This is a genomic window from Mesorhizobium sp. (assembly GCF_004962245.1).
Classification (GTDB): Bacteria; Pseudomonadota; Alphaproteobacteria; order Rhizobiales; family Rhizobiaceae; genus Mesorhizobium.
This window is the reverse complement of record NZ_SUHQ01000026.1, coordinates 1-57,671: the sequence shown is the minus strand read 5'-3', so window position 1 is coordinate 57,671 and position 57,671 is coordinate 1. Positions and strand designations below refer to the sequence as shown.

The 57,671-nt window shown below is 63.2% G+C and carries 48 protein-coding genes (1 of these 48 running past the window's edge); 23 read left to right on the top strand and 25 right to left on the bottom strand.

The features are described from left to right. The 7 genes from E5X88_RS24635 to E5X88_RS24605 all read right to left on the bottom strand — a co-directional run. Positions 1–264, bottom strand: the 5' end (the start) of a protein-coding gene (locus tag E5X88_RS24635; protein ID WP_292165900.1) for a serine hydrolase. 933 nt of this gene lie to the left of the window's left edge; the window shows 264 of its 1,197 coding nt (coding positions 1–264); the start codon lies at positions 262–264; its stop codon lies beyond the left edge, outside the window. Positions 265–319: 55 nt separating this feature from the next. Further along, the gene (locus tag E5X88_RS24630) at positions 320–1,747 is read right to left on the bottom strand and encodes an amidase (protein ID WP_292165898.1); all 1,428 of its coding nucleotides are present in this window, start codon (positions 1,745–1,747) and stop codon (positions 320–322) included. Positions 1,748–1,866: 119 nt separating this feature from the next. Further along, on the bottom strand, positions 1,867–2,901 hold the full coding sequence (locus E5X88_RS24625) for an extracellular solute-binding protein (protein ID WP_292165896.1): 1,035 nt from the start codon (positions 2,899–2,901) through the stop codon (positions 1,867–1,869). Between the two features lie 13 nt (positions 2,902–2,914). Then, positions 2,915–3,721, bottom strand: coding sequence for an ABC transporter permease (locus tag E5X88_RS24620; RefSeq protein ID WP_292165894.1), 807 nt, complete (start codon positions 3,719–3,721; stop codon positions 2,915–2,917). Beyond that, the gene (locus tag E5X88_RS24615; RefSeq protein WP_292165893.1) at positions 3,714–4,634 is read right to left on the bottom strand and encodes an ABC transporter permease; all 921 of its coding nucleotides are present in this window, start codon (positions 4,632–4,634) and stop codon (positions 3,714–3,716) included. Before E5X88_RS24615 ends, E5X88_RS24620 begins: the two co-directional genes overlap by 8 nt. Then, entirely contained in the window at positions 4,634–5,728 is a 1,095-nt protein-coding gene (locus E5X88_RS24610) for an ABC transporter ATP-binding protein (protein ID WP_292165891.1), read from the bottom strand. Before E5X88_RS24610 ends, E5X88_RS24615 begins: the two co-directional genes overlap by 1 nt. Before the next feature lie 127 nt (positions 5,729–5,855). Further along, positions 5,856–7,523 carry an amidohydrolase gene (locus tag E5X88_RS24605; protein ID WP_292165889.1) on the bottom strand — a complete coding sequence of 556 codons (1,668 nt, stop codon included), beginning with the start codon at positions 7,521–7,523 and terminating at the stop codon, positions 5,856–5,858. Between the two features lie 169 nt (positions 7,524–7,692). Here E5X88_RS24605 and E5X88_RS24600 point away from each other — a divergent pair, with 169 nt between their 5' ends. Together E5X88_RS24600 and E5X88_RS24595 are read left to right on the top strand one after the other, a co-directional pair. After that, entirely contained in the window at positions 7,693–8,724 is a 1,032-nt protein-coding gene (locus tag E5X88_RS24600) for a histone deacetylase family protein (protein WP_292165888.1), read from the top strand. A 299-nt stretch (positions 8,725–9,023) separates the two neighbouring features. Next, the gene (locus tag E5X88_RS24595; RefSeq protein ID WP_292165886.1) at positions 9,024–10,667 is read left to right on the top strand and encodes an MFS transporter; all 1,644 of its coding nucleotides are present in this window, start codon (positions 9,024–9,026) and stop codon (positions 10,665–10,667) included. 16 nt (positions 10,668–10,683) lie between these two features. Here E5X88_RS24595 and E5X88_RS24590 read toward each other — a convergent pair whose 3' ends face one another. Continuing rightward, positions 10,684–12,465, bottom strand: a complete 1,782-nt coding sequence (locus E5X88_RS24590; RefSeq protein ID WP_292165884.1) for a chloride channel protein — start codon at positions 12,463–12,465, stop codon at positions 10,684–10,686. A 264-nt stretch (positions 12,466–12,729) separates the two neighbouring features. Here E5X88_RS24590 and E5X88_RS24585 point away from each other — a divergent pair, with 264 nt between their 5' ends. Continuing rightward, complete coding sequence (locus E5X88_RS24585; RefSeq protein ID WP_292165882.1) at positions 12,730–13,014, top strand: SCP2 sterol-binding domain-containing protein; 285 nt, start codon at positions 12,730–12,732, stop codon at positions 13,012–13,014. 70 nt (positions 13,015–13,084) lie between these two features. On the opposite strand, the gene E5X88_RS24580 is transcribed toward E5X88_RS24585, so the two are convergent. Further along, complete coding sequence (locus E5X88_RS24580) at positions 13,085–13,735, bottom strand: GNAT family N-acetyltransferase (RefSeq protein ID WP_292165881.1); 651 nt, start codon at positions 13,733–13,735, stop codon at positions 13,085–13,087. A gap of 99 nt (positions 13,736–13,834) precedes the next feature. After that, on the bottom strand, positions 13,835–14,968 hold the full coding sequence (odc2, locus tag E5X88_RS24575; RefSeq protein ID WP_292165880.1) for an ornithine/lysine decarboxylase: 1,134 nt from the start codon (positions 14,966–14,968) through the stop codon (positions 13,835–13,837). 542 nt (positions 14,969–15,510) lie between these two features. On the opposite strand from odc2, the gene E5X88_RS24570 reads away from it, so the two are divergent. The 4 genes from E5X88_RS24570 to E5X88_RS24555 all read left to right on the top strand — a co-directional run bounded on the left by E5X88_RS24570 (position 15,511) and on the right by E5X88_RS24555 (position 19,515). Beyond that, positions 15,511–16,713 (top strand): amidase, encoded by a 1,203-nt coding sequence (locus E5X88_RS24570; protein ID WP_292165878.1) that lies wholly within the window; start codon positions 15,511–15,513, stop codon positions 16,711–16,713. 1 nt (position 16,714) lies between these two features. After that, complete coding sequence (locus E5X88_RS24565) at positions 16,715–17,614, top strand: LysR family transcriptional regulator (RefSeq protein ID WP_292165877.1); 900 nt, start codon at positions 16,715–16,717, stop codon at positions 17,612–17,614. Between the two features lie 85 nt (positions 17,615–17,699). Further along, positions 17,700–18,368, top strand: a complete 669-nt coding sequence (locus E5X88_RS24560; protein ID WP_292165876.1) for a DUF1007 family protein — start codon at positions 17,700–17,702, stop codon at positions 18,366–18,368. A gap of 58 nt (positions 18,369–18,426) precedes the next feature. Then, entirely contained in the window at positions 18,427–19,515 is a 1,089-nt protein-coding gene (locus tag E5X88_RS24555; RefSeq protein WP_292165983.1) for a nickel/cobalt transporter, read from the top strand. 33 nt (positions 19,516–19,548) lie between these two features. Here the strand turns inward: E5X88_RS24555 and denD are convergent, their stop codons facing one another. The 4 genes from denD to E5X88_RS24535 form a co-directional block, all read right to left on the bottom strand. Beyond that, on the bottom strand, positions 19,549–20,526 hold the full coding sequence (gene denD, locus E5X88_RS24550; protein WP_292165875.1) for a D-erythronate dehydrogenase: 978 nt from the start codon (positions 20,524–20,526) through the stop codon (positions 19,549–19,551). Position 20,527: 1 nt separating this feature from the next. Next, the gene (locus E5X88_RS24545) at positions 20,528–20,734 is read right to left on the bottom strand and encodes a hypothetical protein (protein ID WP_292165874.1); all 207 of its coding nucleotides are present in this window, start codon (positions 20,732–20,734) and stop codon (positions 20,528–20,530) included. A gap of 63 nt (positions 20,735–20,797) precedes the next feature. After that, on the bottom strand, positions 20,798–21,784 hold the full coding sequence (locus tag E5X88_RS24540) for a cation diffusion facilitator family transporter (protein WP_292165873.1): 987 nt from the start codon (positions 21,782–21,784) through the stop codon (positions 20,798–20,800). 172 nt (positions 21,785–21,956) lie between these two features. Then, on the bottom strand, positions 21,957–22,643 hold the full coding sequence (locus E5X88_RS24535; protein WP_292165871.1) for a GNAT family protein: 687 nt from the start codon (positions 22,641–22,643) through the stop codon (positions 21,957–21,959). Between the two features lie 83 nt (positions 22,644–22,726). On the opposite strand from E5X88_RS24535, the gene E5X88_RS24530 reads away from it, so the two are divergent. Both E5X88_RS24530 and E5X88_RS24525 read left to right on the top strand, forming a co-directional pair. Further along, positions 22,727–23,911 carry a pyridoxal phosphate-dependent aminotransferase gene (locus E5X88_RS24530; RefSeq protein ID WP_292165869.1) on the top strand — a complete coding sequence of 395 codons (1,185 nt, stop codon included), beginning with the start codon at positions 22,727–22,729 and terminating at the stop codon, positions 23,909–23,911. A 54-nt stretch (positions 23,912–23,965) separates the two neighbouring features. Continuing rightward, positions 23,966–24,346 (top strand): YciI family protein, encoded by a 381-nt coding sequence (locus E5X88_RS24525; protein ID WP_292165867.1) that lies wholly within the window; start codon positions 23,966–23,968, stop codon positions 24,344–24,346. A 13-nt stretch (positions 24,347–24,359) separates the two neighbouring features. Here E5X88_RS24525 and E5X88_RS24520 read toward each other — a convergent pair whose 3' ends face one another. The 3 genes from E5X88_RS24520 to E5X88_RS24510 form a co-directional block, all read right to left on the bottom strand. Further along, entirely contained in the window at positions 24,360–25,115 is a 756-nt protein-coding gene (locus E5X88_RS24520; protein ID WP_292165866.1) for an SDR family oxidoreductase, read from the bottom strand. 289 nt (positions 25,116–25,404) lie between these two features. After that, positions 25,405–26,169 (bottom strand): tellurite resistance TerB family protein, encoded by a 765-nt coding sequence (locus E5X88_RS24515; RefSeq protein WP_292165864.1) that lies wholly within the window; start codon positions 26,167–26,169, stop codon positions 25,405–25,407. A 123-nt stretch (positions 26,170–26,292) separates the two neighbouring features. After that, positions 26,293–27,216 carry a rhodanese-related sulfurtransferase gene (locus tag E5X88_RS24510; RefSeq protein WP_292165862.1) on the bottom strand — a complete coding sequence of 308 codons (924 nt, stop codon included), beginning with the start codon at positions 27,214–27,216 and terminating at the stop codon, positions 26,293–26,295. Between the two features lie 198 nt (positions 27,217–27,414). Between E5X88_RS24510 and E5X88_RS24505 the strand changes: the two genes are divergently transcribed. Then, the gene (locus E5X88_RS24505) at positions 27,415–28,053 is read left to right on the top strand and encodes a 2-dehydro-3-deoxy-phosphogluconate aldolase (protein ID WP_292165861.1); all 639 of its coding nucleotides are present in this window, start codon (positions 27,415–27,417) and stop codon (positions 28,051–28,053) included. A gap of 116 nt (positions 28,054–28,169) precedes the next feature. Here E5X88_RS24505 and E5X88_RS24500 read toward each other — a convergent pair whose 3' ends face one another. Together E5X88_RS24500 and E5X88_RS24495 are read right to left on the bottom strand one after the other, a co-directional pair. Then, complete coding sequence (locus E5X88_RS24500) at positions 28,170–30,014, bottom strand: DUF882 domain-containing protein (protein ID WP_292165860.1); 1,845 nt, start codon at positions 30,012–30,014, stop codon at positions 28,170–28,172. Between the two features lie 381 nt (positions 30,015–30,395). Continuing rightward, the gene (locus E5X88_RS24495) at positions 30,396–31,931 is read right to left on the bottom strand and encodes a sigma-54 dependent transcriptional regulator (RefSeq protein WP_292165858.1); all 1,536 of its coding nucleotides are present in this window, start codon (positions 31,929–31,931) and stop codon (positions 30,396–30,398) included. Positions 31,932–32,112: 181 nt separating this feature from the next. Between E5X88_RS24495 and E5X88_RS24490 the strand changes: the two genes are divergently transcribed. The 4 genes from E5X88_RS24490 to E5X88_RS24475 all read left to right on the top strand — a co-directional run bounded on the left by E5X88_RS24490 (position 32,113) and on the right by E5X88_RS24475 (position 37,045). Then, complete coding sequence (locus E5X88_RS24490; RefSeq protein WP_292165857.1) at positions 32,113–33,954, top strand: M3 family oligoendopeptidase; 1,842 nt, start codon at positions 32,113–32,115, stop codon at positions 33,952–33,954. Positions 33,955–34,329: 375 nt separating this feature from the next. Beyond that, complete coding sequence (locus tag E5X88_RS24485) at positions 34,330–35,115, top strand: proton-conducting membrane transporter (protein ID WP_292165855.1); 786 nt, start codon at positions 34,330–34,332, stop codon at positions 35,113–35,115. Positions 35,116–35,288: 173 nt separating this feature from the next. Further along, positions 35,289–36,434 carry an aminodeoxychorismate synthase component I gene (locus tag E5X88_RS24480; RefSeq protein WP_292165853.1) on the top strand — a complete coding sequence of 382 codons (1,146 nt, stop codon included), beginning with the start codon at positions 35,289–35,291 and terminating at the stop codon, positions 36,432–36,434. Then, a complete protein-coding gene (locus E5X88_RS24475; protein ID WP_292165851.1) occupies positions 36,383–37,045 on the top strand; it encodes an aminotransferase class IV family protein in 663 nt (220 codons plus the stop codon). Before E5X88_RS24480 ends, E5X88_RS24475 begins: the two co-directional genes overlap by 52 nt. Positions 37,046–37,173: 128 nt before the next feature. On the opposite strand, the gene aztD is transcribed toward E5X88_RS24475, so the two are convergent. Further along, on the bottom strand, positions 37,174–38,382 hold the full coding sequence (aztD, locus tag E5X88_RS24470) for a zinc metallochaperone AztD (protein WP_292165849.1): 1,209 nt from the start codon (positions 38,380–38,382) through the stop codon (positions 37,174–37,176). An 84-nt stretch (positions 38,383–38,466) separates the two neighbouring features. Beyond that, on the bottom strand, positions 38,467–39,450 hold the full coding sequence (gene aztC / locus E5X88_RS24465; RefSeq protein WP_292165846.1) for a zinc ABC transporter substrate-binding protein AztC: 984 nt from the start codon (positions 39,448–39,450) through the stop codon (positions 38,467–38,469). Positions 39,451–40,028: 578 nt separating this feature from the next. Here aztC and E5X88_RS24460 point away from each other — a divergent pair. The 6 genes from E5X88_RS24460 to E5X88_RS24435 all read left to right on the top strand — a co-directional run bounded on the left by E5X88_RS24460 (position 40,029) and on the right by E5X88_RS24435 (position 47,267). Further along, positions 40,029–41,474, top strand: coding sequence for a homospermidine synthase (locus E5X88_RS24460; RefSeq protein WP_292165845.1), 1,446 nt, complete (start codon positions 40,029–40,031; stop codon positions 41,472–41,474). Between the two features lie 198 nt (positions 41,475–41,672). Beyond that, positions 41,673–42,047 carry a hypothetical protein gene (locus E5X88_RS24455; RefSeq protein WP_292165844.1) on the top strand — a complete coding sequence of 125 codons (375 nt, stop codon included), beginning with the start codon at positions 41,673–41,675 and terminating at the stop codon, positions 42,045–42,047. Positions 42,048–42,341: 294 nt separating this feature from the next. Beyond that, positions 42,342–44,441 carry a 5'-nucleotidase C-terminal domain-containing protein gene (locus E5X88_RS24450; protein WP_292165843.1) on the top strand — a complete coding sequence of 700 codons (2,100 nt, stop codon included), beginning with the start codon at positions 42,342–42,344 and terminating at the stop codon, positions 44,439–44,441. Between the two features lie 87 nt (positions 44,442–44,528). After that, complete coding sequence (gene hemH, locus E5X88_RS24445) at positions 44,529–45,581, top strand: ferrochelatase (protein WP_292165841.1); 1,053 nt, start codon at positions 44,529–44,531, stop codon at positions 45,579–45,581. A 266-nt stretch (positions 45,582–45,847) separates the two neighbouring features. After that, positions 45,848–46,792, top strand: a complete 945-nt coding sequence (locus E5X88_RS24440) for an SPFH domain-containing protein (protein ID WP_292165839.1) — start codon at positions 45,848–45,850, stop codon at positions 46,790–46,792. A gap of 10 nt (positions 46,793–46,802) precedes the next feature. Continuing rightward, a complete protein-coding gene (locus tag E5X88_RS24435; RefSeq protein WP_292165837.1) occupies positions 46,803–47,267 on the top strand; it encodes an NfeD family protein in 465 nt (154 codons plus the stop codon). Between the two features lie 53 nt (positions 47,268–47,320). Here the strand turns inward: E5X88_RS24435 and E5X88_RS24430 are convergent, their stop codons facing one another. Then, positions 47,321–48,322 (bottom strand): KpsF/GutQ family sugar-phosphate isomerase, encoded by a 1,002-nt coding sequence (locus tag E5X88_RS24430; RefSeq protein WP_292165835.1) that lies wholly within the window; start codon positions 48,320–48,322, stop codon positions 47,321–47,323. A 151-nt stretch (positions 48,323–48,473) separates the two neighbouring features. On the opposite strand from E5X88_RS24430, the gene E5X88_RS24425 reads away from it, so the two are divergent. Then, positions 48,474–50,222, top strand: a complete 1,749-nt coding sequence (locus E5X88_RS24425) for an outer membrane beta-barrel protein (protein ID WP_292165833.1) — start codon at positions 48,474–48,476, stop codon at positions 50,220–50,222. Between the two features lie 108 nt (positions 50,223–50,330). On the opposite strand, the gene galU is transcribed toward E5X88_RS24425, so the two are convergent. After that, on the bottom strand, positions 50,331–51,245 hold the full coding sequence (galU, locus tag E5X88_RS24420; RefSeq protein ID WP_292165981.1) for a UTP--glucose-1-phosphate uridylyltransferase GalU: 915 nt from the start codon (positions 51,243–51,245) through the stop codon (positions 50,331–50,333). Positions 51,246–51,446: 201 nt separating this feature from the next. Between galU and E5X88_RS24415 the strand changes: the two genes are divergently transcribed. Continuing rightward, entirely contained in the window at positions 51,447–52,673 is a 1,227-nt protein-coding gene (locus tag E5X88_RS24415) for a lytic murein transglycosylase (RefSeq protein WP_292165831.1), read from the top strand. A gap of 50 nt (positions 52,674–52,723) precedes the next feature. Next, positions 52,724–53,947: a DUF459 domain-containing protein gene (locus E5X88_RS24410; protein WP_292165829.1), complete on the top strand. Its 1,224-nt coding sequence runs from the start codon at positions 52,724–52,726 to the stop codon at positions 53,945–53,947. Positions 53,948–54,017: 70 nt separating this feature from the next. On the opposite strand, the gene E5X88_RS24405 is transcribed toward E5X88_RS24410, so the two are convergent. Further along, positions 54,018–55,472 (bottom strand): glutamate synthase subunit beta, encoded by a 1,455-nt coding sequence (locus E5X88_RS24405; RefSeq protein ID WP_292165827.1) that lies wholly within the window; start codon positions 55,470–55,472, stop codon positions 54,018–54,020. 143 nt (positions 55,473–55,615) lie between these two features. Then, positions 55,616–57,671 (bottom strand): glutamate synthase-related protein (locus E5X88_RS24400; protein ID WP_292165824.1); only part of this gene is annotated, 2,056 nt, incomplete at its 5' end.

Here is a 57,671-nt window from a genome sequence, read left to right as displayed (position 1 = left end):
TTCGTCGAGCAGTCCGGCCAGCGTCGTCGGCTGACCCGTGCTGTCGCTCACCGGCAGGGTATCGAGATCGACTTCGGCGCGCTCGAACCGGCGGCGATGGCCATTGCCGCGCCAGACTTCGACGGTCGGCAGAAATTCGCGGATGTGCTGGAACGCCCATCGGTTCCAGGGTCCCCTGTCCCAATCGAGCTTCGGCGGCACCATCAGCGGGGGCGAGCCCTGCATGATCGGCGGCGCCGGTTCGCTGTTGCGGTAGGAAGTCATTGCATACTCCGGGATCGTCCCGACGGTTTTGCTTTCAGTGCGGCCGTGCCGTCCGTCATAGTTTCGGCCGGCGCGCCTTTTCTCCGTACCAGCCACCGACTGCTTTTTCATAGGCCATGCCGGCGCGGAACACATCTTCGTCGCTGTAGGTGCGGCCGACGATCTGGATGCCGGTCGGCACGCCGCTCTTCGCGTGGCCGGATGGAACCGACAGCACCGGACAGCGGCTCATCGTGTTGAACGGTGTCGTCATCACCCAGCCGAGCGAGGGATCGACAATCTTGCCGTTGATCCTGACCTCGTCCTTCGACTGGTCATGGTCGGCAGGCACCGACGGCAACGCCGTGGTCGGGCAGATCAGCACATTGTATTTCTCGAGCAGCGGCCCAAGCGTCATGTACATGCGTCCGGCCACTTCCAGGCTGCCGACGAAATCGGTCGCCTTGGAACCTGCTCCCTCCTCGGCGAATTTACGGGCGTAGGTCGTCATCTCGTCGGCATGGTTGGGCAGCAGCTTCGACAGGAACGCACCGAACAAATGGTTCAGATAGGCGAGCCCGGCCTCCAGCACCTCGGGTCCCCAGCCGAGATCGACTTCTTCAACCTTGGCGCCCAGTGAACGAAACACATCGAGCGCTTTCTTTGTGTTCTTCACCACTTCCGGATCGACCTCGAAGCCGCCGAGATCCATCGAATAGGCGATCTTCCAGCCCTTGATCGGCTTGAACCTGGTCGGCAGCGTCAGCTTCGGCCGAAGCGAAGCTATGTCCAGCGGGCTGGGACCTGTCATGACATTCTGCAGCAGGATCGCGTCCTCCACCGTGCGTGCCAGCGGCCCGGTGTGGCAGTAGAAGTCGAGGTTGAAAGGAGGGTCGTCCGGGTTGCGGCCATAGGGCGGCTTGTAGCCGACGACACCGCAGGCCGATGCCGGAATGCGGATCGAACCGCCGATATCGGAACCGGTGGCGATCGACGAGGTGCCGGATGCGAGCGAGGCGCCCGAGCCGCCCGAAGAGCCGCCGGGCGTGAACTTTGTGTTCCATGGATTGCGGGTGACGCCCCACAGCCTCGACCAGGTGTAGGCCGCGCAGGAAAATTCCGGCGTCGCGGTGCGTGCGTGGACGATGCCGCCCGCCTCGATGATGCGTTCATTCATGGTCGAGGTGGCATCGGCAACGAAATCCCTGGTGATCAACGAGCCGCCGGTGGTCGGCTTGCCCTTGATGTAGCTTTCATCCTTGATGCCGACGGGCAGTCCCTCGAGCGCTCCTGTCTTCCTGCCCTTGGCGTATTTCGCCTCGGCCTTCTTCGCCAGCGCCATCGCCTCGTCGAAATGGGTGTTGGTGAAGGCGTTGACCTTGTCCTTCGTCGCCTCGGCGCGCGCGATGACCGCTTCCATCAGTTCGACCGGTGAGAGCTTCTTCGCCCGGAAGCGCTTCAGCGCCTCGCTTGCCGGCATATAGCAAAGATCGAGATCGGACATGGCAGGCGGACTCCAGGCGCGCCAGGCGCCGGCCCGACGTCGGTTCTTGTCGAAGGCATTCCGTTGATGGATTCACGCAAGACCCGGCAGCCTTGGCTGCCGGGTCCAAGGTAGGGCGATTACTTCTGCAGTTCGGTCCAGATCCTGGTGTAGAGCGCCTGCACGTCGGGCGCGCAGCTCAACATGAACTTGCCCTTGTCGGCGAACTCGGCGGGGATATTGACCTCCGGCGCCGTCTTCATGTCCTCGGGCATGAAAGCTTCCGATCCCTTGATGCCGTTGGCGTAGCGCGCAAAAGACGAGATCAGCGCCGCGTTTTCGGGATCCATGATGAAGTTCTGGAACAGCTTGGCGTTTTCGACGTTCTTGGCGTCCTTCAGCACCGCGAGATTGTCCATCCAGATCGGATAGCCTTCCTTCGGATAGCCATAGACCATGTCCTTGTTCTGCAGGCGGGCGCGGAAGGACGCGCCGTTCCAGTCGACGCTGGCTGCGAAGTCGCCCTTGGCGAACTTCTCGACCGTGCCGTAGTCCATGGAGATCCATTTGGGCTTGGCCGCCACCAGCGCATCGCGCACCTTCTTCAGCACTTCCTTGTCGCCGGTGCAGGGCTCGCCGCCGACATATGTGATGGCAAGATGCATGATGTCGGCCATTTCGGGCACGACATTGACCTTGCCGACTAGTTCCGGCGGCGGATCCATGAAGATGGCGGAAGTGTTGGGATCGCCCTTGTAGACGGAGGTGTTGACTGTCACGCCGGTCGTGCCCCACTGCCACGGCACGGTGTATTTGCGGCCTGGATCGAAGGGAACGTCGACCCATTTCGGGTCCATGTTCTTGAAGTTCTCCATCTTGCTGGGCTCTGTCTCCAAGAGCAGACCTTCCTGGATCCAGATCGGCACGAAGCTCGCCGAAGGCACCACGATGTCGAAGCCGCTGCCGCCCTGCCTGATCTTGGCGAGCGCCGTGTCGTTGGAATCGTAGTCGGTGACTGTCACCTTGACCTTGTATTTTTCCTCGAATTTCTTGATGAGGTCGGGGCTGGTGTAGTTGCCCCAATTGTAGATGTTGAGTTCGCCGTCGGCGCGGGCGAGACCCGCCGAGGCGAACAGCGCGGCGCTGAGCGCCGTCGCAGTCAGTTTCCAATTCATCGTTTCTCTCCTGTCACTCCTGATCTTTTTTCCTGCTGATGAAAAAGAAGACGGTGACGATCAATATCGAGATCAGCAGGAACACCGTCGAAATCGCGTTGATTTCCGGCGTGATAACGCGCCGGAACTGGCCGAGCATGTAAGTCGGCAACGTATCCTGGCCGCCGGACTTGACGAACTCCGTGATGACGACGTCGTCCAGCGAGATGACGAAGGCCAGCATCAGCCCGGCAAGGATGCCTGGCCAGAGCAGCGGAAAGGTGACGCGCCGAAAAGCCTTCCAGGGTGTCGCATAGAGGTCGGCCGCAGCGATCTCCAACGACAGATCCATGTTCTCGAGCCGCGCCCGGATCGGCAGATAGGCAAAGGGAATGCAAAAGGCCGTATGCGCGACCATCAGGTAGCCCAGCCCCGAATAGCCGGTCCAGATCTTGATGCGCGAAAAGAAGATCAGCAGTGCCACCGCGGTGACGATTTCCGGCACCATCAGCGGCTGGTTAATGAAGGCGTATTTGAAGCCGAGGCCGGGATATGGCTTCGTCCGGGTCGTGGCAAGCGCGGCCATGGTGGCGACGATCGTCGAAACGATCGCCGCGACGGAACTGATCTGCAGCGATCGGATAGAGGCGTCGACGACCTGGTTGTTGTTCCAGGCCTGGTAGAACCAGCGCAGCGACACACCTTCCCAGATCGCGATCGAACTGCCGGCGTTAAAGGCATAGACGACAAGCGTGATGATCGGCAGGTACAGCGCGAAAAAGCAGATCATCGCGATGGTCGCGAAGCCGGTCTGCCGGCGGATGTCGAAGCGGCTAGCCATGCGTGCCGCCCTGACGCCCGGCGGAGCGGACATAGAAGAGCAGCGCGACCATCACGATCGCCATCAGCGAGATCGACAGCGCGGAGCCGAGCGGCCAGTTACGGCCTTGCCCGAACTGCAGTTCGATGAGATTGCCGAGCATCATATTCTTCGTCCCGCCGAGCACGCGCGGGGTGACATAGGCGCCGAGCGCCGGGATGAAAACGAGGATCGAGCCGGCGACGATGCCAGGCTTGACCAGCGGAATGATGACTCGCCTCAGCACCTGGAACCGGTTGGCGTAGAGATCGTACCCCGCCTCGACCAGCCGGAAGTCGATCTTCTCCATGCTGGCATAGAGCGGCAGCACCATTAGCGGCAGATAGACATAGGTCATGCCGACCATCAGCGCGAAATCGGTGAACATCATCTGGATCGGTTGGCTGATGATGCCGAGCTTGATGAGCACCGTGTTGACGATGCCCTCGTTGCGGATCACCTCCTGGATGGCGAAGGTGCGGATCAGCAGATTGGTCCAGAAAGGGATGGTGATCAGGAACAGCCAGATGTCGCGCTGCCGCGCGGGCCGGGTGGCGATGAAATAGGCGGTCGGGAAGCCAAAGAGCAGCGTGAAGATCGTCGTCAGAAACGACAGTTTGGCCGAGCGCCAGAAGATCGACAGATGCGCGTCCGCAAAGGCCAGCGTGTCGTCGAAGATGTCGCGCTGCATCACCACCGACAGCCAGCCGTCCGTGGAGAATTTCCACACCACGTCGCCATAGGGCCCCGGCGTCAGGAACGAGTAGATCACCACGATCAGCAGCGGGCCGGTGGCCGCCAGCAAGATGATGATCAGTGCCGGCGCCGACAGAAGCCAGCGACCACGGATCTCTCGGCGTTCGGCTTGCTCGGCGACTTCTTCCGCGCTAGCCATCAGTCCCTCAGTATCTGTGCGGCGTCGTTGCCGATCGAAATGCCGACTCTGTCTCCCAGCTCGAAACCGCAGCCGGCGCTGCGCGTGTTCTGCTGGCGCACGGTGAAGGCCTCGCTGCTGTCCAGACGAACATGGATGTGGGTGTCGGTGCCGAAATAGACGATGTTCTCGACCGTGCCTGACAGGTCGCCCTTGCCGCTGGTAAGTTTGGCATGCTCCGGCCTGACCACCACGGTGGCGTTATCCTTCGGCTGGAAGCCTTCAGCCACGGTCGCGTCGATCGTCACGCCGGATTTGAGCGTTGCGCGTGCCTTGCCGTTGCCCATGCCTGATATGGCTGCGGTCAGGAAATTGGTTTCGCCGATGAAGTCGGCAACGAAGCGCTCCGCTGGCTTGTCATAGATATCCCAGGGCGTGCCGATCTGCAGGATCTTGCCCGACGACATCACCGCGATGCGGTCCGACATGGTCAGCGCTTCTTCCTGGTCGTGGGTGACGAAGATGAAGGTGATGCCGGTCTCATGCTGCAGCCGCTTCAGCTCGATCTGCATCTCCTTGCGCAGCTTGAAGTCGAGCGCCGACAGCGGCTCGTCGAGCAACAGCACTTTCGGCTGCGGCGCCAGTGCCCGCGCCAGTGCCACGCGCTGTTGCTGGCCGCCGGAAATCTGGCTGGTGCGGCGGTTGCTGAGCGCCTCCATCTTGACCAGCTTCAGCATCTCGGCAACCCGCGCCTTCACTTCGGTCTTCGGCTTGCCGAGCATTTCGAGGCCGAAACCGATGTTCTCGGCCACCGTCATATGCGGGAACAGCGCATAGTTCTGGAACACGGTGTTGACCGGTCGTTTGAACGGCGGCAGCGGTGCGATGTCCTGGCCATGCAGCAGGATCTCGCCGGCGCTCGGAAAGTCGAAGCCGGCGATCAGCCGCAGAAGCGTCGTCTTTCCGCAGCCGGACGGACCAAGCAGCGTGAAGAACTCATTTTCACGGATCGACACCGAGACCGTGTCGAGAGCGGCGACCTGTGACTCCCCGATACCGAAGACCTTGCGGACGCCACGAACTTCAATTGCATTTCTACCCGGTTGTTCCGGCACGATTACCCCATTTCTTGTGTCCGCTCTTTATGGCGGATCCAGTTCCCACTCGATTGTCAGCACACGGCGTGTGGCTTGGCAAGCATACATCTGAATCCCGATTCAGAACGCAATTCCCGTGCCACCGTCATGCCTGATAAGTGACCTTGCCGCCGCAGATCGTCGTCACCGGCCGCACCGTATGCAGCGCTTCCGGCGCGGTCGCCTCGATATCGGCTGAGAGCACCACGAGATCGGCCATAAAGCCGGTCTTCAGGCGGCCTTTACGATGCTCCATGAACTCGGCGTAGGCGCCTTCCACCGTGTAGCCGCCGAGCGATTCATGCAGCGAGAAGCTCTGGTCGGGATCGCTGTCTGCCCACGGTTTGCGCAGCATTGCCGCCTGAATGCCCAGGATCGGATCGATCTGCGACACTGGCCAGTCGGAGGCGAAGACGACCCGCGCGCCGGCATTCTTCAGCGTCCGCCACGCATAGCTCAGCGGCCAGCGGGCGCGCCCGATGCGCGACACCGTCGGCTCCAGCGGCAAGCCCATGCTGCCCGGCGGATGCGGCGGCTGCATCGAGGCAATAACGCCAAGCTTTGCGAAGCGCGGCACGTCGGCGGCGGTGACCACTTCGATATGCTCGACCCGATGCCGGCTGTCGCGCCTGCCGTTTTGTTTCTGTGCCGCCTCGTAGCCGTCGAGGACAGCGAGTACGGCACCGTCGCCGATCGAGTGCACCGCCATCTGCAGCCCGCGCCTGTCGACGGCCACGGCTAGGTCGATGAACTGCTGCGGCGTGAACAGCGGCTCGCCCGCCCAATCCGGACGATCCGCATAAGGCTCGACCATCACCGCCGTCCATGAATCGAGCACGCCGTCGTAGAACACCTTGACCATGCCCGACGACAGCCATTCGCCATTGTAGCGCTCAGCCATCGTCGACGCCTTGTCGAGCATGTCGAGCGTCATGAAATTCTTGTAGTGGAACGGCACCTGCACCCGGCAGAGCAATCCGCCTTCGGCCTCGATCTCGGACAGGAGTTCGAGCTGGTGCAGATTGCCGTCCATGTTCTGGATCGATGTGATGCCGTGCCTGGCACACCATTCCAGCCCGCGGCGCATGATCGCCCGGTCGGAGGCCTGCTGCGCCGGCGTCGGCTTAGGGTCCGGCTCGCCGCCGGTGGCCAGGCCGAGCCGCACGCGACCCTCGCCGGCCAGTGCGATCAGCGGCCCAAAAGCCTCGCCCTCGCGCAATTCGCCGCTGGCCAGCCCGTCATCGCCCATGACGATCTCATTGCCCGGGCCAAGCTGCTTGCCCCCAAGCAGGCCGGCCATTTCCAGCGCCTTGGTGTTCGCCCACATGGTGTGGTGGTCGGGCGCCGCCATGACGAAGGGCCGGTCCGGCAGGATGCGGTCCAGATGATGGCGGCTGACCCGCTCGGCCGCCGACAGGATGGTGTAGTCGGCGCCTTGCGCCTGCAGAATGGGCAGGGCCGGGCGCTTTGCGGCATAATGGCGCACAGCGTCGCAAAGCGCCTCAAAACCGTGGACGCCCATCAGTTGGAGATGATCGAGCTCGGCCGCGCCGGCGAAAAGATGCATATGCGCTTCGATGAAGCCGGGCACCACGGAGCCGCGCCCGGCGTCGATGACGCGCGTGCCGGGGCCTTTGTGCTCCAGCACAGTTGCGCGATCTGCGATCGCAATGATCTCACCACCCTTGACGGCTATGGCTTCGGCGCGGGGGGTATCGGGATCCATCGTCAATATGCTGGCGTTCTCGACGATCAGATCGGCCGATAGCGGCATAATTTTCTCCCGTTTGAGCTTAGGCTAGCAGAGTATTGGCGTCTGGCAAGCCGTCTGCTGCCACTTGGAATAACACTCTGGAATGCCTCTTGGCGGCGCTGAAACTCTCTGCCACAAAGCAGTCTGTCAACGACAGATGCGCAACTCGAAGAGCGAGCCGGCCCCAAAAATGAAGACTGTTTTCTCCCCTCTCCACGCCGGTCATGCCGGCAACATCGAGCTCATTTCAGGCGCCATCGTACCGGCCTTCGAGAAGCCCTCGCGCGCCGAGTTCATCAAGGCGAGGGTGGAGAGCGAAAAGCTCGGCCCGATCCTGCCACCCGAGACCCACGATCTGGCTGCCGCCAGGAAAGTGCATACCAACGACTACATCGATTTCCTGCCGACCGTGTGGCCGCTCTGGGAGGCGTCCGGCCGGACAGGTTCGGCTCTCCCCTTCACGTGGCCGACGCGCGGCCTGCGCGGCGATGTGCGTCCCAGAACCATCGATGCGCTGCTTGGCTTTTACTCCTTCGACGGCGGCGCCACCTTCGTCAAAGGCACCTGGGAGGCGATCAAGTCGTCCTATGACGTGGCGCTGACCGCGGCCACCCTGGTCAAGGACGGCGAGGCGTCCGCCTTCGCGCTCTGCCGCCCGCCCGGCCATCACGCCGGCGCCGCCTTCATGGGCGGCTACTGCTACATCAACAACGCCGCCGTTGCCGCGCAATGGTTCCGCGACCAGGGCGCCAAACGCGTCTCGATCCTCGATGTCGACTACCATCACGGCAACGGCACGCAGGAGATATTCTACAACCGCGACGACGTGCAGGTGCTGAACCTGCACGGTGACCCGATGACCGAATATCCGTTCTTCCTTGGCCATGCCGACGAACGCGGCGCCGGGCCCGGCGAAGGCTTCAACCTCAATTATCCGATGCCGTTCGGCACCACATGGGACGCCTGGAATGCCTCGCTGGAAGACGCCTGCGCGAAACTTGCGGCTTACGCTCCCGATGTCGTCGTCGTCTCGCTCGGCGTCGACACGTTCGAGAAGGATCCGATCAGCCAGTTCAAGCTGAAAAGCGCCGATTATCCCAAGATCGGCCGCCGCATCGCCAGGCTCGGCCTGCCGACGCTGTTTGTCATGGAAGGCGGCTATGCCGTCGAGGAAATCGGCGTCAACGCCGTCGGCGTGCTGACCGGATTCGAGGATCGGTAAGAGGCATCCGACCGAACCGGTCAGGATCGCCGGCAGACGCCTTTGGAGGCAACCTCACCGGAGCGCTCCATACCGCAGGCAAGACGCTGGCTGACGTGGAGTCGGCTGCAACTATACAGCCTTGCGATGCGCGGGAAATTATTGTCCGGGCATATTTTTGCCTCCGCTATCCTGTTGTTGGACCATGATCTTTTTCGAAAAGGCGTTCGCCCTTTGCGATGTGATGTTCTATTTTGAAAGGACGGTATGAGGGGCCGATTCACCGGAAGACGTCAGCATTTGAAGTCGGGGAAATATCCATGATCGACGACGAGCCGGACAGCGAACGCGTCTCGGCGCTGGCGCCGTTCCGGCACGGCATTTTCCGCGCCGTGTGGTCCGCCAGTCTGGTCTCGAATTTCGGCGGCCTGATCCAGGGCGTCGGCGCCGCCTGGATGATGACCACCATCGCCACCTCGTCCTATCAGGTCGCGCTGGTCCAGGCCTCGACCACCTTGCCGATCATGCTGTTTGCGCTCGTTGCCGGTGCCATCGCCGACAGCTTCAACCGGCGCAAGGTCATGCTGATTGCCCAGACCTTCATGCTGGTCGTCTCGGTCCTGCTGACCGTCTTCACCTACCTTGGCCTGATAACGCCGTGGACGCTGCTCGCCTTCACCTTCCTGATCGACAGCGGCACGGCGCTCAACAACCCGTCATGGCAGGCTTCTGTCGGCGACATGGTGCCGCGCGCCAAGCTGCCGGCTGCCGTCGCGCTCAACTCCTTGGGCTTCAACCTGACGCGCAGCGTCGGGCCGGCGATCGGCGGCATCATCGTTGCCGCCGCGGGTGCTGCGGCGGCCTTTGCCGCCAACGCGCTGAGCTACGTCGGGCTCATCATCGTGCTGGCCCGCTGGAAGCCGGACCTGCCGGCCTCGACGCTGCCGCGCGAGACGCTGGGCGCGGCGATGGGCGCCGGCCTGCGTTACGTCGCCATGTCGCCCAACATCGGCAAGGTGCTGGTCAGGGGCGCGGCCTTCGGCTTCAGCGCCGGCGCGGTTCTGGCGCTGCTGCCGCTGGTGGCACGCGACGTCGTCAAGGGCGATGCCTTGACCTACGGCATTATGCTCGGCGCTTTCGGCATCGGCGCCGTCGGCGGCGCGCTGATCAGTGTCCGGCTGAGGCAGATGCTGTCCAGCGAGACGATGGTGCGCATGGCATTCGCCGGCTTCGCGCTCTGCGCCTTCAATGCCGCCGTCAGCGACCACGCCTGGCAGACGTCGCTCGGGCTGCTCATCGGCGGCGCCTGCTGGGTGATCGCGCTGTCGCATTTCAACGTCACGGTGCAGATGTCGACGCCGCGCTGGGTCGTCGGCCGGGTGCTCTCGGTCTATCAGACGGCGACCTTCGGCGGCATCGCGCTCGGCAGCTGGATCTGGGGTGTCGTCGCCGATGCGCATGGCGCCGAATTCGCGCTGATCGCGGCCAGTGTCGCGATGCTGGCGGGCGGCGCGATCGGCCTCTTGCTGCCCTTGCCGCAGCAGGCGGTGCTCAACCTCGATCCGCTGAACCGCTTCAAGGAGCCGCATCTCGGCCTCGACCTCAAGCTGCGCAGCGGCCCCATCGCCATCATGATCGAGTACATCATCCGTGAGGAGGACGTGCCGGAATTCCTCGCCACCATGGCCGAACGCGGCCGCATCCGTCGCCGCGATGGCGCCCGCAACTGGACGCTGGCACGCGATCTCGAAAATCCCGCAATATGGATCGAGCACTATCACACGCCGACATGGCTCGAATACATCCGCCACAACAAGCGGGCCACCCATGCCGACGCCGTCATCGGCGAGCGTATACGGGCGCTGCACAGCGGCGACGAGCCGCCCCGCGTCCGCCGCATGATCGAACGTCCGACAACCGCCGGCACGGCGATCGTCATGCCGAAAGGACCGATTGAGCATTAGGCGGTAGTTTGCCGCCCTACCCCTCGCCCGACAGATCCCGCCGCGCCTTGTCGAGCTCCTCGGCATAGCGCCGCATCAGATGGCCTTCGGTCAAAAGCCCGACGACGACGCGGTTCGTGAAATCCTCCACGACCGCAAGTTCCTCGGCGCCGGCGCGCTGAAAGGTTTCGGCCGCGGATTGCACGTTCATGCTCGGCACCAGCACGGCGTCCTTGAACCTGGCCAGCGACAGCACCGGCGTCTCACCGTCGGACAGGTCGCTGTGCAGCTCGGCAACAATCAGCACGCCCATATAGTGCTGCCCGGCATCCACCGCGACGACGCGCTGGGCCGAACCGAGCGGCACTTCCTGGCGAAAAGCCGCCAGCGTTTTCGAGGCATCGATGGTGCGGACGTCCTTTCGCATCATGCTTCCGACCGTCAGGCTGCGCATCCAGCCGACATCATGCGCGCTGCGGATCGTCTCGCCGCGCAGATGAAAACGCCATGTCGAGAAGGAATAGCCGAATGTTTCGCGCACCAGGATCGCCGCCATGATCGAGGCCGCCAGCACCACTCCGGTGAGTGTCAGGTCACGGGTCGATTCCAGCGCCAGGAACGTCACCGTCAGCGGGCCGCCGACGACGCCGACAGCCAGCGACGTCATGCCGACGACAGCCGCGACCGCGGGATCGATGCCGGTCGCCGGCGAGACGAACGCCATGACCTCGGCGAACATCTTGCCGAGCAGGGCACCGAGAAACAGCGAGGCGAAGAACAATCCACCGCGAAAGCCCGAGCCCAGCGAGATGGCCGATGCCGCCAGCTTGAGCACGAAAACGCTGGTCACCACGGCGAGCCCGTAATTCATCGCGAATTCGCGATGCAGCGCGCCGTGGCCGCTGGACAGGACCTGCGGCGTGATCAACCCCAGAAGCCCGACGATGCAGCCGCCGATGAAGGGGCGCAGCGAGGCATCGATGGCAAGCTGTGCGAAACCGCGCTCGACCAGCGTCACCAGATGCATGACGGCGATGGAAGCGCCGCCGCCCAACAATCCGAGCAGCAGGAACGGAAAATACTGGCTGAGGGTGAGCGCCGGCAGGCCGGAGAGCTCCAGCGGAAACGGAACGCCGCCAAAGACCTCGGCGGTCAACGAGGCGCAGATCGCGGCGGCCATGACCGGCGCCACATTGGCGACCGAGTAGATGCCGATGACCAGCTCGAAACCATAGAAGGCGCCGGTCAGCGGCGCGTCGAAGGCGGCAGCGATCGCACCGGCTGCGCCGCAGCCGACCAGGATGCGAACATCGTTGCGACGCAGCCTGAAGAAGCGCGCCAGCCGCGACGCCAGGCCGGAACCGACTTGCGTATAGCCGGCCTCCAACCCGACCGAAGCGCCGAAGCCGCTCGAGATCATCGTCTGCCCGGCAATGATGAAGGTGTCGGTCAGCGACATGCGCCCGCCATAGAGCGCATTGGCTTCAATCGGATCGATCGGGGTGCGGAACTTTCGCACTCTCAGCCAGATTACCGTCAGCCCGAGCAGGATGCCGCCGATCGCCGGCATCAGCGCCTGCACCGGTTTCTCCAGCGAAAACATCGCTGAAAGTCGCCCACCGGGTTGAACGCCGAACAGCAGTTCGTGCAAGTATAACACCAGCTCGCTCATTCCCGTGACCAGCACGCCCGCCATCACCCCAACCACGGCGGCCAGAACCACGACGACGATGCCGCGCGCCTCGAGCAGCGGCAGCGACCGGATCAGCACCGCGCGCAGCCGGCGGGCATAGACTTGTGGTTCGTTTCTGGAAAGCACCAGAGCGGCTCGCGGATATTCAAGGCTGCCTGATACGCCCGGCGACATCGCATGGCAACCGCGATGCCGGTCGCCACAGGTAGTGTGGAGAGCACAGCTTCACTGCGGCGATACGACCATCTTCGTCACGCGGAACTGCGTTGACGTAAACGTCAACCCGAAGCTATATGCGCCAGCGACCGTGTCGCGAAATGCGCAAGACGGCGGCTTCGGCCAGATCGAAGTCCCAACATCGACAAACGCAACGAGACGAGGAGAACGGCCATGGGCGTTCAAGAGATTGCCGACAAGATCAGCTCGCGCGTGGCAAGTGCCGGGTTCGATCGTTCCGTGAAATTCGATACCGGCAGCGACGGCGTCATCGTCATCGACGGCGCGACCGTCTCGACCACCGACGCACCGGCCGACTGCACCATAAAGCTCTCGCTCGACGATCTGGACTCGCTGATATCAGGCGACCTCAACCCGACCATGGCATTCATGTCCGGCAAGATAAAGGTCGAAGGCGACATGACGGTCGCTATGGCACTCAGCCAGTTGATCGGCTGACTGTCCACCGATAGAACAAAGCGCCACCTGTCGGGCGGCGCTTTGCTTTTCTTTCAAGCCTCGATGAGATTTAGGCAGCAAGCGGCAGCCGCTGCACCTTCAGCTTGCGCCCTGCCGCCTTCAGCGTGCCCCGCGCGTCGGCGAGCGCGTCTTCCACCAGTTCCAGCGCCAGCAAGCGGTGCCGCTCATAAGGTCCCGGCATGGCCAGCGAGCCGGTCTTCTCCGCCGAGAACCCGAAGCGCTCGTAATAGGGCGCGTCGCCGACCAGCAGGATCGCGGCATGGCCGAGACGCGCGGCTTCGGTGACCGCATGGCGCATCAGCGCCGAGCCGATGCCGGCATTCTTGATTGTGGGATCGACGGCGAGCGGGCCAAGCAGAAGGGCTGCCCGACCGCCCTCACCCAGCACGACATCCCATAGGCGCACGGTGCCAGTGACCGCGCCCGAAGCATCGCGCGCGACAAAGGCCAGGCCTTCCGAAGGCCGGCGGCCGCGCCGCAGCCTTTCCGACGATTTTTTCTTGCGGCTCAAGCCCATGGCGCGATCGAGCAAGGCTTCGCGCGCCGGAACATCGGCAGCGGTTTCGGCGACGATGGCAAAAGCGCTGGCAATCTCCCCCCTTGAGGGGGAGATGTCGCCGAAGGCGACAGAGGGGGTCGCCGCGCATGAAGCGCCTGCCCCATGCGCAGCGCCTTCAACAATGAAATCTACAACGTCCATTTCCGTAATCCCTGGCGAGCGGAGATCTGTTCCACAGGCGAGCCGGAGCGGGCGATCCATTCGCCCGCCTCGGGTGATCTGAGCGACTCTTGCGAGCCGTCAGATCACGTAGGATCGGAGAGGCTCGAAGCCGTTGAAGGCGACCGAGGCGTAGGTCGTCGTGTAGGCGCCGGTGCCCTCGATCAGCACCTCGTCACCGATGGTCAGCGACAAGGGCAGCGGATACGGCGTCTTCTCGTACATCACGTCGGCCGAATCGCAGGTCGGGCCGGCGAGCACGCAAGGCGCGGTCTCGGTGCCGTCATGCGCGGTCACGAGCGGGTAGCGGATCGCCTCGTCCATCGTCTCGGCGAGACCGCCGAACTTGCCGATGTCGAGAAACACCCAACGCACATTGTCGTTGTCGGCCTTCTTCGAAATCAGCACGACTTCCGACTTGATGACCCCGGCATTGCCGACCATGCCGCGGCCCGGCTCGATGATGGTTTCCGGGATGGCATTGCCGAAATGCTTGCGCAGGGCCGTGAAGATAGCCTGACCATAGGCCTGTGCCACCGGCACATCCCTGAGGTAACGGGTCGGGAAGCCGCCGCCCATATTGACCATCTTCAGGACGATGCCTTCCTCGGCGAGCGTGGCGAACACCTTTTTGGCATCGCCAAGCGCGCGGTCCCAGGCGGTCAGGTCGGTCTGCTGCGAGCCGACATGGAACGACACGCCATAGGCATCGAGGCCGAGTGTCCTGGCATGGCGCAGCACGTCGACCGCCATCGCCGGCACGCAGCCGAACTTGCGCGACAGCGGCCATTCGGCGCCTTCGCCGTCGGTCAGCACGCGGCAGAACACGCGGGCGCCGGGTGCGACGCGGGCGATCTTCTCGACCTCCTCGACGCAGTCGACCGCGAACAGCCGGATGCCGAGCTGATAGGCGCGCTGGATGTCGCGCTCCTTCTTGATGGTGTTGCCGAAGGAGATGCGGTCCGCCGGCGCACCGGCGTCCATCGCCATCTCGACTTCGGCAACGGAAGCGGTGTCGAAGGACGAGCCCATCGCAGCAAGGAGGCGCAGGATTTCCGGCGCCGGGTTTGCTTTCACCGCATAGTAGATCTTCGAATCGGGAAGCGCCTTCTCGAAGGCGCGGAAATTGTCGCGCACAACATCGAGGTCGACGACGAGGCAAGGGCCGTTCGGACGTCGGGTGGCGAGGAAGTCAAGGATGCGCTGGGTAGCCATCGGGGTCTCTCCATCAGCGCCTTTCGGCGCGCACAAAGGCTGCGGGACGCGGGCTGTCGGCCTCGCGAACACGCGGTGGACAAAGGCGGGACGCCAAATCCATGGAACCAGCCGGTGGAGACCCCGGAACCATGAAGCGCCGTCTCGCGGCGGTGAACCTTGGCCTTGCCCGGCCTCGGTTCGCTTTGTCTGCCTTGGCTTGGATGGGAAACCCGTCCGCACTGCCGGCAATGAAGGTGTGCCTCTTCAGTAACCCCGGTCTTTGGACGACCGGCAGAACACCAGAAAGGCCCGCACCGTCGTTGCTTCAAGGTGTCCTCGGTCTGGCGGTTGGCCGCTAAACCGACTGGAGGGGTTGGCTCCAGTTACCTTACCGATTGCCCTCACCATTCGAGGATCGGCGGACACCCACAGGCACGTGCGACTTTGGGCAAGCGCGATATAAGAGCGAAGAGTTTCACAATCAATAAAAATCGTACGCCAGGTTGTAAAATTGCTGGCAGCGAACAATGTTGGACAGGCTGTATCCGGATATCGAACGCATGACAGGCACTCGCGGCCCCTTGAACGCTTTTCTCGACCTCGACCAGATCCCCGTTGCCAACGCGCAATCCGGCCCACTTGCCGGCTTGCGGCTGGCCGTCAAGGACATTTACGACGTCGCCGGCTACCGCACCGGTTGCGGCAATCCGCAGAAGTACCAGGAGGCTTCGCCCGCCGCGGCGACCGCGCCGGCGATCCAGGCGCTGCTTGATTCGGGCGCGCGCTTCGTCGGCAAGACGCAGACCGACGAGCTGGCCTTCTCCCTGATGGGGCTGAACGCGCATTTTCCGTCGCCGGTCAATCCGGCAGCACCGGACCGCATCACCGGCGGCTCATCCTCCGGCTCCGCCGCCGCGGTCGCCGGCGGGCTGGCCGACATCGCCACCGGATCCGACACTGGCGGCTCCATCCGCGCCCCGGCAAGTTTCTGTGGCCTGATCGGCCTCAGGGTCACGCACGGCCGCATTTCGCTCGACGGCACCATGCCGCTCGCCCCCTCCCTCGATACGTTCGGGTGGTTTGCCAGGGACATGACCACCTACGACAAGGTCGGCGCGGTGCTACTCGGCGACGACCTGCACCGCCACGAATTGCGGCGCGCCCTCACCCTGGGTGCGCTGGACGGGCTCGTGCTCGGCCCGCAGGAAGCCGATGACTATCGCGGCATGGTCCGGCATGTCTCTTCGGTGATGGGCACACCGAGGACCGCTGAACCGCTATCGCATTCCACCGACGATCTCTACTGGTGCTTCCGCAAGCTGCAGGGGTACGAGGCCTGGCAAAGCCATGGTGCCTGGATCTCGCAGAGCGACCGGATGCTGGGCCCCGGCGTCAAGGAACGCTTCGAGCATGGCGCGGCCATCGACGCCGCGACGGCGCGATATGAAACGGAACGGCGCGACGCCTTCCGCATCGAGCTCGCCGAGCGTCTTGGCGAGGACGGCGTCCTCGTGTTTCCGACCGTTCCGGGCGCCGCCCCGCTCAAGGCCGATTCGTTCGACGATTTGCAGACGTACCGCGAACGCGCGCTGAGGCTGTTGTGTCTTTCCGGCCTGTCCGGCTTTCCGCAGATCACGCTGCCGCTGGGCCAGGTCGACGGTGCCCCCTTCGGCCTTTCGCTGCTTGGACCGAAGAACAGCGACCAGCAACTGATGGCGCTTGCCGCGCGCATCCTTACAGCCCATCAAAGAAGGAGCGCATGACATGGATACGCTGACCCGCATGCGCGCCTTCATCGACGTGGTCGAGGCCGAAGGTTTTTCGGCAGCAGCGCGCAAGATCGGCCGCTCGAAGGCGCTGCTGTCGAAATATGTGCGCGAGCTGGAGGACGAGCTCGGCGCGCTGCTCCTCAACCGCACCACGCGGCAGTTCTCGATGACAGAGGCCGGCCACACCTATTACCGGCGCGCCTCGGAAATCGTGCGCGAGGTCGACAGCCTGGCCGATGCGGTGCGTGAATCCTCCGGCGACGTGCGCGGCAGGATCAAGCTTTCGGCGCCGCGCACTTTCGCCGACGCACCGATCGGCCAATCGTTGATCGATTTTGCCAAGCAGCATCCCGACATCGTGCTCGACATTCGTCTCGACGATCGCTTCGTCGACCTGGTCGAGGAAGGTTTCGATCTTGCCGTGCGCATTTCGCGGCTGGAAAACTCCTCGCTGATCGCAAGACGTCTGGCGCCGTTTTCGGTGCGGCTCTGCGCATCTCCCGAACTGATCGCGAAACATGGCATGCCGGTGCGGCCGCAGGACCTTAGCCGCGTGCCCTGCATCATCGACACCAACGGCCGCTGGCTGACCAACTGGCCGTTCAAAGGCGACAGCGGCGATACGGTGAGCGTTTCGGTCTCGGGTCCGGTCGAGGTCAACAGTCCGATGGCCGCAAGGGCCGCCGCCGTGGCGGGATTAGGATTTTCCATCCTGCCGGATTTCATCGCGGCGCCCGACATCGAAACTGGCCGGCTGATGACCGCGCTGGATGACCGCATCCTGCCGGGTGGCGGCATCTTCGCCGTCTATCCGCACCGGCGCTATTTGCCCGCGAAGGTTCGCGTCTTTGTCGACTTCCTGGTGCAGTGGTTCAAGACGACTGACAGCGCGTGAGCTTTCAGTCGGCTATCGGTCCCATTTTCGCCCCCTTTCTGGTAACTCTCGATATTTACCCAAGCTGATGGAATCGCGACCGAGAATGCACCTGAAACGGCAAGCAATCATGATGGCTTCGGCCATGGCGGCGACATTTGCCACGGTCGGGCCAGCCGAGGTGCATCCCCACGTCTTCGCCGAGGCCCGCCTCGAAGTGGTTCTCAGCCCGGATCACCAAAGTGTGAAAGCTTTGCGCCATCTCTGGCGCTTCGACGATTTGTTTTCGAGCACGGTGATGATGGAATTCGACAAGAATTCCGACCTGAAGCTCGATGACAAGGAGCTGAAGGATGTCGCCGACACCGTCCATGCCTCGCTGGCGGAGTTCAACTACTTCCAGCTCGTCACCGTCGACGGCAAGGACGAGGCGATGAACCCGCCCCCGCAACTGATGGCAAATTTCGACAACGACCAGCTCATCATTCTGTTCGAATCCGAACCGAAAGCGCCGACCAAACTGGCCGGCAAGATCGATATCGGCGTCTACGATCCGACCTTCTACACAGCGATCGATTTCACCGAGGATGCGAATCTGCAGGTCGATGGCTTGCCGTCGACATGCACGAGAAAGGTCATCCGTCCGAACCCCGACGAGGCTCTCGCCGAGAATCAGAAGACCCTGACGGACGCCTTCTTCAACGATCCGACAGGCACCGACATGAGCAAGATCTTTGCGACCAAGCTCGAACTGAGCTGTCAGTCAGAAGGATAATCCGGTGACGAAACCGTCCCTGCGTCTGGCGTTCGGCTTTTTGGCCATCGCCCTTGTGATGACGCACTTTCTTGGTGCCGCCCACGCCCAGAGCTCGCTCGGCATCGGCACCAATGACGGGATAGCTCCCTCCACCGGCCCGTTCGCCCATATCCTGATGTGGATCAATCTGCGCCAGCAGGAATTCTACCGAGCGCTGGCAACGGCGATGAAGGCGATGCGCGAGGATGGCAGCAAGCTGTGGCTGCTCATCGGCCTGTCCTTCGCCTACGGCATTTTCCATGCCGCCGGCCCCGGCCACGGCAAGGCGGTGATCTCGTCCTACATGGTGGCGAACGAAGTCGCGCTCAGGCGCGGCATCATGCTGTCCTTCGTCTCGGCCTTGCTGCAGGCGCTGACGGCGATCCTCGTGATGGTGCTCGCCTATTTCGTCCTGCGCGGCACCGCTATCTCGATGACCGACGCTGCATGGTTCCTCGAAGTCATGAGCTTTGTCTTGATCACGCTGTTCGGCGCCTGGCTTTTGTGGCGCAAGGCCGGCCCCGCCGTCCTTCGCCTGTTTGGCGCAAGCCCTGCCTACAGTCTGTCGGCCGCCCATGCCGGCCATTCGCACACAGGCCCCTCGCATCTCGCGCATGCGCATTCGGCGCATTCCCACGCGCTTCACGCACATGGCCACGACCACGACAGTCACGATGATGGCGCACACGACGATCATCACGGTCATGGCGGGCACGACCATCATCACCATGCGGCGGGCGAAGTCTGCGAGACGTGCGGACATTCACACGCGCCCGACCCAGCACTGCTTTCCGGCGACCGCTTCGACTGGCGCACGGCCTGGTCGGCGGTGGCTGCGGTCGGCATCCGCCCCTGCTCGGGTGCGCTGATCGTGCTGAGTTTTGCCTTGCTCAACGGGCTATGGTTCGGCGGCATTCTGTCGGTGCTGGCCATGGCGCTCGGCACCGCGATCACCGTCTCGGCCTTGGCGACGCTGGCAGTGACGGCCAAGAACTGGGCGGTCTATTTCGCCGGCGACGGCCGCTTGGGCAACCGCATCCACTCGATCGTCGAGATCGGCGGCGCCGCTTTCGTCTTCCTGTTCGGACTGCTGCTGCTTTCGGCGAGCCTGACGACTGGCGGATGACGCCTTTGCGCGTCCGATTGGACGGACAGTGCCCTAGCTTGCGACTTTGCCGTCCAGCTCATCCTCGATATGGGCGCGGATGATTTCGTCGAAGCTGGTTTCGGCAGCAAAGCCGAGCTCTCTCGACCGCCGCGCCTCGAACCGCGTCGGCCAGCCCTTGACGATCGCCCAGATCGTGTCGTCGGGCACCTCGCGGATCAGGTTCACCGCCTTGGCGCCGGCAACGCGTTCCAGGGCCTCGATCTGCTCGCCGACCGTGACGGCGACACCGGGCATCGTCAGATTGCGGCGCGGCCCGACGGCGCTGCCGTCGATCCCTGCTGCGTGGATCAAGAAATTCACCGCCGAGCGCGGGCTGGCGTGGGTGTGCACGACAGAGCGCGGTACCGGCAATATCGCCTCCTCACCCTTCAACGGCTCGCGGATGATGCCGGAAAAGAAGCCCGAGGCCGCCTTGTTCGGTTTTCCCGGCCTGACGCAGATGGTCGGCAACCTGATGCCGATGCCGTCGAAGAAGCCGCGCCGCGTATAGTCGGCAAGCAAGGCTTCGCCCATCAGCTTCTGCGTGCCGTAGGAGGTCAAGGGCGTCGGATGGAATTCGTCCGGAATGACATCCGGGAACGGTGCGCCGAACACGGCGATCGACGAGGTGAACACGACGCGCGGCGCATAGGACGCCAACCGGATGGCGTCGAACAGCGCCCTTGTGCCGTCGAGATTGACGCGGTAGCCGAGATCGAAATTGGCTTCCGCCTCGCCCGACACGACGCCGGCGAGATGGAAGATCACGTCCGGGTGCGACGCGACCAGCCTTTCCGTCGCGCCCGCCGCGGCAAGATCGCCGGTATGGATGGCGACGTCGACGCCTTCGATGACCGGCGCCTGTGGCGGCACGATGTCGTGAAGATCGAGCGCGGCGATCTTGCGGTCGCGGAGCGTTCCGTCCTTCGCCAGCCGGGCGATGAGCTTGCGGCCGACCATGCCTGCCGCGCCGGTAATCAAAACACGCATATCAATGATCCTTTTTGCGTTGGCTGCGGCCACGCAGCCAGAACACGATGAAGATGGCCACCATGAAGACAGCGGCAACGACGCCGGCGAGGATGGTCGAGACCTTGCCGATCGCCAGCATCACGGTTGGCAAATAGTAGGCAGCGATGCCGAACAGGAGCAGCACCCAAAGGGCGCCGATCGCCGCATTGCGCGTGTCGCGATCCATCACGCGACCCCGACACGGCGGGAATTCATCAAGTTCATTGCCAATGCCATGGAACTCCCGGTGTCAATGATAGTGATCATGATGCGGAGCCGCATCGTGCGCATGGTCGTGCTCGCCATCGTGCGCATGATGGCAGTCGGCGCATTGGCCGAATTCCGGCTCTACGGTAGCGTGGGCAATGCCATGCTCTGATGCAAGCCGTTTCTTGATGGCGCTGACCGCTGTATGGGCGTCGACGCCATCATTGAGGCAGGCATGCAATGTCGCCATGTTGCTTGACCCGTCGAGCGACCAGACATGCATGTGATGCACCTCGCGCACGCCTTTGACCGTGCCCTCGATATCCTTGGCGATCAGGTCGCGATCGAGGCTCGCCGGCACGCCTTCGAGCAGAACATGGGCTGCTTCGCGCATCAGCGACCATGCCGTGGACAGGATCAGCAGCGCGACAAGGACGGACAGGATCGGATCGATAGGCGTCCAGCCGGTCGCCAGGATGATCAGCGCCGCAACGATCGCCGCCACCGAGCCGAGCAGATCGCCGAGCACGTGCAGGATGGCGCCGCGCATGTTCAGGCTTTCACGGTCGCCGCCATGCAGCACGAAGAAGGCAGCGATGTTGACCAGCAGGCCGGCGATCGCAACGACCAGCATCGGCCCGCCGAGCACGGGCGCAGGCGTCAGCAGGCGTTGCCAGGCCTCATAGACGATCCACAGTGCAATGGCGAAGATGGCGATGCCGTTGGTATAGGCGACCAGCGTCTTGATCCGGCCGAAGCCGTAGGTGAGGCGTACGGTCGCCGGCCGACCGGCAAGATGAAAGGCATACCAGGCAAGGCCGAGCGCGATCGAATCGGCGAGCATGTGGCCGGCGTCCGCCAACAGTGCCAGCGATCCGGTGAGGAGACCGCCAAGCGCCTCCGCGACCATGAAGCCGGCGGTCAGGCAGGCCGCGGTCAGCACGCGTTTCTTGTCGGTCGAGCCGTGCACATGACCCGCGCCGTGGCTGTGGTCATGCCCCTGCGAACCATGGTCGTGGCTCTGCGCCATCTGCGAACTCCTGTTAGAGTCTGGTCCATCCCGGCAGAATCGAGATGAAGGCTCTGTCTTCTGTTTGGCCATGATCTTGCCCGATAACCGGTGTCCACTTTCCGGGATCATGGTCCTTCTTGTTTGACCATGATCTTGCCCGAAAACCGGCGTCCACTTTCCGGGATCATGGTCAGGCGCCGAACTCGGCGCGGAAATCCTCGAGCCGTCGCTTCTGGCGGCCTTCGCCATCGAAATTGGCCGGATCGAGCCATGCCTCATAGGCTCTGCGCAGCGCCGGCCACTCCTTGTCGATGATCGAGTACCACGCGGTATCGCGGTTTTCGCCCTTGACCACAAGATGCTGGCGGAAAATGCCCTCGAACTTGAAGCCGAAACGCTCCGCCGCGCGCTTCGACGGCTCGTTGCGGTTGTTGCATTTCCATTCGTAGCGGCGATAGCCGAGCTCGTCGAAGATGTATTTCATGAACAGGAATTGCGCTTCCGTCGCCGCCGGCCTGCGCGAGATCAGCGGACCCCAATAGATGTTGCCGATCTCGATCACGCCATGGGCCGGATCGATGCGCATCAGCGTCTGGCGCCCGGCGACCTTGCCGCTGGCCTTGTCGATGACGGTGAAGAACAGCGGGTCCTCGCTGGCTTCAACCTTGTCCAGCCACGGCTGGAAGACAGCACGAGTCTCCGGCGGATAGTCAGGCAGCCAGGCGAAGCGGCCGTCGGCGTCGGGCACCGACGATGCTTCGAATAAGCCGTCGCCGTGCTTTTCGGCGCTCAGCGGTTCCAGCCTGACGGTGCGCCCCTCCAGGACTTTGCGCTCGGGCCGCGGGCGCGGTTGCCAATTCTTGAGATTTTCCGACACCCAAAGCTCCAATCCGTTTGACTTTTGCGAAAGGACGCTCACAAAAACGCTCGCTCGGTGAAAGAACCACACGGACGGGAAAAATGCTCCACACGATTTCGGCCTTCGATCGTCTCGGCGAGGAAAATGCCTTCGCGGTGCTGGCTCGCGCCACCGCGCTCGCCCATCAGGGCCGCGATATCGTCAATCTCGGCATCGGCCAGCCCGACTTCAAGACGCCGCAACATATCGTCGAGGCGGCGATCAAGGCGCTGCGCGATGGCCACCATGGCTATACGCCGGCCAACGGCCTGCTGGCGACACGCGAAGCGGTGGTGCGCCGCACGCTGACCACCACTGGCGTGGAAGTGTCGCCCGAGGCGGTGATGATCCTGCCCGGCGGCAAGCCGACCATGTTCGCCGCGATCCTGATGTTCGGCGAACCGGGCGCCGAAATCCTCTATCCCGATCCCGGCTTTCCCATCTATCGCTCGATGATCGAGTTCACCGGCGCTGCTCCGGTGCCGGTGCCGATGCGCGAAGAGAACGGCTTTGCTTTTTCGGCTGAGGAGACGCTGGCGCTGATCACGCCGAAGACCCGGCTGCTCATCCTCAACTCCCCGGCCAACCCGACCGGCGGGGTCACCCCCCGCGCCGAGATCGAGAAGCTTATTAAAGGGCTGGAAGCGCACCCGGACGTCGCCATCCTCTCGGACGAGATCTACGACGTGATGACCTATGACGGCGAGACGCATTGCTCGCTGCTCAACTTTCCCGAAATCCGCGACCGGTTGATCATTCTCAACGGTTGGTCGAAGACCTGGGCGATGACCGGCTGGCGCATGGGCTGGTCGATCTGGCCGAACGGCGACAAGGGCGCCCATCTCTACGACAAGGTGCGCAAGCTGGCGGTCAATTGCTGGTCCTGCGTCAACGCACCGAGCCAGTATGCCGGCATCGCGGCCATCGACGGCCCGCAGGACGACGTCGACAAGATGATGCGCGCCTTCGACCGCCGCAGGAAGGTCGTGGTCGAGGGGCTGAACGCCTTGCCCGGCGTTTCCTGCATCACGCCGAAGGGCGCGTTCTATGCCTTTCCCAACGTCTCAAAAACCGGCTGGAAGGCCAAGAAACTGGCGTCCGCCCTGCTCGAGGACGCCGGCGTGGCGCTGATCGGCGGGCCCGACTTCGGCATTCTCGGCGAAGGCTACATCAGGCTGTCCTACGCCAATTCCGAAGAGAACATCCTGCGTGCGCTGGAGCGGATCGAGGCGTTTCTGGGTAAGTGAGACAGCTCGCTGTCGTCGGCGATAAACTTCACGATCGAAGAAAGGTGACGTCAGATGTTTTATGCCATCCTTGCCTATCACGTGGAAGAAGTGGTCGCGGCGTTGACGCCGCAAGAGGATGCGGCGCTCATGACCGACCTGCTCCAGATCAACGAACGGCTATACCGGGAAGGCACCCTTGGCCCGGCGGCGCGGCTCGGGGCGACACAAGACGCGTGTACCTTGCGCGGGCCGGGCGCTGGAATGGTCATTGACGGCCCCTTCGCCGAGACCAAGGAGCAATTGTTGGGACTCTACGTCGTCGACTGCGCCACGCGTGATGCCGCGATCGCGATTGCACGCGACCTTCGCCGAGTCAATCCAACCGCCGTTTACGAAATCCGTCCCATTTCGCTGTATCTTCCCGGCGTGCCGCTCCCGGTCAAACCATCCTAGTTAGGCCGGCCGCTCACCCTCGCCCGACGAACGGCATCTTTGTCGCCATCACGGTCATGAACAGCACATTGGCGTCGAGCGGCAGGCTGGCCATATGGACGACGGCATCGGCGACGCGCTGAACATCCATCACCGCTTCGGCGGCGATGGAGCCATTGGCCTGCGGCACTCCAACCGTCATCGCCTGTGCCATGTCGGTCAAGGCATTCCCGATGTCGATCTGGCCGCAGGCGATGTCATAGGGTCGGCCGTCCAATGCCAGCGTCTTGGTCAACCCGGTAATGGCGTGCTTGGTCGCAGTATAGGGCACCGAGCCTGGCCGCGGCGCGTAAGCCGACACCGAACCATTGTTGATGATGCGGCCACCCATCGGCTGCTGCCTGCGCATGGCGCCGAAGGCGGCGCGGGCACACAGGAACGAGCCGGTGAGATTGACCCCGACAATGTCGTTCCACACCTCGACCGGGATCTCATCGATCAATGTCGACTTGTAGCCCATGCCGGCATTGTTGAAGAGCAGATCGACACGGCCGAAAGCCGCCGCCACCGTCTCGAACAGATCGTCGACCTGGTCGGCCTTGCTGATGTCGCAGGCGACCGCCAGCGCCTTGGCATGTGTCGGTCCGGCCTCGGCGATCGCCTGGTTCAGCACCGGCTTGCGGCGCCCGCAGAACACCGTGTTCCAGCCGGTCTTGAGCAGCGCCGTGGCGACGCTTTTGCCGATGCCCGTGCCGGCGCCGGTGACGATGGCGGTTCTGTAATCTGTCATGGCTGTCCTCTTACAGCGGAGCGTGCCCTTTTTGAACGCGCGAAGAACGCTGCTGCACCTCGATTTTTGAGCAATTTGATTTTGCGCATGATCCCTTTCAAAAATCGATTCCGATTTCGGGTCATGCACCAGCCAGGTCCGACAAAAAGGGCGGCCATTGGCGACCGCCCTGATCCGAACCAGGCTTGGGAGGAAGAAAGCCGATCCGACTGGCTAGAATCATGCGCTTCCTGGGTAAATGAGATGTTAACGCGAAAGGACGCCGGATTCCCGCTCTCCGAACTGAAGCCTACCAGCGCGAATTGGCGGCGGCGTTGCCGGTTTTCTTGTCTGATGCCGGCACCCCTGACGCCGGCACCTTTGCCGCCGACACCGTCGCCTCGACATGGTCGACCAGCGCGTCCGGCAGGCCGAGCCGGCCGGCGAGCAGATCGAGATAGCCGCGTTCGGCACGCGTATCCGGATCGATGGTGAGGCGCGAGGCGGTATAGAGTTCGAGCTTCTGCGCGTCGGTTTGGGCGCCGGCGACCAGCGTATCCAGGTCGAGCGGCGTCTCCAGCTCCGACATCAGGAATTTCTCCGCGTCGGTGCCGATGCCCGCTAGGCTGAGCTTGCCGGCGATCTTTTGCCGTTCGTCGTCGTCGATATGGCCATCGGCTTTCGCCGCCGAAATCATCGCCCGCACCAGCGTCAGCGTGAATTCATCCTCGCCTTGCGGCGCCTGCGAGGGGTGGAAGCTGGTGTCGGCGGGCGGCGGCAGCAATTCCGGCTCGCCGGCGGCGGGCGTCTCCGCAGGCGCCTTGCCATTCTTGTAATTCTGGTAAGCCTTGTAGGCGAGGCCGCCGATCACGGCCAGGCCACCGAGCTTCACCGCAGTGCCGGTGACCTGACGGCCAGCGCCGGTTCCAAGCAGCACCGCGGCCAGCGCGCCTGCCGCCAGCGGATTGTCCTTGGCCATCTGCACCGCCTGACCCCCTTTTTCGCGGACAGTCGACCCCGTTCCGGGAATTTGCGAGCCGAGCAGATCGTCGAGGAGCTTCTTGGGATCGAACATCAATGCCTCCAGAATTGGCCCGGACGAACGTGCACGGGCAGGTTTCGGACGTCGAAGACGTAGGTCCCGGATATTGACATTACAATGACGGGCTTGGCCAATGATCGCAGGATCTACCGCTCCCTAACGGCCGATATGCGGCCGCCTGCCTTGCGCTTGCGCGAGCTCGACTTGGCGCTGGCGCTCGGCATAGCGCGCACGATCCTCGTCTGAACGAGCGTCGAAGCAGCGCGGGCACGAGACGCCGGCGGCATATTTCGGTGACAGCCGGTCCTGCCCGGTCAGCGGATGCCGGCAGGCGCGGCACAGTTCGGCCTCACCCTCGACCAGGCCGTGCGACACCGAGACGCGCTCGTCGAAGACGAAGCAGTCACCCTGCCAGAGGCTCTGTTCGGCGGGCACCTCTTCGAGATATTTCAGGATGCCGCCCCTGAGATGGAACACATCCTCGAAGCCGAGCGACTTCACATAGGCCGTCGCCTTCTCGCAGCGTATGCCGCCGGTGCAGAACATGGCCACCTTCCGGCCGACCAGATCGGCCCGGTGCTGCTCGACCCAGGCTGGGAATTCGCGAAAGCTCGTCGTGGCAGGATCGATCGCGCCCTTGAAGGTGCCGATCGACACCTCGTAGGCGTTGCGCGTGTCGACGACAATCGTGTCCGCATCCGAGATCAGCGCGTTCCAGTCGGCCGGCGCGACATAGGTGCCAGCGTTTGCCGCCGGATCGAGATCTTCGACGCCCATGGTGACGATCTCGCGCTTCAGCCGCACCTTCATGCGATGGAACGGCATCTGCGCGGCGCTGCTGTACTTGACCTCGAGGCCGGCGAGACCTTCGATGCATTCGAGATGGTTGATAAGCGCGGCGACCGCCGCGTCGCTGCCGGCGACCGTGCCATTGATGCCCTCATGCGCCAGAAGCAGCGTGCCTTTGATACCGCGTCCGCAGCAGAAGGCGGCGAGCGGCGCACGCAACGCCTCGAAGTCATCGAGCCGGGCAAACCTGTAGAGCGCGGCAACGCGGAAGGGTTGATTGGGCGGTGTCATCGCCGAAGCCACTAAACGCTGATGAAAGCCGATTCAAGGCTGGCACGTGGATCAGCCTCTCCTTGGTGGCTTCGACGACCGGCCTAGTGGATTGCCTTGCAGTGCGTGACATCGCGACACGGTTCGCTTCGTGGACAGAAAAACGGCCTTCTGCTAATCGGTTGAACTGCCCAGTGCCCAGCCGGAGAGACAGAGCGAATGTCAACCAAGACCCAAAAACTCCTGTCGCTGCTTAACGGCCAGCCGGTCATCCCGGTGCTGAAGATCGCCAACGTCGCTGACGCCGTGCCGCTGGCCCGCGCGCTGGCGCGCGGCGGCCTGCCGGCGATCGAGATCACGCTGCGGACCGCCGATGCGCTGGAGGCGATCCGGCTCGTGGCAAGCGAAGTCGAGGACGCCATCGTCGGCGCCGGCACCATTCTGGACGCCCGCCAGTTCGGCGAGGCGGCAGCGGCCGGCTCGAGGTTCATCGTCAGCCCCGGCATCACCCGCGAGCTTCTGGCGGCGGCGAAGGACAGCGACGTGCCGTTGCTGCCCGGCGCCATCACGCCCGGCGAGATCATGGCCGCCCGCGAGGCAGGCTTGCGTTTCCTGAAGTTCTTCCCGGCCGAACAGTCAGGCGGCATCGCCTCGCTCAAGGCATTCGCCTCGCCGCTTGCCGATGTGCAATTCTGCCCGACCGGCGGCATCACCGGCAAGAACGCCGCCGATTATCTGAGCCTGCCGAATGTCATCTGCGTCGGCGGCTCCTGGGTAGCGCCGGACGACTTGGTCAAGGCCGGCAAGTGGGACGAGATCGAGGCCCTGGCGCGCGCGGCGAGCAAGCTCGGGCGGTAGAGCCAATCCTCCCTTGCTTGGGGGAAGATTGGCGGTATCGCCGGCGTTCTTTTCTGCGGACAACAAAAGGCCGCGCGGGTTGCCCGGCGCGGCTTTCTATTTGCTCGGTCGATCCGCTATTTGGTCTGGAAGCGGGCGACCGACAGGAACTTGACGGCATTGCCGGTGAACCGGTTGGCGTCGGCCGACTGATCCTCCGGCTGGAAGCCCGCGGTGTAGACCTCGCTCGGCGGCGTGTGCACGATGTTGTAGGCATAGCGCGGCGCCGTCGTCGCGCTGGAGACGGTGGCGACCTTCTCGCCGCTGTTCAGCGCCCAGCGCGCAGCCTGCGGCTCGGCGGGGATCACCACGGCCTTTGGACCGGGCTTCAGATCACGGGCGGTTGCCCTGGCTTCCTTGCGGGTGGTCTTCACACCCGCCCCGATCACTGCGGCCGGATCGGAGCCGGCCGGGCGGGCAAAAACAGCCTTGCGCGGCGATGCGGTATCGATGTTCGCCGGATCGATAGAGACCGAGCTCGGCTGGGAGAGCGAAGCGACCTGGTATCCGTCGGTTGCGCTTACCCGCTCGAGGACAGCCTTGACCTCGTCGGGCTGGACCTGGTCAGTCGGCTTCAAGTCAGGCCGCGCCGACGGTAGCACCGAGAATGCATCGGTAGCGGTCTTGCCTTGCCCGGCCGTATCAGCCAGCGCCAAAAGCACATCCTTGTCCTGCGGCGCAAGGTCGGCCGCTGCAATGTCGGCCGGCAACGAGTGATCGGGACGCCAGGTCGGCAACGGAATGTTGGTGGCGGCAACCTGCGTCGGACCGGTGGCAGCGGACGGGTCAGCTACGCCGAAGGGAACGCCGGCCGGCGCTTGCGCGGTCGCCACAGCCTGTTCAGTGGTGGCGGTGGCATCCGCCACGCCGAACGGAACGTTTTCGGGCGGCTGGGCGCCGACATCGGTCTTCGGACGCGGAGCGAAATCAGGCAACGGAACGCTGCGCGCCGGCAGCGCGGCGATGATTGTTTCGGGCGTGTCCTCCTCCGGTTCCGGAGCAGGCGCATCGGCGATCTGCGGAATCTCGGCGCGCTTCGCATCCTGAGGCGACACGATAGCAATGCCCGGAAGCTGGCTGCTCTTGGCGGCCGGCGTCGGTTTCGCGCTCGCCATCTTCACGTTCTTCGACTTCGGCGCCGGCGCGGCTGCGACATCGGCGCTGTCGTCCGCCTCGTCTTCACCGCCGCCGAAGAAAGCCGCCAACAGGCCGCCGGATTTCCTGGAACCGCCACCTGCGCTCGCCAGTTCGATGGCAGGAGTGCCGGCGCCCTTGCGCGCCTTGTAGGAGGCGAGCGCCTGCGAATAGCCGGGCAGCGGCTTGCCGTCGCTCGGCACATGCAGTGTCTTGCCATTGGGGAAGACGCGCGCCAGTTCTTGGCGGCTGATGCCCGGCCAGTGGCGCACATTGCCGACATCCATGTGGACAAAGGGCGAGCCGGACGAAGGATAGTAACCGACGCCGCCGCCCTGCATCCGCAGACCGATGTCGCGCAGTTTCTTCAACGGCACGCCGGGAATATAGAAATCCATGGCTTTGCCGAGCATATGCTGGCTTTTCTTGGCGACGCCCCTGCTGCGGCCACGCAACATCGAGTTCGTTGACGGCGAGCGATAACCGCACACGACCTGGATATAGTCTCTGGCGCCGCTCTGCCGGTAAGCCTCCCAGACCAGGTCCAGCAGGCGCGGATCCATCTTGGTCGGCTCGTTGCGGCGCCAGTCGCGCAGGAGGACATTGATCTTTTTCAGACCCGCCTGGTCGTAGCGGCCGCCGCGCTTGAAGACGATCTCCGCCCTCTCCTTCGTGTGGAGGTTGTAGAGTTTCAGCGAGCGTGTCTGGGCGCTGGCTCCGGTCGCAGCCGCTGCAAGGAGGCCACAGGCTACAATCACCGCTGCCAGCCATCTCGGCCAGACGCTCATGTGATAGTGCCGCCCGTTTGTGTGTCGTTCGACTTTGTTCAAATCAAAAGGCCTTGCAGGCTGCCGTTTGTCCCCGGATTTGACCAAACGGATGCGGTGGTGTTCACACCCGAATATCGATCCTAATGGTTAATCATCGCTTATTGAAGCCGAAATGCGGTAACACCGTGGCGATATCCCGTCAAAAATATTGCGCAGGGTTTCTTGGTAAACTGCTGGTTTAGATCATGTTTCGGCCTTTGCCCGCAACACGATCTGTTACCGGACGCCTCAATGTGTGAACACTGCCGCAAGCGCCTCGCCCCGCCACGCGTCACATCCCGTCGACGACTGTCGATCTTGTCCTGATGCCAGACTGGCAAGCTGTCGGACCTTGCATCGTCAGGAAGCGAGCCGGTCCACACGGCCTGTTTCCGGGTCGATGCCATACTCCTTGAGCTTCCTGTAGAGCGTGGAGCGGCCGATGCCAAGGCGGCGGGCAACTTCGCTCATCTGGCCGTTGTAATGGTTGATGGCGAGTTCGATCATTTCGAGTTCGACATCGGCCAGAGCGCGTACATTGCCGCGTTCGTCGAGCGCCCGCAGCGTACCGAAGCGGGGTTGCGGCCTAGCCGGCGGATCGAGCTCGGTCGCAGCGATGCCGTTGTCGGCCGGCGCGTCCTCGCCAGACGGCTCGATGGCCAAAGGCGAGGCGGGCAACGCGCCATGCGCATCGAGGTTGACGGTGCCCTCGACCTGCGCCCGGATCTGCGGAAACTCCTCCTCGGTCAGCACGTCGCCTTCGCAAAGCACCGAGGCCCGGAAAACGGCATTTTCCAGCTGCCGGATGTTTCCCGGCCAGTCATAGGCCTGCAGCATGGCGAGCGCCGCAGGCGAAATGCCGTGCAGACGGTGACGCGGATCGGTGGGCGCAACCTTCTCCATGAAGTGCTCGACCAGATACGGGATATCGTCGCGACGGTCGCGCAGCGGCGGCACGAAGATCGGATAGACGTTCAGCCGGTAGAACAGATCCTCGCGGAACTTGCCGTCCTTGACCTGCTGCAGAAGGTTGCGGTGTGTCGCCGAGATCAGCCTGATATCGACCCTTATGGTCGAACGCCCGCCGACCGGATCGACCTCACCGTCCTGCACGGCGCGCAACAGCTTGACCTGAACGTCGAGCGGCAGGTCGCCGATCTCGTCGAGGAAGAGCGTGCCCGAATGCGCCTCGACGAACTTGCCCATGTGCTTTTCGGTGGCGCCGGTGAACGAGCCTTTCTCGTGGCCGAACAGGATCGATTCGACCAGATTGTCAGGGATGGCGCCGCAATTGACGGTGACGAAGGGTTTTGAGCGGCGGTCGCCGCTGCCTTGGATGGCGCGCGCCACCAGCTCCTTGCCGACGCCGGATTCGCCCTCGATGAGGATCGGGATGTTGGACGCGGCGGCCTTCTGACCGAGGCGGATCACCCGGTCCATCGCCGGGCTGTGCGTGATCATGTCCTTGAAGGTCAGATTGCCGCCGCGACGCCGCGACGTGCGCTTCACTTCGCCCTCGACCGCCTCGACCTTGAGCGCATTGACGATCGATGCCTGCAGCTTGTCGGGAGAGGCAGGCTTGACGACGAAATCGAAGGCGCCGTGGCGCATGGCCGAAACGACGGTCTCGATGCCGCCCTGCGCGGTCTGCACGATGACCGGAATATGGATGCCGCGCTCGCGCATCGCCTTCAGCACGCCGATGCCGTCGAGGCCCGGCATGACGAGGTCGAGGATGATCGCCGAGACATCGCTCGCATTAGGCCCGTCGAGAGCGTCAAGACCGGCCTCGCCGCCATCCGTGACGATCGCGCTGTGGCCGAATTTCGTCACTGCCGCCTCTAGCAGCCTGCGCTGCACGGGATCGTCATCGACTATGAGTATGGAACCTGTCATGACTGGTTCAACGATGCCCGCCCATTTGGCCGCCTTGGGAAACCCACTCTATGGATCATCTTGGCACAGGGTTCTAAATAAGGTTTCAAAAAACCCGGTGAACGAATTCCTTAGCATTTGACCGGCCTCTCATTCCCCTCGAATTTTGGCCCCTCGAATCTTGGTTCTGGAAGATATGGCAATGGGCATGGTTTTTGGTCGGCAGCTTGCGGCGGCGGCATCGTCCAGTCAGGGCGCGGCGGAGCTTGGCGGCCTTCCGGAATGGAACCTCGCCGATCTCTATGCGGGCATGGATGCCCCCGAGCTGAAGCGCGACATCGCCAAGGCGGCGACCGATGCCACCAGCTTCGAGAGCCGCTGGAAAGGCACGCTCGCCGCCGAGGCGGCGCGCGGCGACGGCGGCAGGCTGGGCGAGGCGCTTGCCGCCTATGAGGCGCTGGAGGAACTGATCGGCCGGATCGTCTCCTATGCCGGGCTGGTCTATGCCGGCAACACGACGGATCCGCAGCGCGCCAAGCTCTATGGCGACATTCAGGAGAAGATGACCGACGCCAGCGCGCATCTTCTTTTCTTCGCGCTGGAACTGAACCTCATCGACGATGCCGCGATCGAGACCGCGCTTGCTGCCGATCCGGCCTTCGCCCACTACCGGCCCTGGGTACTCGATCTGCGCAAGGACAAACCCTACCAGCTCGAGGACCGGGTCGAGCAGCTTTTCCACGAGAAGTCTATTACCGGACGCGGCGCCTGGAACCGCCTGTTCGACGAGACGATGACCGATCTGCGCTTCGACATCGATGGCGAGGAGCTGACCCTGGAGCCGGCGCTGAACCGCCTCCAGCACGCCGACGGCGAGGTCCGCCGCCGGGCCTCCGAAGCACTGGCTGCAACCTTCCGCAAGAATCTGCGCACCTTCACCCTGATCACCAACACGCTGGCCAAGGACAAGGAGATTTCCGACCGCTGGCGCGGCTTCGAGGACATCGCCGATTCGCGCCATCTCGCCAATCGCGTCGAGCGCAGCGTGGTGGATGCGCTGGCCTCAGCCGTTCGCGACGCCTATCCGCGCCTGTCGCACCGATACTACCAGATGAAGGCACGCTGGCTCGGCATGGAGGTGATGAACCACTGGGACCGCAATGCGCCGTTGCCAGAGACCCCGCAAGCGATCATCGGTTGGGATGAGGCCAAAAACACGGTGCTTTCCGCCTATCGGCGCTTTTCGCCTGACATGGCGGAAATCGCCCAGGTTTTCTTCGACCGCAACTGGATCGATGCGCCTGTCAGGCCCGGCAAGTCGCCAGGCGCCTTCGCGCATCCGACCGTGCCGTCGGCGCATCCCTATGTTCTGCTCAACTACATGGGCAAGCCGCGCGACGTGATGACGCTGGCACATGAGCTTGGCCATGGCGTGCATCAGGTCCTGGCCGCAGGCCAGGGCGCGCTGATGGCCTCGACGCCGCTGACGCTGGCCGAGACGGCATCCGTCTTCGGCGAGATGCTGACCTTCCGCTCGCTGCTGGACCAGACCACTGACAAGCGCGAGCGCAAGGCCATGCTCGCCCAGAAGGTCGAGGACATGATCAACACGGTCGTGCGCCAGATCGCCTTCTACGAATTCGAACGCAAGGTGCATGCCGAGCGCAAGAACGGCGAGTTGACATCCGACAAGCTTGGCCAGTTCTGGCTGGAGGTGCAGGCGGAAAGCCTCGGGCCGGCGATCAAGCTGCGCGAGGGTTACGAGGTCTTCTGGACCTATATTCCACACTTCATCCATTCGCCCTTCTACGTCTACGCCTATGCTTTCGGCGACTGCCTGGTGAATTCGCTTTACGCGGTCTATCAGAATGCCGAGCGTGGCTTTCAGGAGAAATATTTTGCCATGCTGCGCGCCGGCGGCACCAAGCATCATTCCGAGCTCCTGGCGCCCTTTGGCCTTGATGCCACCGACCCTGCCTTCTGGCAGATCGGGCTTGGCGTGATCGGCGGTCTGATCGACGAGCTTGAAGCATTGGACAATTGACGCGCAGCACAGAACATACGGGGTCGGCAGAACAGTTTAGCCGCAATGCATATTAGGCCCCTTCTATCCCCGCCCAAATATTGTTCTTGAATAACTCTTCATGGAATTTTTCCGTTAGCTTTCCGGAAGCTGTATGATAGCGTCCGCCTCAAGCTCAGTCGGGGCGTGCGGCTCAGGCCAGGGGAAAAACTCAGGCTGGTCACGGCGTTTCGGTGAATGCGACAGCGGCCGTTGGCCATGGCAGGAAAAGCCGATCGCCGACAGCTCGATTTAAGCCGGCTGTTCCGCGAACAGCGGAGCCACCATTGAATGGTCCTTGTGCCAAGGTCACCTCCTCCAGGCCACGGCGGATGGATCGGACTGGAGAAAGAGACAATGGGCACTTTTTTCTACATGCTCCTGGCGTTCCTTGTAGGTGTGTTGGTTGGCTGGTTCATCTGGGGACGGCTGCGTGGCGAACTCGACGGCCTGCGCGGTGACTTGGACCGCACGCGCAGCGAGCGCGACAGGCTGCGCGCCGACGCCGACCGCCTGACCGGCGAGCTGGATGTATGCCGCGGCGCCCGCGCCGACCTGGAGCGCCAACTGGGCGAGGCGCAAGGCGCCAAGGCCGGCGCGACAAAGGCGGCAATCCCGGCACCGTCGGCATTGATGTCGACATCCGCGCCGGCCAAGACCTCGCCTGCAAAGACCGCGCCGGCCAAGACTGCGCCTGCCAAGACTGGGTCGGGCAAGTCTACGCCGGCCGAGACCACGTCCAAGAAACCGGCGGCCGTCACGGCGGCAGCCGCGCCAAAGGCAAGTGCATCGAAAGCGGCTGCGTCGAAAACGAGCGCTACAGCCAAGAAGGCCGCACCGGCGGCAAAGAAAGCGGCCACAGGCAAGGCAACAGCGGCAGCAGCTGATAAAGCCGACAGTCTGCGTCGCTTGATCGGCATCGGCCCGGTCAACGAGCGGAAGCTGCACGGCCTTGGAGTCAGAACCTACGCGCAGATCGCCGCCTGGACAGCAGCGGATATCAAGCGGATCGAAGACGTTCTCGAGTTCGACGGCCGCATCGAGCGTGAACGCTGGATCGAGCAGGCAAAACTGCTTGCCGCCGGCGACGAGAAGGAATTCGCGCGCCGCTTCCCGACCGCGGGGACCGCGAGTAACACCTGAATTGCCTGCCGGCATCGAGCACATAACAGACTGGCGGCGCCCTCGAGGTGCCGCCAGTCTGCTTTTCGACCAGGGCTGCCTTTGCGTCTTGAGACGCCGCTCTCTCGATTGCGCGCGATCAAGCCCCCATATAGAGCGATAGCTGGCGCCATCGATCGCAGCATCCGAGTCCCATGTCCCTGCCCTCTGCAATTTTCCGGAATGATGAGCGCGCGCATCAGCTCGTTTTCGACCGTCCGGCCGGCATCATCGTGGCGCATGAGGCGGAGGATTTCCTGCCGGCGCTGGAAATCGCGCAGGCGGCGCATGACGCCGGCAAATGGCTGGCCGGATATTTCTCCTACGAAGCCGGCTACCTGCTCGAGCCGAAGCTCGTTCCGCTGCTGCCGGGCGGCCGCCGCGCCCCGCTCGTCTGCCTGGGGATCTTCGACGCGCCTGTCGAACAGGCGGTCGTGCGCGGCCACGCGCCGGCGACCAACGGCCCGATCTTCGACGCAAGGGCTGCCTGGTCTTCAGAAGATTACGCAAAACGCTTTGCGCGGCTCCACAATCACATTCGCAAGGGTGATTGCTACCAGGGCAATCTGACCTTTCCGGTTCATGCACGATGGTCGGGCGATCCACTGGCCGCCTTCGACGCGCTGACCGAGCGCCAGCCGGTGAAATACGGTGCGCTGATCGCGCTCGGCGATCCGGTCGTTTTGTCGCGTTCGCCGGAATTGTTCTTCGAGATCGATGCCGAAGGCATGATCGAAACCCATCCGATGAAGGGCACCGCCCCGCGCGGCGCGACCAAGGCTGAGGACGAGCGGCTGAAGGCATTCTTGCTCAACGACGAGAAGAACCAGGCCGAGAACCGGATGATCGTCGATCTCCTTCGCAACGACATCTCGCTGGTCACAGAGGTCGGCACGCTGGAGGTGCCGGAGCTTTTCCGCATCGAGAGCTACCCGACCGTCCACCAGATGGTGAGCCGCGTGCGGGCCAGGCTCTTGCCCGACCTCACCATCCGCCAGATCTTCGCTGCGCTGTTCCCATGCGGATCGATCACCGGCGCCCCGAAAATCCGTGCCATGGAAATCCTGCACGATCTGGAAGCGACGCCGCGAGACGTCTATTGCGGCGCCATCGGCTGGATCGCGCCAGGCGGAACGATGCGCTTTTCGGTGGCGATCCGCACCATCTCGCTCTTTTCCAGTGGCGAGGCCGTCTACAATGTCGGTGGTGGCGTCGTCTTCGATTCGACGGCCGAGGAGGAGTATCAGGAGTGCCTGCTGAAAGCGCGCTACGCGACGGGAACACCGCCGATTTCGAGCTGATCGAAACCATGCGCTGGGAGCCAGGCCAGGGCTTCCTCCGTTTCGACCGCCATCTGGCACGCCTTTATGGCTCCGCAGCCGAGCTGGGATTTGCCTGCGACCCGCAGAAGGTCGGCGAGGCGCTCAGGAACGCCGTCGACCGGCCCGATATCGCATTGCGCACACGCCTCGTCCTGTCGCGCAGCGGCAAGGTGACGGCCACGGCGCTGCCCTATGAGCCGCACGCAGCCGACAAGGTGTGGAGGCTGCAGCTGGCGCGGGTGCGGCTCGATTCGAGCGACACGCTGCTGCGCCACAAGACGAGCCGCCGGGACATCTATCAGCGGGCGCGAGCCGAATATCTGATCAGCCGGGCCGACGAGGTGCTGCTGGCCAACGAGCGTGGCGAAATCTGTGAGGGCACGATCACCAATCTCTTCGCCGATTTCGGCGACGGCGCGCTGGCGACGCCGCGGCTCGATTGCGGCCTGCTGCCCGGCGTGTTGCGCGGCGAATTGCTGGATGAAGGCCGCGCCCGCAAAGCAATCTACACCCTGGACGATCTGAAGTCGGCCAAAGCCCTGTTCGTCGGCAATTCGCTGCGCGGATTGATCCCAGCACGCCTGGGCTGAAACGCAACCGAAGAGCCACCGGACAACACGCCGAGGGCCGTGTCTCAAGCCTGTTTGCGAGTTGGAGAAGATGCGTCCGGCCCGGGAAAGAATGGGCCGGACGCGCGGCGGCCGCTTGGGAGGAACGACTACTCGCCTTCGTGGGTCTGACCGGAGCCGCCGACGGAAACGATGTTGAAGGGCTTGCCTTCGACAGCAATGTCGCCGGTTTTCTCGAACGACGTCGCGTCAACGAGATGCAGCACACCTCGCAAAGGATCCGTGACCACGATCCTGTCGCCGGCGACCGCGACACGCGGCCTCGGGTCACTCCAGTGACCGTCCATCGAATAGGGATCGGTCAGCTTGAGCGAGTTCGCGATCTCCCCCTTCACCACGTCGAGTTGGTGAAGCTGGCCGTCCTCCGTGAAGACGTAGGCGAATTTGGCACGAACGGGATCGACCGCGAAATGCACGCGGCGCGTCGGAAGGCTGATCAGCCGGAATGCGTCGCTCTCGACCGTCGGGTCGATCAGCACCACCTTGTCGGCACCGAAGTTGCCGAGGAAATATTGCAGGCCTCTGCCGCCGGTCAGCGTCGTCGTTTTGCCGTGCGGCAGGCTGTGGGGATAAGGCAGGTGACGGATCGCCGGGGTGCCGTCGCCATGGGTGACGACAAGCAGGCCGGTCGCGCAGGCAAAAGCCAGGACATTTCCGGAAGACGCCTCCCCGTGGAGGTCGGGGCAGGCGTGGAAGCCGCCGACCTGCGCGCCGGCTTCGTCAGCGACCCTGATGCCGACCGGGAGTTCGTCGGGCTTTTCCCTGTTCGGCTCCGACAGGAGGACATAGGAGCCATAGGCGACTGCGACGCCGTGCTGCGGCGCGTCCGTCTTCATTTCCCTGAAATCTGATTTGCCTTCTAGGACCGCCTTCTCGGAAATGATGCGGGCGGCACCTTCGCCGTCGAAAAAAGCGGCGAAGTCTCCGTTATGCTCGACGAAATGCGACGGCTTCCCGCCTGCGATCTCGACGCCGGCGAGCTTCGGCGCTTCGACGTCGATATCACCGTGTTCGCCGTGATCCTCGAAGGAAATGCCGCTCGCGATCCCGGTGACGACGCCGGCCGCGCCCTGCACGGCGAACACGGTCCGGCCGCTTTCGCTGCGATGGAGCGACGCTGGCCCCTTGATCCGGAACGTGTCGAGCTTTCCGCCATCGACCGCGTCGATCACGGTCACCTTCGGCTCCGCGTGATCCGAGATGAAGAGGCGCCAGGCGGTCACCTCCTCGGCATGGGCAGCGCTTGATAGACATAGAAGCAGCGCGATGGCCGTGGCTGACGCCCAATTTGTCCTCACTGTATTTTCCTTTATGTTATTACATAACTGATGATGATCGACGAAAAGGCGGATTGCTCCGCCTTTCCATCGTGGGGATGGCGATCAGCTTCCAACGATCGCGCCTTTGATCACCGTGATGTTGTGCCGCATCATCTCGATGTAGGTCGCCGCCGGGCCATTCTCGTCCGACAGGGCGTCGGAGTAGAGTTCGCCGCCGACTTTCAGGCCCGTCTCGCTGGCGATCTGCTCGATCAGGCGGGGATTGGTGACGTTTTCCACGAAGATTGCCGAAGCCTTGTCTTGCCTGATCTGTTTGATGAGAGCCGCGACATCGGCGGCCGAGGCTTCAGATTCGGTGGAGACACCCTCCGGTGCGAGGAATTTTATGCCGTATTCATGCTCGAAATACCCAAACGCGTCGTGCGAGGTGATGATCATCCGCTTGTCCTCGGGGACCTCAGCTATGGTCGCCTTGATCTCCTCTTCCAGTGCCTCGAGCTGCTCGCCATATGATTCGGCATTGAGCCGGTAGGTGTCACAGCCAGCTTTGTCGGCGGCACAGAAGGCATCGGCGATGTTCTTCACATAGACCTCGGCATTATGCACGGACTGCCATGCATGGGGATCGGACTCGCCGTGATGGTGGTGCCCTTCCTCGTGGCCCTCGTCCGCCTCCCCGGCATGCCCTTCCTTGCCTGCGGCGGCTTTATCCTCGTGGTGATCTTCTTCCTCGGTGTTGCGCAACACCTCGCCGCCTTTGGTCAATTCCACGACCGGCGCCTTCGTCGCGCTCGCCTCGACGAGACGCTGGAGGAAGCCCTCGAACTGGAGGCCGTTGACCAGCACCACGTCGGCCGAACCGACTTCGGCCGCGTCGGCCGGCTTTGGTTCGTAGACATGGGCGTCACCGTTCGGGCCGACCAGCGTGGCGATATCGACACGGTCGCCGCCGACATTCTTGGCGAAATCAGCGATGATCGAGAAACTGGCGACAACCTTGAGGTTCTCGGCTGCGGCCACCGAGAAGGTGACTGGCAACAATGTTACAACGCTCGCCGCGGCGGCAAGCTTCAGCATCCTGGACATTCAATCACTCCTTCTGTTCAAGCAATTCTGTGGGAGACATGCCGGACGCGCATGGCGAGCGCCGCGAGCCGTTAGCCCAGCGTCAGGTCTGAAAGATCACACAAGCCGCCATTGACGATCCGTTATGTTATGTTATCACGTTCGTCAATCGAAAATGTTACGTTATAACAAACAGTCCCCGTTGCGCTCAAAAACTGCCTGAGGCCACGAAGGAACCTGCTGGAAAGGCAGGCTCGCCGCCCGCACGGTTCTCGACAATCAACCGCCCCGCCAAGTCGTTCTGCCCGTAGAATTGTTGGTGCGGGCATCCACAGTTGCGCCGAGAACGAAAATCCGTTGAACGGGCGGGCGCGTCACTCGCGCCTTGGCGAATGGGCAGTGGGCTCAGGCTCGGATAGAGCTCCCCATCCATGGTTTTGGCCTTAACCACGTGGCCAACACAGCGTGGCCGCGGTTGGCGCTTTTCGCTGGTTTATGACAATGATCTGTGGTGTAGCGCGTAGCCGTCGGACAATAAATGACCCGCTTTGCGTCTTTTTGCCCGGCTTTTCAGCCTGTTTGAGGGAGTAATCGATAAAATGGCGAATGAAAACTGGCCCGTTTACGGTGAGATCACCGGCCCTGTCGTGATGATCGGCTTCGGGTCGATCGGACGGGGAACGCTGCCGCTGATCGAGCGCCATTTCAAATTCGACAAGTCGCGCATGACGGTCATCGATCCACTCGATACCGACCGCAAGCTGCTGGACGAGCGCGGCATCACCTTCATGCAGGATGCGGTGACTAGGAAGAACTACAAGAAACTTTTGACCCCGCTGCTGACCAAAGGTGGCGGCCAGGGCTTTTGCGTCAACCTGTCGGTCGACACCGGCTCAGTGGATTTGATGCGGCTCTGTCGCAAGCTGGGTGTGCTTTACATCGATACCGTCGTCGAGCCATGGCTCGGCTTCTATTTCGATGCCAAGGCCGACAATGCCAGCCGCACCAATTACGCGCTGCGCGAATCCATGATCGAAGAGAAGCACGCGCACCCCGGCGGGGCGACCGCAATCTCCACCTGCGGCGCCAACCCAGGCATGGTCTCGTGGTTCGTCAAGCAGGCGCTGGTCAACCTCGCCACTGATCTTGGCCTCGAGTTCTCGGAGCCCGCACAGCACGATCGCGAAGGCTGGGCCAAGCTGATGAAGAAGGCCGGCGTCAAGGGCATCCACATCGCCGAGCGCGACACCCAGCGCACCAAGAAGCTAAAGCCGATGGACGTGTTCTGGAACACCTGGTCGGTCGAAGGCTTCATCTCGGAAGGCCTGCAGCCGGCAGAGCTCGGCTGGGGCACGCATGAGACCTGGATGCCGAAGAACGCCAAGAAGCACAAGCATGGCTCGAAGGCCGCGATCTATCTGGAGCAGCCGGGCGCCAACACCCGTGTGCGCAGCTGGTGCCCGACGCCCGGCTCGCAATACGGTTTCCTGGTGACGCACAACGAGTCGATTTCGATCGCCGATTTCTTTACCCTGCGCGGCAAGAAGGGCAAGGTTCAATACCGCCCGACCTGCCACTACGCCTACCATCCCTGCAACGACGCCGTGCTGTCGCTGCACGAGATGTTCGGCGCCGCCGGCAAGGCGCAATCCGTGCATCACGTGCTCGATGAGAACGAGTTGGTCGACGGTGTCGACGAACTCGGCGTGCTGCTCTACGGCCATGACAAGAACGCCTACTGGTACGGCTCGCAACTGTCGCTGGCGGAAGCGCGCAAGCTGGCGCCTTATCAGAACGCGACCGGCATGCAGGTCACGTCGGCGGTGCTGGCGGGCATGGTCTGGGCGCTGGAAAATCCCGAGGCCGGCATCGTCGAGACCGACGAGATTGACTACAGGCGCTGCCTGGAAGTGCAGTCCCCCTATCTCGGGCCGGTCAGGGGCTACTACACCGACTGGACGCCGCTCGATAACCGTCCTGGTCTGTTCCTGGAAGACCTCGACAAAAACGACCCATGGCAATTCCGCAACATCCTCGTCCGATAGTGCAACGTCCCCGCTCGATAGCAATGGCTCACTGTCTTGCAATCGCCTGGAAATCGGGCGATTGAAGGAGGGTGGCCTGGAGCGGCGTGCGTCCATTTGGACGCACAAAGTACGCTCTGGCGCTTTGAATGTACGCATCGTGCTTTCCGAAAATCGGTTCCGATTTTCGGGCCGATGCGAGAGAAGAGGATTTTGATGATGACGATTGCGCGCAAATTGCTTTCGGCCGGGATTGCCGCGACCACTGCCGTCGTCTTGGCGGCGTGCACCACCGCCGGCCCTGGCGGGCCGCCATTGGCCACGCGGAGCGCGGTCGAAGGCTCGTGGATCGACGCGCAGGGCACGGGTCTGTCGACCTTCGCCAGCGGCAGCTTCAAGACCGTCGCCACAGACACCGGCCAGAAGCTTGCCGACGGCAGCTACACCATGACCGGCGACACCTCGGTCGAGATCCATGGCACCTCGCTGATCCGCCAGACGCCGATCAGCTTCAACTGCTTGCTGATCTCCACTTCCCAGCTTAATTGCACGAGCGCGAGCGGGCAGAACTTCGTGCTGACGCGACGCACCTGAGCCCATACTGAATCGCTTTTCGCAAAGCACGGCGGCTTGAGGGCCGCCGTGCTTTTTTTGCGCCGGCAAAGCTGACCCCGATTCCGCTTGCATGGGCAGAAACGCGATGTGAGCATGGACAAAAAGCTGGCTGTTATGCTCCAGTCAAGCAGAGGGGTTAAACACCTCTGCGCATGACCCCGAAAATCGGAATCGATTTTCGCTGGGGATCATGCGCAAAATCAAATTGGTACAGCGTCCTTGCGCGTCCCAAATGATGCGCGGCGCTGCATTCAGGTCATCGGGGAGACGAAGATGAAGAAGATCGCCGCCATTGCCGCCCTGTCGGCGTCTGCGCTTGGCCTATCGGCCGGCGTGTCCTTTGCCGACTACACGCTGAACATATTGCACATCAACGACTGGCACAGCCGCATCGAAAGCAACAATAAATATGAATCGACCTGCTCGGCCGAAGAGGAGACCAAGGGCGAGTGCATCGGCGGCGCGGCGCGGCTGATCACGGCGATTGCTCAGGAGCGCAAGAAGCTGGAAGGCCAGAACGTGCTGCTGCTCAGCGCCGGCGACAATTTCCAGGGCTCGCTCTTCTACACGACCTACAAGGGCAAGACCGAAGGCGAATTCCTCAACCAGATGAAATTCGATGCCATGGAGCTCGGTAATCACGAGTTCGACGATGGTGAGGCGGCGCTGGCGCCGTTCCTGGACATGATCCAGTTTCCGGTGCTCGGCGCCAATGTGAAGGCCGACGCGCAATCCAAGCTCGGCGACCGCGTGAAACCATCGATCGTGGTCGAGGTCGGCGGCCAGAAGATCGGCATCGTCGGCGCGGTCACCAACGACACGCCGGAGCTCGCCTCGCCAGGCCCCAACATCACGATCGAGGACGACGTCAAGTCGATCACAGCCGAAGTCGAGAGGCTGAAGGGAGAAGGCGTCAACAAGATCATCGCGGTCACCCATATCGGCTACAAGCGCGAGCGCGACGTCATCGCCAAGATCCCGGGTGTCGACGTGGTGGTCGGCGGCCACAGCCATTCGCTGCTGTCCAACACCGACCCCAAGGCGGAAGGCCCCTACCCGACGATGGTCGATAATCCGGACGGCTACCAGGTGCCTGTCGTCCAGGCGGCGTCCTATTCGAAATATCTCGGCGAGTTCAAGGTCGTGTTCGACGACGACGGCGTCGTCAAGCAGGCCAGCGGCGACCCGATCTATCTCGACAAGTCGATCACCCCGGATCCCGCCGTGCTTGCCCGGATCAAGGAGCTCGGCGCACCGATCGAGGCGTTGAAGAACAAGGAAGTCGCCGAAGCCACCAAGACGATCGACGGCAGCCGCGAGAATTGCCGCACCCGCGAGTGCGAGATGGGCAATCTCGTCTCGGACGCCATCCTCGATCGCGTCAAGGGTCAGGGCGTCGAGATCGTCATCTCGAATGGCGGCGGGCTGCGCGCTTCAATCGACCAGGGCACTATCACCATGGGCGAGGTGCTGACCGTACTGCCGTTCCAGAACACATTGGCGACCTTCCAGATTTCCGGCAAGGATCTGGTTGCCGCGCTCGAAGGCGGCCTCAGCCAGATCGAGGACGGCGCCGGGCGTTTTCCGCAGGTTGCCGGCCTGAAATATTCATTCGACAAGTCGGTTGCCGCGAACGCCGGACGCGTCAAGTCGGTCGAGGTCATGGAAGGTGGCGCGTGGACCCCCATCAATCCGGACAAGGATTACCTGGTCGCCACCAACAACTATGTGCGCCAAGGCGGCGACGGCTACAATATCTTCGCTGAGAAAGCCAAGAACGCCTATGATTACGGTCCGGGCCTCGAACAGGTGGTCGCCGATTATCTCGGCGCCCATCGGCCCTACACGCCGAAGCTTGATGGCCGCATAACCGAGATCACGGCGGCGGAACCGGCAGCCACGGAACCGGTCCAGGAACCGGCAAAGTCGACCGAAGCTGCGCCCGCTCCGGCTGAGCCGGCAAAACCGGCCGAGGCGGCTCCAGCCGCAACTGCGGAGCCGGCGATGCCCGAACTGCCGACGGGTTCGGGCGACATCGCCACGACGCCGCCAGCCGTCCCGGCGGAACCCGCCCCGGCAACGCCGGCACCTGCCGAGCCCGCAAAACCAGCCGAGACGGCGCCTGCAGCCACGGAAACGGCCAAGCCCGCAGAGGCTGCGCCTGCGCCCGCCGAACCGGCAGAACCAGCCGAGGCGATGACGCCGGCTGAAAGCAGCCACGTCATCGTTGCCGGCGATACCTATTGGGATCTGGCGGTAAAAGCCTACGGCGATGGCGCCAAGTGGAAAATGATCTCCGACGCCAACAAGGGCTACAAGTCACGCCGGCTGCCTATCGGCGCAACCTTGACCATACCGCCCGCCGCGAAATAACCCGGCAGCCGGAATAAGGTGCGGCCAGACGCTGCATTGAAAACAGGCGCGGCATCGCTAGTTTCGCGCGATGTCCGGAGAACCGCTATGACCCTCGATCCCAAAGCCGCGAAGGCCCTCGGCCCGCTGCCGCCAGGACAGCCGCCGGCCGGGGCGGGCAGGATCGGCGTCATGCTTATCAATCTCGGCACGCCCGACGGCACCGAATTCAAGCCGATGTGGTGCTATCTCAGGGAATTCCTGTCCGATCCGCGCGTCATCGAGCTCAACAAGGCGATCTGGTATCCAATCCTCTACGGGCTGGTTCTCACCACGCGGCCGAAGAAGTCCGGCGCCAACTATGCCAGAATATGGAACCGGCAGCGCAACGAGTCGCCGCTGCGCACCTACACCCGCACCCAGGGCGAAAAGCTGACCGAGGCGCTGCGCGACCTGCCCAATGTCGTCGTCGACTGGGCGATGCGTTACGGCAATCCGTCGACCGAGAGCGTGGCCAGGGGGCTGGTCGCGCAAGGCTGCGACCGCATCCTCTCTTTTCCGCTCTATCCGCAATATTCCGCGACCACGACCGCGACCGCCAACGACCAGTTGTTTCGCGCGCTGATGAAGATGCGGCGCGCACCGGCGATTCGCAGCGTGCCGCCATATTATGCCGAACCGGTTTATATCGAGGCGCTTGCACGTTCGATCGAGCGCCACCTGGCAACCCTCGATTTCGAACCGGAGGTGGTCATCGCCTCCTATCACGGCATTCCCAAACCCTATTCCGACAAGGGCGACCCCTATCAGGCCCATTGCCTGGAGACGACCCGGCTGCTGCGCGAAAAGCTCGGCTGGGATGAGAAGAAGCTGATCACCACGTTCCAGTCGCGTTTCGGTGCGCAGGAGTGGCTGCAGCCCTACACCGACAAGACGGTCGAAAAATTGGCTGGGGAAGGCGTGAGATCGATCGCCATCGTCAATCCGGGCTTCTCTGTCGACTGCATCGAGACGCTGGACGAGATCGGCAGGGAGGCCGCCGAGACCTTCCATCATGCCGGCGGCGAGAAGTTTGCGCACATCCCTTGCCTCAACGACAGTGCCGAGGGCATGGCGGTGATCGAGGCGATGGTGCGGCGCGAACTCTCGGGCTGGATCTGAGGCGGACGGCCTGAACGAGACAGCCCCATCGAGCGCTAGCCCGGCTGTCTACGCACGACAATCCACAATCACCTGATTGTAACATTTCTGAAACACACTTAAGTGCTTGGTGAAGCCGGTTGCGTTGAAACGTCTACCGTATCGGCCCGAAAGTCGGAATCGATTTTCGGGAAGCACGATGTGCAGGTATAAAGAGTAAGAGCGTACTTTGTGCGTCCAGTATACGCCCGTCGCTCTAATGTGGCTGGCATCTGAGGGAGAGCCAAATGGATTTCAGTGGTTTCGATATCGCGCTTCTTGTTCTTGCCGCTCTTGTCGTGCTCGTGCTTTTCAAGGGCATCCGGACAATCCCGCAAGGCTACAATCATACCGTCGAACGCTTTGGCCGTTACACCAAGACATTGAGCCCCGGTCTCAACCTCATCGTGCCGTTCGTCGACCGCATCGGCGCCAAGTTGAACATGATGGAGCAGGTGCTCGACGTCCCGACCCAGGAGATCATCACCCGCGACAACGCTACCGTTGGCGTCGACGGCGTCGCCTTCTACCAGGTGCTCAACGCCGCGCAGGCCGCCTACCAGGTCGCCGGCCTTGAGAACGCCATCCTCAACCTGACGATGACCAACATCCGCACCGTGATGGGCTCGATGGACCTTGACGAGCTTTTGTCGAACCGCGACGCCATCAACGAGCGCCTGCTGCGCGTCGTCGACGAGGCGGCGCATCCCTGGGGCATCAAGATCACCCGCGTCGAGATCAAGGACATCAATCCGCCGGCCAATCTCGTCGAATCGATGGGCCGCCAGATGATGGCCGAACGCAACAAGCGCGCGCAGATCCTCGACGCCGAAGGCCTCAAGCAGTCGCAGATCCTGGAAGCCGAAGGCCGCAAGGAAGCCGCCTTCCGCGACGCCGAGGCGCGCGAACGCTCGGCCGAAGCCGAGGCCCGCGCCACGCAGGTGGTGTCGGAGGCGATCTCCAAGGGAGACGTGCAGGCGCTCAACTACTTCGTCGCGCTGAAATACACCGAAGCGCTGACCAGGATCGGCTCCGCCACGAACAGCAAGGTCGTGCTGATGCCGATGGAAGCTTCATCACTGATCGGCACACTCGGCGGCATCGGCGAGATCGCCAAGGAAGTCTTCGGGAGCGAAGCCACTGCCGCACGGCAAGCCTCACGCCCGCCCGTGGTTCGCCCCAGCCAGACCTGAGGCCGACCCCATGTTTGACCGCATCATTTCCGAACTCGGCCCTTGGAGTTGGATGGTTCTCGGCTTCGTTCTCCTCGTCATGGAGGTCATCGCGCCGGGCATCTTCATGCTGTGGATCGGCATCGCCGCGCTGCTGATCGGTGCAGTCTCGCTGCTCATCTGGGACGCAGGTTTCTGGACCTGGCAGGTTCAGGTTCTCGCCTTCCTCGCGATGTCGCTGGTTTCAACCTATGTCGGAAAGAAATTGGCGGGTGGGCGCCATGACCCGACCGACCAGCCGCTGCTCAACCGCCGCGGCGCGCAAATGATCGGCAGGATGGCGACGCTTGCCGAGCCGATCAAGGACGGGCGCGGCCGCATAAAGCTGGGCGACACGATATGGCGCGTTTCCGGCCCCGATCTGCCGGCCGGCACGCAGGTGCGCGTGACAGGCGCGGCCGATACCGATCTGGAGTTGACCGTCGAGGCGGTTTAGGACTGATCCACCCATCCTGGCGGGGCGACTTGTCACACAGAACCTGAGGTTCGTCAGGCCGCGCCGATCCTCAGCAGGTCGTGCAGATGGACAAGTCCGATCGGCCGTCTGCCCTCGACCACCATCAGGCTGGTGATCGCCGAATTATTGATCGTCTGCAGCGCCGTCGCCACCAGCGTGTCTGGCCCGGCCGTCTTCGGCACCTTGGTCATGACCTGATCGACGCTCATCGCCAAAAGATCGCTGCCGATGTGGCGCCTGATGTCGCCGTCGGTGATGATGCCGATCAGCGCACCGTCCGCGGCGGTGATTGCCACGCAGCCAAACCCCTTGCGCGACAATTCGAGGATCGCCTCGCGCATTCCGGTGCCGGAAGGCACCAGCGGCAGCCTGTCGCCGACATGCATGATGTCGCGGATCTGCGTCAGATTGGCGCCAAGCTGACCGCCTGGATGGAAGGTGCGGAAATGATCCGGCGTGAAGCCGCGCGCTTCGAGCAACGCGATGGCCAGCGCGTCGCCGATCACCAATTGCAGCAGCGTCGATGTCGTCGGCGCCAGGCCATGTGGGCAGGCTTCCGGCGCGCGCGGCAGCAAAAGCACCACATCGGCCTCGCGCGCCAGCGCCGATTTCTCCCCGGCGGTGACCGCGATCAGCGGGATCGAGAAGCGCCTGGAATAGGCGATGATGCCCTTGAGCTCCAGGCTCTCGCCCGACCACGACATGGCGATGATGGCGTCGTCCCTGCCAATCATGCCGAGGTCGCCATGATTGGCTTCGGCAGGATGGACGAAGAAAGCCGGCGTGCCCGTCGAAGCGAGCGTCGCGGCGATCTTCGAGCCGATATGGCCGCTCTTGCCGACGCCGGTGACGATGACGCGGCCCTTGATCTGCGACACCATGTCGACGGCCCGCGCGAAAGGCTCGGTCAATCCGTTTTCGAGCGCGGCCGCCAGTGCCGCGATACCGGCCTGCTCGGTCGCTACCGTTCTGAGCGCCGAGGCGATCGAAGCTTGCGCGTCGAGCCGCTTCCTGTCTGGGGATTCCGCATGCATGGTTGATGCGATTAGCGCTTTGGCGCGCGCCTGTCCAACGGAATTGCCATCCGGCAAGGGCTGATCAACCGCCGCCTCAACCCTCCGTTAACCATCCCCATTTACGGTTCAGTAAGTATGGCGCGCGTGCGCCGCGCAAGCAGTGGTGTCGATGTCCCTGGCCCAGCCCGAAAAGAACAGCAGACGAAGCGGCAAGGCGGTCTGCGCCTTGCTGCTGGCGACCAGCGTCTTCGCCCTGCTGCGACCAGCGCAGCCATACGCCCAGGTAGCCGAGCTGCGCGGCGAGGTTTCGGAATCGGCAATTCTGGACGACCAGCAGCGTAAGACCAGGCAATTGAGCATGGCCAGCGCCCAAGATCAGACGGCACAGGTAGGCACAACCACCCAGAGCAATCCGCCTGCACCCACCTATCAGCCGGCCAGCCCGGGCGCCGGACTGGATGACGACACGTCGCCCGCGACCGGCAGCATTTTCGATCCGCCGGAAACCACCGACGATCCGTTTGCCGACACCCCCGCTCCCGTCCCGCGGCGCCGGCCATCGAGCGCGAGGCAACGCGCGGCCGATCAAGACGAGACCGAGGCCGCCGAGAAAAAAAACGCCGCCACGACTTTAGCCACGACGGATGACACGGATACCGCCGAGACGGACCAGGACGCCACCAATCGTCGTGCCGTGACCATCGATTCCGCCGACAGGCAGGAGCTCGATCCGGGCGCCGAGCGCGCCGAAGCCATCGAAGGTCGGGACGAGAGGACCGAGGACGACCCGTTCGCCGCCACCGGCATCAAACTCGGCTCCTTCCTCATCAGGCCGACGCTCGAGCAAGGTCTGACGGCGTCGTCGAATGCCGATTCCAGCAGCGAGGGCAAGCCGGCCCTGCTGTCGGAAACGACGCTGCGCTTCAATGCCATCTCCGACTGGCGAGAGAATTCAGCTGTCATCGACGGCTACGGCACCTTTCTCAAGACCATATCGGGTGACGAGATTCAGGAGGCGCGGGGCCGTGTCGAAGGTACACTCAATGTCGACCTCGACAACGATCTGCGCGCCATCGCCAAGCTCGGTTACGAGGCGGCGCCGGAATCGGCTTCATCGCCGGTCGTCATCGAAGGCACCGTCGAGCAGCCGGTGCGCCAGACCATCAACGGCAGCGTCGCGGTCGAGAAGGATGCCGGCAAGATGCGCTTCGCCCTGACCGGCGCGGTCGCACGCGACATCTATGGCGACGCCGAGCTTTCGATGGGCGGATCGCTGTCGCAGAAGGAGCGCGACTCGACGCTTTATACCGCCACCTTGCGCACCGGCTACGAGATTTCTCCCGCCATCGCCCCCTTCACCGAGGTCGAAGTCGGCCGCCGGGTCTATGATTTGCGAGTCGACCCCAATGGTTTCGAACGATCCTCGACGCGGCTTGGCGTTCGGGCCGGCGCCGAACTCGACCTCGTCGAGAAGCTTGCCGGCGAATTCTCGGCCGGCTGGCTGCGGGAGGCGATTGACGACGACCAACTGCCGGCGATTTCAGGTCCCACGGTGAACGCCGACCTCAAATGGTCGCCGGAACGCGGCACCACGATCGGCCTCACCGGACAGACGACCGTCGAGGGCACGACGACCGCCGGACAAAGCGGCGACATCCTTTATTCCGGCCGCCTCACCGGCGAGCGGGAAATCCGCGCCAACCTGACCGGGAATGCGGCTTTGGGCGTGGACTGGCGCGATTACATCGGGTCCGACGGCCATGATCTGACGCTGAGCGCCGAGGCCGGGCTGACATGGTGGCTGAACCGGTATACCGGACTGACCACGCGCGCCAGAACCGAAAAACAGACCAGCAACCTGGAGGGTCGTGACTACACGGCTCACAGCATCTTCGTCGGAGTGACGCTGCAGCGGTAAAGCAGGCCGTTGAAGGCCTGGGTGCAGGACAATCGCTCCGATTGTATTCGCCCCTCGCCCTGTTGTCGGGCTGTGTGACTGAGGTCAGGCCGAATCCCTGAACAGATCCTAAACCGCGGCGCCCCGCTGCTCGGAGGGTTGGAGCTCGTCGAGAAGCTTGCGGATGACGCCCGCCATGTTCCCGTTCACGTCTTTGCGCCACAGCGCGAAGGCGACATTGGCCTCGACAAAGCCTTCCGGAGAGCCGCAATCGAACGTGCGTCCCCGGTAGTTGTAGCCATAGAATGGCTGCTGCTGCTTCAGCTTCAGCATCGCGTCGGTGAGCTGGATTTCGTTGCCGGCGCCCTTTTCCTGGTCCTCGAGAATCCTGAATATCTCCGGCTGCAGGATGTAGCGTCCGTTGATGTAAAGATTGGAAGGCGCCGTGCCGGCCTTCGGCTTCTCCACCATGTCGGTGATGCGGAAGCCGTGATGCGTATCTTCGCCTCGGCCGACGATGCCGTATTTATGGGCCTCGGCGGGATCGCATTCCTGGACCGAGATGATGTTGTTGCCGGTCTCGGCATAAAGCTCGACCATGCCCTTCATGCAGCTTTTCTCCGACTGCATAATCATGTCGGGCAAAAGCAGCGCAAAGGGCTCGTCGCCGACGAGCTCGCGGGCGCACCAGACGGCATGGCCAAGGCCAAGCGGCACTTGCTGACGCGTGAAGCTGGTCTGCCCCGGCGAAGGTTGCAGCCGTTGCAGGCGGGCGAGCTCGTCGTCCTTGCCGCGCTGGGCAAGCGTGTCATAGAGCTCAAACTGGACGTCGAAATGGTCCTCGATGACCGCCTTGTTGCGGCCAGTCACGAAGATGAAATGCTCGATACCGGCTTCGCGTGCCTCGTCGACCACGTATTGGATGACTGGCCTGTCGACGACAGTCAACATTTCCTTGGGTATGGCCTTGGTGGCCGGGAGAAACCGCGTACCAAGACCGGCAACCGGGAAAACTGCCTTGCGAACTCTCTTCATGCTGTCAATTATCCGCTTGTAAGCTTGTTCGGCAATCCCGTTACGAGACATTTTCGTGCCGGAATCGAGGATTATGGAACGGCAGGTCAGAAATTCTGTAGTGCGTAAAGCGCCAACGCGTCTTTTCGTTCCCAGCGGCACCTATGGTAAACTAAATGCTAACCGGGTTCGGCGATGAATGATCTTCCTGTGATCAAGAAGGAGGAAAAGATGTCCGTCCGCAATGCCGCAAAGCGCTTCACAAGCGTCGTTGCGGCCGCCAGCCTTTCGCTTGCCTTGCTGATGCCCACCGGATCTGCTTTTGCCGACGCCGGTTTCCGGCAATGGGTGGCGAGCTTCCGCGCCACTGCGGTGCAGAACGGCGTTTCCGGCGCCGTTTACGACCGCGCATTCCAAGGCATCACCGATGCCGACCCGGTGGTGCTGGAAAAGGCGCGTTATCAACCCGAATTCACCGCCCCCGCCTGGGACTATTTCGACAACCGCGTCCACGATCAGTCGGTCGCTGTCGGCCAGCAGATGGCCAGGAAGTGGAAGCCGTGGCTGGACAGGATCGAGGCCAAATACGGCGTCGACCGCTACATCCTGCTGGCCATCTGGTCCATGGAATCGAACTACGGCGAAATCCTCAAGCGCGACGACGTCATGCGCAACGTCGTGCGTTCGCTGGCAACGCTTGGCTATGCCGACCCGAGACGATCGAAATTTGCCCGCACCCAGTTGATCGCAGCGCTGAAGATCCTGCAAAGGGGCGACATCGACAAAAGCCACCTCAGCGGCTCGTGGGCAGGCGCCATGGGCCATACCCAATTCATTCCCACCAGCTATCAGGCCTATGCGGTCGACATGGACGGTGACGGCAGGCGCGACATCTGGAATTCGATTCCCGATGCGTTGGCAACGGCCGCCAATCTGCTCAGAAAGAACGGCTGGCAGGCCGGCAAGACCTGGGGCTATGAAGTCAGCCTTCCCGAGGGCAGGAAGTTCCCGGCCGGTTCGAAGTCACTGTCGCAATGGCAAGCGCTGGGTGTCACGCGTGTCAACGGCAAGCCGTTCAAGAATGGTGCGGAGAAAGCCACGCTGAAGGTGCCGGGCGGCCGCGGCGGGCCGGCCTTCCTGATGATCAAGAACTTCTCGGTCATCAAGCGCTACAACAATGCCGACAAGTACGCGCTTGCCGTTGGCCTTCTTGCCGACGAGATCGCCGGCTATGGTGGGCTTGTGCAGGACTGGAAGCGGCCTTTCACGAAGCTCACCTTCGAGGAGAGGCAGGAGCTTCAGCAGCGGCTTTCCCAGTACGGCTACTATGACGGCAAGTTCGACGGCAAGATCGGCGAGGGATCGAAAGCCGCCATCAAGGCCTTCCAGGCGAAGGCCGGCTTGACCCAGGACGGACATCCGAGCATGGAAGTGCTCAAATGGCTCAGGCAGAATTAGAGCCCTCATAGGGGGCAGGCCCAGAGCCGCTCAAGGGATGGAGGGGGAGATTGGTTTCGGCTGCGCGTATCTGGGTGATCCTTCGCCGCGTGCCGATCCTGATTCTGGCCGTTGCCGTTTTGGCCGTCAGCACTGCCGCCGCCTTTCACACGCCGGCCGTGGCGCAGGAAGAACAAAGGCGTGGCTGGTCGCTGCGCGACCTGTTGTTTCCACGCCGAAGCGAACGGGTGGAGCCGCCGCCGCAGATCCAGAGGGCAAGGCCGCAGAAGCCAAAGGCAAAAAAGCCCCGCGCCGCGCAGCGGCGGCCGGCTGAGCCGACAACCCCGATTGTCGAGAAGGCGCCGGATGCCCGCACCGTTCTGGTGGTCGGCGATTTCATGGCGAGCGGCCTCGCCGAAGGTCTGGATGTCGCCTTTGCCGAAAGCACCAGCGTCAGGATCGTCGCTCGCAGCAACGGTTCGTCCGGTTTCGTGCGTGACGATTTCTACAACTGGCCCGAAGAGATCAAGTCGCTGATCGAGGCCGAAAAACCCGCGGCCGTGATCGTCATGCTGGGTTCCAACGATCGGCAGCAGATGCGCGTGAACGACGAGCGCGAACAGCCGCGATCCGAAGCCTGGACCAAGGAATACGAACGTCGGACCGAAGCCTTCGGCAAAGCCATTGCATCGGCCAAAGTGCCGTATCTGTGGGTCGGCATGCCGGCATTCAAGGCGCCGAAGATGACCTCCGACATGCTGGCTTTCAACGACATCTACCGCTCGGCGGCCGAAACGCATGGCGGTGAATTCGTCGACATCTGGGACGGGTTCGTCGACGAGGAAGGCGCCTTCGTCACCAGCGGGCCTGATATCAACGGCCAGCCGGTGCGCCTGCGCACCGACGACGGCATCTACGTGTCGACGGCCGGTAAACGCAAGCTCGCCTTCTATGCCGAAAAACCGTTGCTGAAAATCCTGGGAATAACTGCGCCCACAGGCACGCCGGCAGCCTATGCGCCAGCGGGCGCTCCCGTTGAGGCGCCGGCCGCGCCCATCGCCGTCGATCGCACCGTACCGATGCTGCTCAGCGATCCGGCGCTCGACGGCGGTTCGGAACTTCTCGGCGCCGCCCCGCCGGCGAAGGCGGACAAGAACTTGCCCGGCGAAAAGCTCATCGTCGAAGGCAAGGCGACCGATGCATCGCCCGGCCGGGCCGATGATTTTTCCTGGCCGCCCAGGCCGCGACCTGCCGCGGCAGCCGCAACCGAAACGACCACGGCGATCGGTCCATAACCTGTCCCATACACCGGAAGGGCAGAAAGCGTCTTCCGATCGCCGCGGGAATAGAGTTCGAGACAGACACTCAGCGCGGTAGCACGCTCGATCCCATCAACGCCTCGTCGATCGAACGCGCCGCCTGCCGGCCCTCGCGGATCGCCCAGACGACCAGCGACTGGCCGCGGCGCACATCGCCCGCCGCATAGAGCTTTTCGACGCTGGTCTTGTAGTCGCGGTCATTGGCCTCGACATTCTTCGAGCGGCGGCTGTCGGTTACGATCCTCATCTGGCCGTCCAGCTCCGACACCGGCCCGACGGTGGCCGGCCCGGCAAAGCCGATGGCGATGAAGGCGAGATCCGCGCGGATGACGAATTCCGTGCCGGCGATCGGCTTGCGCTTTTCATCGACCTCACAGCATTTGACGCCGGTCAACTGGCCATCCTCGCCGATGAATTCGAGCGTCGCCACCTGGAATTCGCGCTCGGCACCTTCGGCTTGCGAGGACGAGGTGCGCATCTTGGTTGCCCAGTAGGGCCAGACCGTGAGCTTGTCTTCCTTTTCCGGCGGCTGCGGCCGGATGTCGAGCTGGGTGACACGCACGGCGCCCTGGCGGAACGCTGTGCCGACGCAATCGGATGCGGTGTCGCCGCCGCCGACAACGACGACATGCTGGCCGCCGGCGACGATCGGCGGCGAGGGCCACGCCACCGACTGGATCGGCTCGCCGCCGATGCGCTTGTTCTGCTGCACCAGATAGGGCATCGCGTCATGCACGCCGTCGAGATCGTCACCGGGAATGTTGGCCGGGCGCGGCGTTTCCGAGCCACCGCAATAGAGCACCGCATCGTATTCGGCGAGCAACTCCGCCACCGGCTTGTCGACGCCGACATTGACGCCGCAATGGAAGCTCACGCCCTCGCCCTGCATCTGCTCGATACGCCGGTCGATATAGTGCTTCTCGATCTTGAAGTCGGGGATGCCGTAGCGCATCAATCCGCCCGGCCGGCTCTCGCGTTCATAGACATGGACGTCGTGGCCGGCCCGGCCAAGCTGTTGGGCGGCCGCCATGCCGGCCGGCCCCGAGCCGATGACCGCGACGTGCTTGCCGGTCTTCTTTTCCGGCGGATAGGGCCGGATGTGACCGGTTTCATAGGCTTTGTCGGCGATCGCCTGTTCGATCGTCTTGATGGCGACCGGAATGTCCTCGAGGTTCAGCGTGCAGGCTTCCTCGCAAGGCGCTGGACAGATGCGGCCGGTGAATTCCGGGAAATTGTTGGTCGAATGCAGGTTGCGGATCGCATTGTCCCAGTCGCCATTGTAGACGAGGTCGTTCCAGTCCGGGATCTGGTTGTGGACCGGGCAGCCGGTCGGCCCGTGACAGTATGGAATACCGCAATCCATGCAGCGCGCGGCCTGTTTCTCGACCTCCTTGTCCGACATCGGCAGCGTGAACTCGCGAAAATGCCGGATACGGTCGGAAGCCGGCTGGTACTTATGCACCTGCCGGTCGATCTCGAGAAACCCTGTTACCTTGCCCATAGTCCAGTCCCTGCTGTCCAGTGGCGCGCTCGACGACGCACCCGTTAGCCTCATAAGGCAGCCATGGCAACCTTCAGTCCGAGGCCAGGATTGTTGATGAAGGCGTCGACCGGGAAGCCTGACTTCCCGGCAACTCCCAAAGCCTATTCCGCCGCCACGCCCATGCGCATGCGTTCCATCTCGATCAGCGCACGACGGTATTCGACCGGCATGATCTTCCGGAATTTCGGCCGGAAAGTCGCCCAGTTGTCGAGGATCTCGCGGCCCCGCACCGAACCCGTGTAGTGGACATGGTTCGAGATCAGCTGATAGAGCCGCTCCTCGTCATGGCTGGTCATGTCGCCGGACACGTCGACGCGACCTTTGTGGTCGAGGTCGCCGCCATGATGGAGCAGTTTTTCCATCAGGTCGTCTTCTTCGGGAACGGGTTCCAATTCGACCATCGCCATGTTGCAGCGCTCGGCGAAATCACCCTTCTCGTCGAGCACATAGGCGACGCCGCCCGACATGCCGGCGGCGAAGTTCCGGCCGGTCTGGCCGATGACCACGACAATGCCGCCGGTCATGTACTCGCAGCCATGGTCGCCGACACCCTCGACGACGGCGGCGACACCGGAGTTGCGCACGGCAAAACGCTCGCCGGCGACGCCGCAGAAATAGGCCTCGCCCTCGGTTGCGCCGTAAAGAACGGTGTTGCCGACGATGATGGACTCCGCGGCGACGATCTTGGCCTCTTCCGGCGGACGGATGACGATGCGCCCCCCCGACAGGCCCTTGCCGACGTAGTCGTTGCCGGCGCCGATGAGTTCGAACGAGATCCCGCGCGCCAGGAAAGCGCCGAAGGACTGGCCGGCGGTGCCGGTGAGCTTCACCGAGATCGTGTCCTCGCGCAGGCCCTTGTGCCTGAAGCGCTTTGCCACTTCGCCAGACAGCATGGCGCCCGTCGAACGGTCGACATTGCGGATCGGCAGCTCGATGCTGACCGGCTGCCTGGCTTCGAGTGCCGGCTTGGCCAGTTCGATCAGCTTGCGGTCGAGCACGTCGTCGATCGGATGCTTCTGCCGCTCGGTCCAGTGCACCGCCTCATGCGGGGCATCTGGCTTGAAGAACATCTTGCTGAAATCGAGCCCGTTCGCCTTCCAGTGCTGGATCACGTCGCGCTTCTCCAGAAGATCGGTATCGCCGATGATCTGGTCGAGATGGGTGAATCCCATTTCGGCGAGCAGCTCCCGGACCTCTTCCGCCACATAGAAGAAGAAGTTGATGACGTGTTCGGGCGTGCCCTTGAAGCGCTTGCGCAATACCGGGTCCTGCGTCGCGACGCCGACCGGGCAGGTGTTGAGATGGCATTTGCGCATCATGATGCAGCCAGCCGCGATCAGCGGCGCTGTCGAGAAGCCGAATTCGTCGGCGCCGAGCAGCGCGCCGATGACGACGTCGCGGCCGGTGCGAAGGCCGCCGTCGACCTGCAGCGCCACGCGCGACCTGAGGCCGTTGAGCACCAGCGTCTGATGCGTCTCGGCAAGGCCCATTTCCCATGGGCTGCCGGCATGCTTGAGCGAGGTCAGCGGCGAGGCCCCCGTGCCGCCGTCATAGCCGGAAATGGTGATGTGGTCGGCGCGCGCCTTGGCAACGCCGGCCGCAACCGTGCCGACACCGACCTCGGAGACCAGCTTGACCGAGACATCCGCCGCCGGATTGACGTTCTTCAGGTCGTAGATGAGCTGCGCCAGATCCTCGATCGAATAGATGTCGTGATGCGGCGGCGGCGAAATCAGGCCGACGCCCGGCGTCGAGTGCCTGACCTTGGCGATGGTGGCGTCGACCTTGTGGCCGGGCAACTGACCGCCCTCGCCGGGCTTTGCGCCTTGCGCGACCTTGATCTGCATCACATCGGAGTTGACCAGATATTCCGCCGTCACGCCGAACCGCCCGGAGGCAACCTGCTTGATCGCCGAACGTTCAGGATTCTTGCCGCCGCCCGGCAGCGGCAGGTAGCGGTCGGCCTCTTCGCCGCCCTCGCCGGTGTTTGACTTGCCGCCGATGGCGTTCATGGCACGCGCCAGCGTCGTGTGCGCTTCCCTGGAGATCGAGCCGAAGGACATCGCTCCGGTCGAGAAACGCTTGACGATATCGGCCGCCGGCATGACCTCGTCGAGCGCGACCTTCTTGCGCCCGGTTTCTTCCGCTAGCCTGATC

Coding starts and splice junctions, on each gene's coding strand:
- E5X88_RS24630 (WP_292165898.1), bottom strand. CDS start 1,747: ATGTCCGATCTCGATCTTTGCTATATGCCGGCAAGCGAGGCGCTGAAG.
- E5X88_RS24625 (WP_292165896.1), bottom strand. CDS start 2,901: ATGAATTGGAAACTGACTGCGACGGCGCTCAGCGCCGCGCTGTTCGCC.
- E5X88_RS24620 (WP_292165894.1), bottom strand. CDS start 3,721: ATGGCTAGCCGCTTCGACATCCGCCGGCAGACCGGCTTCGCGACCATC.
- E5X88_RS24615 (WP_292165893.1), bottom strand. CDS start 4,634: ATGGCTAGCGCGGAAGAAGTCGCCGAGCAAGCCGAACGCCGAGAGATC.
- E5X88_RS24605 (WP_292165889.1), bottom strand. CDS start 7,523: ATGCCGCTATCGGCCGATCTGATCGTCGAGAACGCCAGCATATTGACG.
- E5X88_RS24600 (WP_292165888.1), top strand. CDS start 7,693: ATGAAGACTGTTTTCTCCCCTCTCCACGCCGGTCATGCCGGCAACATC.
- E5X88_RS24595 (WP_292165886.1), top strand. CDS start 9,024: ATGATCGACGACGAGCCGGACAGCGAACGCGTCTCGGCGCTGGCGCCG.
- E5X88_RS24585 (WP_292165882.1), top strand. CDS start 12,730: ATGGGCGTTCAAGAGATTGCCGACAAGATCAGCTCGCGCGTGGCAAGT.
- E5X88_RS24580 (WP_292165881.1), bottom strand. CDS start 13,735: ATGGACGTTGTAGATTTCATTGTTGAAGGCGCTGCGCATGGGGCAGGC.
- odc2 (WP_292165880.1), bottom strand. CDS start 14,968: ATGGCTACCCAGCGCATCCTTGACTTCCTCGCCACCCGACGTCCGAAC.
- E5X88_RS24570 (WP_292165878.1), top strand. CDS start 15,511: ATGACAGGCACTCGCGGCCCCTTGAACGCTTTTCTCGACCTCGACCAG.
- E5X88_RS24565 (WP_292165877.1), top strand. CDS start 16,715: ATGGATACGCTGACCCGCATGCGCGCCTTCATCGACGTGGTCGAGGCC.
- E5X88_RS24560 (WP_292165876.1), top strand. CDS start 17,700: ATGCACCTGAAACGGCAAGCAATCATGATGGCTTCGGCCATGGCGGCG.
- E5X88_RS24555 (WP_292165983.1), top strand. CDS start 18,427: ATGACGCACTTTCTTGGTGCCGCCCACGCCCAGAGCTCGCTCGGCATC.
- denD (WP_292165875.1), bottom strand. CDS start 20,526: ATGCGTGTTTTGATTACCGGCGCGGCAGGCATGGTCGGCCGCAAGCTC.
- E5X88_RS24545 (WP_292165874.1), bottom strand. CDS start 20,734: ATGGATCGCGACACGCGCAATGCGGCGATCGGCGCCCTTTGGGTGCTG.
- E5X88_RS24540 (WP_292165873.1), bottom strand. CDS start 21,784: ATGGCGCAGAGCCACGACCATGGTTCGCAGGGGCATGACCACAGCCAC.
- E5X88_RS24530 (WP_292165869.1), top strand. CDS start 22,727: ATGCTCCACACGATTTCGGCCTTCGATCGTCTCGGCGAGGAAAATGCC.
- E5X88_RS24525 (WP_292165867.1), top strand. CDS start 23,966: ATGTTTTATGCCATCCTTGCCTATCACGTGGAAGAAGTGGTCGCGGCG.
- E5X88_RS24520 (WP_292165866.1), bottom strand. CDS start 25,115: ATGACAGATTACAGAACCGCCATCGTCACCGGCGCCGGCACGGGCATC.
- E5X88_RS24515 (WP_292165864.1), bottom strand. CDS start 26,169: ATGTTCGATCCCAAGAAGCTCCTCGACGATCTGCTCGGCTCGCAAATT.
- E5X88_RS24510 (WP_292165862.1), bottom strand. CDS start 27,216: ATGACACCGCCCAATCAACCCTTCCGCGTTGCCGCGCTCTACAGGTTT.
- E5X88_RS24505 (WP_292165861.1), top strand. CDS start 27,415: ATGTCAACCAAGACCCAAAAACTCCTGTCGCTGCTTAACGGCCAGCCG.
- E5X88_RS24500 (WP_292165860.1), bottom strand. CDS start 30,014: ATGAGCGTCTGGCCGAGATGGCTGGCAGCGGTGATTGTAGCCTGTGGC.
- E5X88_RS24495 (WP_292165858.1), bottom strand. CDS start 31,931: ATGACAGGTTCCATACTCATAGTCGATGACGATCCCGTGCAGCGCAGG.
- E5X88_RS24490 (WP_292165857.1), top strand. CDS start 32,113: ATGGGCATGGTTTTTGGTCGGCAGCTTGCGGCGGCGGCATCGTCCAGT.
- E5X88_RS24485 (WP_292165855.1), top strand. CDS start 34,330: ATGGGCACTTTTTTCTACATGCTCCTGGCGTTCCTTGTAGGTGTGTTG.
- E5X88_RS24480 (WP_292165853.1), top strand. CDS start 35,289: ATGTCCCTGCCCTCTGCAATTTTCCGGAATGATGAGCGCGCGCATCAG.
- aztC (WP_292165846.1), bottom strand. CDS start 39,450: ATGTCCAGGATGCTGAAGCTTGCCGCCGCGGCGAGCGTTGTAACATTG.
- E5X88_RS24460 (WP_292165845.1), top strand. CDS start 40,029: ATGGCGAATGAAAACTGGCCCGTTTACGGTGAGATCACCGGCCCTGTC.
- E5X88_RS24455 (WP_292165844.1), top strand. CDS start 41,673: ATGACGATTGCGCGCAAATTGCTTTCGGCCGGGATTGCCGCGACCACT.
- E5X88_RS24450 (WP_292165843.1), top strand. CDS start 42,342: ATGAAGAAGATCGCCGCCATTGCCGCCCTGTCGGCGTCTGCGCTTGGC.
- hemH (WP_292165841.1), top strand. CDS start 44,529: ATGACCCTCGATCCCAAAGCCGCGAAGGCCCTCGGCCCGCTGCCGCCA.
- E5X88_RS24440 (WP_292165839.1), top strand. CDS start 45,848: ATGGATTTCAGTGGTTTCGATATCGCGCTTCTTGTTCTTGCCGCTCTT.
- E5X88_RS24435 (WP_292165837.1), top strand. CDS start 46,803: ATGTTTGACCGCATCATTTCCGAACTCGGCCCTTGGAGTTGGATGGTT.
- E5X88_RS24430 (WP_292165835.1), bottom strand. CDS start 48,322: ATGCATGCGGAATCCCCAGACAGGAAGCGGCTCGACGCGCAAGCTTCG.
- E5X88_RS24425 (WP_292165833.1), top strand. CDS start 48,474: ATGTCCCTGGCCCAGCCCGAAAAGAACAGCAGACGAAGCGGCAAGGCG.
- E5X88_RS24415 (WP_292165831.1), top strand. CDS start 51,447: ATGTCCGTCCGCAATGCCGCAAAGCGCTTCACAAGCGTCGTTGCGGCC.
- E5X88_RS24405 (WP_292165827.1), bottom strand. CDS start 55,472: ATGGGCAAGGTAACAGGGTTTCTCGAGATCGACCGGCAGGTGCATAAG.